At 73.5% G+C, this 57,671-nt stretch carries 48 protein-coding genes and 1 tRNA gene (1 of these 49 cut by a window edge); 25 read left to right on the top strand and 24 right to left on the bottom strand.

Annotated elements, in window-relative coordinates:
* On the top strand, positions 1-562 hold the 3' portion of the coding sequence (locus HUN58_RS12310) for an ABC transporter ATP-binding protein (RefSeq protein WP_254631478.1). Its footprint begins 365 nt before the window's first position; only the last 562 of its 927 coding nucleotides appear in the window; its start codon lies off the left edge, out of view; the stop codon is at positions 560-562.
* 73 nt (positions 563-635) lie between these two features.
* The gene (locus tag HUN58_RS12305; RefSeq protein ID WP_180224819.1) at positions 636-1,673 is read left to right on the top strand and encodes an ABC transporter substrate-binding protein; all 1,038 of its coding nucleotides are present in this window, start codon (positions 636-638) and stop codon (positions 1,671-1,673) included.
* A gap of 209 nt (positions 1,674-1,882) precedes the next feature.
* Here HUN58_RS12305 and HUN58_RS12300 read toward each other — a convergent pair whose 3' ends face one another.
* From HUN58_RS12300 to HUN58_RS12285, 4 genes are all read right to left on the bottom strand, one after another.
* A complete protein-coding gene (locus HUN58_RS12300; protein WP_254631477.1) occupies positions 1,883-3,940 on the bottom strand; it encodes a transglycosylase domain-containing protein in 2,058 nt (685 codons plus the stop codon).
* Between the two features lie 171 nt (positions 3,941-4,111).
* The gene (gene bla / locus HUN58_RS12295) at positions 4,112-5,134 is read right to left on the bottom strand and encodes a class A beta-lactamase (RefSeq protein ID WP_254631476.1); all 1,023 of its coding nucleotides are present in this window, start codon (positions 5,132-5,134) and stop codon (positions 4,112-4,114) included.
* Between the two features lie 56 nt (positions 5,135-5,190).
* Positions 5,191-5,568, bottom strand: coding sequence for a VOC family protein (locus tag HUN58_RS12290; protein ID WP_058740547.1), 378 nt, complete (start codon positions 5,566-5,568; stop codon positions 5,191-5,193).
* Positions 5,569-5,659: 91 nt separating this feature from the next.
* A complete protein-coding gene (locus tag HUN58_RS12285) occupies positions 5,660-6,355 on the bottom strand; it encodes a YafY family protein (RefSeq protein WP_180225655.1) in 696 nt (231 codons plus the stop codon).
* A gap of 194 nt (positions 6,356-6,549) precedes the next feature.
* Here HUN58_RS12285 and HUN58_RS12280 point away from each other — a divergent pair, with 194 nt between their 5' ends.
* The 5 genes from HUN58_RS12280 to HUN58_RS12260 all read left to right on the top strand — a co-directional run bounded on the left by HUN58_RS12280 (position 6,550) and on the right by HUN58_RS12260 (position 11,899).
* Entirely contained in the window at positions 6,550-7,188 is a 639-nt protein-coding gene (locus HUN58_RS12280) for a TetR/AcrR family transcriptional regulator (RefSeq protein WP_180225654.1), read from the top strand.
* A gap of 75 nt (positions 7,189-7,263) precedes the next feature.
* On the top strand, positions 7,264-9,864 hold the full coding sequence (locus HUN58_RS12275; RefSeq protein WP_180225653.1) for an MMPL family transporter: 2,601 nt from the start codon (positions 7,264-7,266) through the stop codon (positions 9,862-9,864).
* A gap of 178 nt (positions 9,865-10,042) precedes the next feature.
* On the top strand, positions 10,043-10,489 hold the full coding sequence (locus HUN58_RS12270; RefSeq protein WP_180225652.1) for a MarR family winged helix-turn-helix transcriptional regulator: 447 nt from the start codon (positions 10,043-10,045) through the stop codon (positions 10,487-10,489).
* Between the two features lie 49 nt (positions 10,490-10,538).
* On the top strand, positions 10,539-10,751 hold the full coding sequence (locus HUN58_RS12265) for a hypothetical protein (protein WP_180225651.1): 213 nt from the start codon (positions 10,539-10,541) through the stop codon (positions 10,749-10,751).
* A gap of 53 nt (positions 10,752-10,804) precedes the next feature.
* Positions 10,805-11,899, top strand: a complete 1,095-nt coding sequence (locus tag HUN58_RS12260; RefSeq protein WP_114850450.1) for an alkene reductase — start codon at positions 10,805-10,807, stop codon at positions 11,897-11,899.
* Positions 11,900-12,144: 245 nt separating this feature from the next.
* On the opposite strand, the gene HUN58_RS12255 is transcribed toward HUN58_RS12260, so the two are convergent.
* Positions 12,145-12,759 (bottom strand): NTP transferase domain-containing protein, encoded by a 615-nt coding sequence (locus tag HUN58_RS12255; protein WP_180225650.1) that lies wholly within the window; start codon positions 12,757-12,759, stop codon positions 12,145-12,147.
* Between the two features lie 11 nt (positions 12,760-12,770).
* Positions 12,771-13,712: a factor-independent urate hydroxylase gene (pucL, locus tag HUN58_RS12250; protein ID WP_114850451.1), complete on the bottom strand. Its 942-nt coding sequence runs from the start codon at positions 13,710-13,712 to the stop codon at positions 12,771-12,773.
* A 288-nt stretch (positions 13,713-14,000) separates the two neighbouring features.
* Between pucL and HUN58_RS12245 the strand changes: the two genes are divergently transcribed.
* The 3 genes from HUN58_RS12245 to HUN58_RS12235 are packed head-to-tail and all read left to right on the top strand — an operon-like array spanning position 14,001 to position 18,663.
* Positions 14,001-14,888, top strand: a complete 888-nt coding sequence (locus HUN58_RS12245) for a xanthine dehydrogenase family protein subunit M (protein WP_180225649.1) — start codon at positions 14,001-14,003, stop codon at positions 14,886-14,888.
* Positions 14,885-17,674 (top strand): molybdopterin cofactor-binding domain-containing protein, encoded by a 2,790-nt coding sequence (locus tag HUN58_RS12240; protein ID WP_180225648.1) that lies wholly within the window; start codon positions 14,885-14,887, stop codon positions 17,672-17,674. The genes HUN58_RS12245 and HUN58_RS12240 overlap by 4 nt, the downstream gene beginning before the upstream one ends.
* Entirely contained in the window at positions 17,674-18,663 is a 990-nt protein-coding gene (locus tag HUN58_RS12235) for an XdhC family protein (protein ID WP_208745536.1), read from the top strand. The genes HUN58_RS12240 and HUN58_RS12235 overlap by 1 nt, the downstream gene beginning before the upstream one ends.
* A 123-nt stretch (positions 18,664-18,786) precedes the next feature.
* Here HUN58_RS12235 and HUN58_RS20585 read toward each other — a convergent pair whose 3' ends face one another.
* Positions 18,787-19,482 (bottom strand): hypothetical protein, encoded by a 696-nt coding sequence (locus tag HUN58_RS20585; protein WP_229666974.1) that lies wholly within the window; start codon positions 19,480-19,482, stop codon positions 18,787-18,789.
* Between the two features lie 181 nt (positions 19,483-19,663).
* A complete protein-coding gene (locus HUN58_RS12225) occupies positions 19,664-20,956 on the bottom strand; it encodes an amidohydrolase family protein (protein WP_208745535.1) in 1,293 nt (430 codons plus the stop codon).
* A gap of 82 nt (positions 20,957-21,038) precedes the next feature.
* Here HUN58_RS12225 and HUN58_RS12220 point away from each other — a divergent pair, with 82 nt between their 5' ends.
* Positions 21,039-21,641, top strand: coding sequence for a hypothetical protein (locus HUN58_RS12220; protein WP_208745534.1), 603 nt, complete (start codon positions 21,039-21,041; stop codon positions 21,639-21,641).
* On the opposite strand, the gene HUN58_RS12215 is transcribed toward HUN58_RS12220, so the two are convergent.
* Both HUN58_RS12215 and HUN58_RS12210 read right to left on the bottom strand, forming a co-directional pair.
* Positions 21,560-22,645 (bottom strand): BLUF domain-containing protein, encoded by a 1,086-nt coding sequence (locus tag HUN58_RS12215; protein WP_114850458.1) that lies wholly within the window; start codon positions 22,643-22,645, stop codon positions 21,560-21,562. The genes HUN58_RS12220 and HUN58_RS12215 overlap by 82 nt on opposite strands.
* A complete protein-coding gene (locus HUN58_RS12210; RefSeq protein ID WP_114850459.1) occupies positions 22,642-23,427 on the bottom strand; it encodes a PP2C family protein-serine/threonine phosphatase in 786 nt (261 codons plus the stop codon). Before HUN58_RS12210 ends, HUN58_RS12215 begins: the two co-directional genes overlap by 4 nt.
* 99 nt (positions 23,428-23,526) lie before the next feature.
* Between HUN58_RS12210 and HUN58_RS12205 the strand changes: the two genes are divergently transcribed.
* Positions 23,527-24,924, top strand: a complete 1,398-nt coding sequence (locus HUN58_RS12205) for an amidohydrolase family protein (protein WP_114850460.1) — start codon at positions 23,527-23,529, stop codon at positions 24,922-24,924.
* A 99-nt stretch (positions 24,925-25,023) separates the two neighbouring features.
* Here the strand turns inward: HUN58_RS12205 and HUN58_RS12200 are convergent, their stop codons facing one another.
* Together HUN58_RS12200 and HUN58_RS12195 are read right to left on the bottom strand one after the other, a co-directional pair.
* A complete protein-coding gene (locus tag HUN58_RS12200) occupies positions 25,024-25,977 on the bottom strand; it encodes a PDR/VanB family oxidoreductase (RefSeq protein ID WP_114850461.1) in 954 nt (317 codons plus the stop codon).
* Complete coding sequence (locus tag HUN58_RS12195) at positions 25,974-26,591, bottom strand: helix-turn-helix domain-containing protein (RefSeq protein WP_141862490.1); 618 nt, start codon at positions 26,589-26,591, stop codon at positions 25,974-25,976. The genes HUN58_RS12200 and HUN58_RS12195 overlap by 4 nt, the downstream gene beginning before the upstream one ends.
* Positions 26,592-26,730: 139 nt before the next feature.
* On the opposite strand from HUN58_RS12195, the gene HUN58_RS12190 reads away from it, so the two are divergent.
* From HUN58_RS12190 to HUN58_RS12160, 7 genes are all read left to right on the top strand, one after another.
* The gene (locus HUN58_RS12190) at positions 26,731-28,017 is read left to right on the top strand and encodes an amidohydrolase family protein (protein ID WP_180225647.1); all 1,287 of its coding nucleotides are present in this window, start codon (positions 26,731-26,733) and stop codon (positions 28,015-28,017) included.
* A 51-nt stretch (positions 28,018-28,068) separates the two neighbouring features.
* Positions 28,069-28,836 carry an ABC transporter ATP-binding protein gene (locus tag HUN58_RS12185; RefSeq protein ID WP_254631475.1) on the top strand — a complete coding sequence of 256 codons (768 nt, stop codon included), beginning with the start codon at positions 28,069-28,071 and terminating at the stop codon, positions 28,834-28,836.
* Positions 28,836-29,705 (top strand): ABC transporter permease, encoded by an 870-nt coding sequence (locus HUN58_RS12180; protein ID WP_141862492.1) that lies wholly within the window; start codon positions 28,836-28,838, stop codon positions 29,703-29,705. The genes HUN58_RS12185 and HUN58_RS12180 overlap by 1 nt, the downstream gene beginning before the upstream one ends.
* Before the next feature lie 111 nt (positions 29,706-29,816).
* Positions 29,817-31,004, top strand: a complete 1,188-nt coding sequence (locus tag HUN58_RS12175) for a hypothetical protein (protein WP_058743376.1) — start codon at positions 29,817-29,819, stop codon at positions 31,002-31,004.
* A 105-nt stretch (positions 31,005-31,109) separates the two neighbouring features.
* Entirely contained in the window at positions 31,110-32,495 is a 1,386-nt protein-coding gene (locus tag HUN58_RS12170) for an FAD-binding oxidoreductase (protein WP_208745533.1), read from the top strand.
* A complete protein-coding gene (locus HUN58_RS12165; protein ID WP_180224817.1) occupies positions 32,492-33,394 on the top strand; it encodes a creatininase family protein in 903 nt (300 codons plus the stop codon). The genes HUN58_RS12170 and HUN58_RS12165 overlap by 4 nt, the downstream gene beginning before the upstream one ends.
* Entirely contained in the window at positions 33,391-34,029 is a 639-nt protein-coding gene (locus HUN58_RS12160; protein ID WP_217488525.1) for a pyridoxamine 5'-phosphate oxidase family protein, read from the top strand. Before HUN58_RS12165 ends, HUN58_RS12160 begins: the two co-directional genes overlap by 4 nt.
* 123 nt (positions 34,030-34,152) lie before the next feature.
* On the opposite strand, the gene HUN58_RS12155 is transcribed toward HUN58_RS12160, so the two are convergent.
* The 9 genes from HUN58_RS12155 to HUN58_RS12115 all read right to left on the bottom strand — a co-directional run bounded on the left by HUN58_RS12155 (position 34,153) and on the right by HUN58_RS12115 (position 45,013).
* A complete protein-coding gene (locus HUN58_RS12155) occupies positions 34,153-35,760 on the bottom strand; it encodes a CdaR family transcriptional regulator (protein ID WP_180224816.1) in 1,608 nt (535 codons plus the stop codon).
* On the bottom strand, positions 35,757-36,833 hold the full coding sequence (locus tag HUN58_RS12150; RefSeq protein WP_180224815.1) for a DUF917 domain-containing protein: 1,077 nt from the start codon (positions 36,831-36,833) through the stop codon (positions 35,757-35,759). The genes HUN58_RS12155 and HUN58_RS12150 overlap by 4 nt, the downstream gene beginning before the upstream one ends.
* Positions 36,834-36,861: 28 nt before the next feature.
* Positions 36,862-37,977 carry a DUF917 domain-containing protein gene (locus HUN58_RS12145; protein WP_180224814.1) on the bottom strand — a complete coding sequence of 372 codons (1,116 nt, stop codon included), beginning with the start codon at positions 37,975-37,977 and terminating at the stop codon, positions 36,862-36,864.
* Positions 37,974-39,113: a DUF917 domain-containing protein gene (locus HUN58_RS12140; RefSeq protein ID WP_180224813.1), complete on the bottom strand. Its 1,140-nt coding sequence runs from the start codon at positions 39,111-39,113 to the stop codon at positions 37,974-37,976. Before HUN58_RS12140 ends, HUN58_RS12145 begins: the two co-directional genes overlap by 4 nt.
* Positions 39,110-40,666, bottom strand: a complete 1,557-nt coding sequence (locus tag HUN58_RS12135) for a hydantoinase/oxoprolinase N-terminal domain-containing protein (protein WP_180224812.1) — start codon at positions 40,664-40,666, stop codon at positions 39,110-39,112. Before HUN58_RS12135 ends, HUN58_RS12140 begins: the two co-directional genes overlap by 4 nt.
* 127 nt (positions 40,667-40,793) lie before the next feature.
* Positions 40,794-42,167, bottom strand: a complete 1,374-nt coding sequence (locus tag HUN58_RS12130) for a cytosine permease (protein ID WP_058743069.1) — start codon at positions 42,165-42,167, stop codon at positions 40,794-40,796.
* A gap of 347 nt (positions 42,168-42,514) precedes the next feature.
* Positions 42,515-42,590: transfer RNA gene (locus tag HUN58_RS12125), tRNA-Arg, on the bottom strand.
* A gap of 111 nt (positions 42,591-42,701) precedes the next feature.
* Positions 42,702-43,487: a dienelactone hydrolase family protein gene (locus HUN58_RS12120; protein WP_114850596.1), complete on the bottom strand. Its 786-nt coding sequence runs from the start codon at positions 43,485-43,487 to the stop codon at positions 42,702-42,704.
* 101 nt (positions 43,488-43,588) lie between these two features.
* Entirely contained in the window at positions 43,589-45,013 is a 1,425-nt protein-coding gene (locus HUN58_RS12115; protein WP_180224811.1) for a glucose-6-phosphate dehydrogenase, read from the bottom strand.
* A gap of 81 nt (positions 45,014-45,094) precedes the next feature.
* On the opposite strand from HUN58_RS12115, the gene HUN58_RS12110 reads away from it, so the two are divergent.
* The 4 genes from HUN58_RS12110 to HUN58_RS12095 all read left to right on the top strand — a co-directional run bounded on the left by HUN58_RS12110 (position 45,095) and on the right by HUN58_RS12095 (position 51,466).
* Positions 45,095-46,264: a Gfo/Idh/MocA family protein gene (locus HUN58_RS12110; protein ID WP_180224810.1), complete on the top strand. Its 1,170-nt coding sequence runs from the start codon at positions 45,095-45,097 to the stop codon at positions 46,262-46,264.
* Positions 46,265-46,272: 8 nt separating this feature from the next.
* Positions 46,273-47,187, top strand: coding sequence for a sugar phosphate isomerase/epimerase (locus HUN58_RS12105; protein ID WP_217488524.1), 915 nt, complete (start codon positions 46,273-46,275; stop codon positions 47,185-47,187).
* 34 nt (positions 47,188-47,221) lie between these two features.
* Entirely contained in the window at positions 47,222-49,036 is a 1,815-nt protein-coding gene (locus HUN58_RS12100) for a thiamine pyrophosphate-requiring protein (protein ID WP_114850474.1), read from the top strand.
* 105 nt (positions 49,037-49,141) lie between these two features.
* Positions 49,142-51,466: a bifunctional UDP-sugar hydrolase/5'-nucleotidase gene (locus tag HUN58_RS12095; RefSeq protein WP_180224808.1), complete on the top strand. Its 2,325-nt coding sequence runs from the start codon at positions 49,142-49,144 to the stop codon at positions 51,464-51,466.
* Between the two features lie 276 nt (positions 51,467-51,742).
* On the opposite strand, the gene HUN58_RS12090 is transcribed toward HUN58_RS12095, so the two are convergent.
* From HUN58_RS12090 to efeU, 3 genes are read right to left on the bottom strand one after another with little or no spacing between them, the layout of a single operon-like run.
* Complete coding sequence (locus HUN58_RS12090; RefSeq protein WP_114850476.1) at positions 51,743-53,023, bottom strand: Dyp-type peroxidase; 1,281 nt, start codon at positions 53,021-53,023, stop codon at positions 51,743-51,745.
* Positions 53,020-54,255 (bottom strand): iron uptake system protein EfeO, encoded by a 1,236-nt coding sequence (gene efeO / locus HUN58_RS12085; protein ID WP_180224807.1) that lies wholly within the window; start codon positions 54,253-54,255, stop codon positions 53,020-53,022. Before efeO ends, HUN58_RS12090 begins: the two co-directional genes overlap by 4 nt.
* Positions 54,242-55,834, bottom strand: coding sequence for an iron uptake transporter permease EfeU (gene efeU / locus HUN58_RS12080; protein ID WP_114850478.1), 1,593 nt, complete (start codon positions 55,832-55,834; stop codon positions 54,242-54,244). The genes efeO and efeU overlap by 14 nt, the downstream gene beginning before the upstream one ends.
* A 69-nt stretch (positions 55,835-55,903) precedes the next feature.
* Here efeU and HUN58_RS12075 point away from each other — a divergent pair, with 69 nt between their 5' ends.
* Together HUN58_RS12075 and HUN58_RS12070 are read left to right on the top strand one after the other, a co-directional pair.
* Complete coding sequence (locus HUN58_RS12075; RefSeq protein WP_058743270.1) at positions 55,904-56,698, top strand: trimeric intracellular cation channel family protein; 795 nt, start codon at positions 55,904-55,906, stop codon at positions 56,696-56,698.
* Between the two features lie 273 nt (positions 56,699-56,971).
* Positions 56,972-57,574 carry a TetR/AcrR family transcriptional regulator gene (locus HUN58_RS12070; protein WP_141862526.1) on the top strand — a complete coding sequence of 201 codons (603 nt, stop codon included), beginning with the start codon at positions 56,972-56,974 and terminating at the stop codon, positions 57,572-57,574.
* Positions 57,575-57,671 lie beyond the last annotated feature (97 nt).

Genomic DNA, 57,671 nt, shown 5'->3' with positions numbered 1-57,671 from the left:
GCGGAAGCTCGCGATCCTGCCCCAGACGCCCGTGGCCCCGGCCGGGACGAGCGTCCTCGACCTGGTGATGCGGGGCCGGAACCCGCACCAGTCCTGGGCCCGCCCCTGGACCGCCGAGGACGCCGACGTCGCCGAGCAGGCCATCGCCGCGACCGGACTGACCGAGGTGGCGCACCGCGACGTGGCGAGCCTGTCCGGCGGGCAGCGCCAGCGGGCGTGGATCGCGCTCGTGGTCGCGCAGCAGGCCGAGACGCTCCTGCTCGACGAACCGACGACGTACCTCGACCTCGCGCACCAGCTCGACGTCCTGCGGCTCGTGCGACGGCTCAACCGGGAGCAGGGCTCCACCGTCGTGATGGTCCTGCACGACCTGTCGCTCGCCGCGAGGTACTCCGACCGGCTCGTGGTCCTGCACGACGGCGGGGTCGTCGCGGACGGCGCCCCGCACGAGGTCCTGACGCCCGAGGTGCTCGAGCGGGCCTTCGGCCTGCACGCCCGCGTCGTCCCGGACCCGGTGACCGGCGCCCCGATGATCGTGCCCGAGGCGGACGAGCAGGACTGAACCGGACGAGCAGGACCGGCCTGAACCAGCAGGGGCTGGCAGGCCGTACAGACTTAGGTTAGGCTCTCCTAACGTGAAGATCCCCCGCCGCGGCTCCCTGCGCGCCGCCCTCGTGACCTCCGTGGCCCTCTCGGCCCTCCTGCTCGCCGGCTGCACCGGCTCGAACGGCTCCGGCCGCTCCGGCGACGGCAGCGCCGCCGGCTCCGGCTCGAGCGCCGCCGCGAAGGGACCCTGGTCGTACGAGGACGCCACCGGGAAGACCGTCAAGCTCGACAGCACCCCGAAGCGCGTCGTGGTCCTCAACGACATCGCCATCTCGTTCATCGAGTACGGCCTCCGCCCGGTCGGCACCTTCGGGCAGCTCACCATGGCGAAGGACCAGCGCTTCGAGGGCCTGGACACCAAGGGCATCGCGCAGCTCGGCACCGGCTACGGCGACATCGACCTCGAGCAGCTCGCGGCACTCAAGCCGGACCTCGTCGTCACGTCGGTCTACCCCACCGACGACAAGGGCACGCTCGACACCACGCAGCCGGGCTACGGCTTCAAGGACAAGGAACAGCAGCAGCAGGTCGAGGCCATCGCGCCCGTCGTCCAGGTCGAGTGGGGCGGGAAGGGCGAGGACGTCATCGAGAAGATCGCCGACCTCGCCGAGTCGCTCGGTGCCCCGGAGTCGACGGTCGAGGCCGCCGAGGACCGCTTCGACAAGGCCGAGGACGAGCTCGAGAAGGCCGCGAAGGCGAGCGACGTCTCGGTCGTCTCGATGTACGCGGACGGCGACGGCGCGTACGTCACGCGACCCTCCGACGAGCCCACGCTGCAGATGTACTCGTCGTTCGGCGTCGACTTCGTGACCCCGAAGCCGAAGGGCTTCTACTGGGGCATCTACTCGTGGGAGAACGCCGGCCAGATCTCCGGTGACGTGATCCTGCTGTCGCAGCAGGGCTACCAGGTGTCCGACCTCGAGAAGCAGCCGACGTTCGCCGACAACGCGGCCCTGCAGGCCGGCCAGGTGCACAGCTGGACCTTCCCGGCCCTCGACTACGCGTCGCAGGCCGACTACATGACGAAGCTCGCGGGCTGGCTGGGCGAGAGCAAGAAGGTCTCGTAGACCCCACCACCCCACGGACGGGAGGCGCGGTGCCGGCTGGCACCGCGCCTCCCGTCCGTTCCCGGTCGCGTCCGGACGCGACCCGTCCCTGCCCCCCCGTCGTCTCGTCCCCGTCCCCGTCCCGTCCCGTCCCGTCGATGGAGCAGAAGCCGTCGGGTGTCCCGTGCCGACCCGACGTCTGCTGCTCCATCGATGTCGGACGGCGGAGGTCAGCCGACGGGCAGGGCGGCGTTGACGGCGGTCTGCGCCTGCCGCCACACGGCTGCGCGGGACCCGGCGTACGTGCCGCCCTGCCCGTTCGCGGAGTGCCGCAGGTTCGCCTGGCCACCATCGGTGTTGCCCTGCCAGTACGCCGTGACCGCCCGCTCGCTGCCCCCGACGAGCCAGATCTGGTCCGCCGAGTCGGTCGTGCCCGTCTTGCCGAACAGGGTCGTGCCGTCCGGCGTCTGCCCGCCGCTCGCGGTGCCGCCGCGGAACGCGCCCTGCATCACCTGGAAGGCCGTCCGGGCGACCGAGGCGGAGACCGCCCGGGTGCACGCGGCGGGCTGTCCACCGAGCTGCGTGCCGTCGCGGCCGGTCACCTGGTCGATGACGACCGGCGCGCAGTACACGCCGCCGTTCGCGATCCCGGCGTACGCGGCCGCCATCGTCAGCGGCGCGATGCTCGTCGTCCCGAGCACCGCGGCGGGGTTCGCGGGGAGCTCGCCGCCCGTCGCCGGGTGCACGCCGAGGCGGGCGGCGGTGTCGCGGATGTCGCACAGGTCGAGCCTCGACGCCATGTCCGCGTAGGCGGCGTTCACCGACTGCGCCGTCGCTGCCCGCACCGAGTACGGCCCGGTCTGGCCCGCCGAGTCGTTCTTCGGGTTCCACGCCTTCGTCGTGACGCGCTCCCCGCACTGCGTCCAGACGCTGCGGGCCGTGCGGGTGCCGTCGACCACGGCGTCGGGGCTGCGGCCGGACTCGAGCCACTGCAGGAGCGTGAACATCTTGTACGTCGACCCGACCTGGAACCCCTTCGAGCCGCCGTTCGACTCGTCGGTCGCGTAGTTCAGCGAGGTCGCGGTCGGCGGTGCCGCGGACGACCGGTCGTAGTCGGTGTTCTGCGCCATGGTGAGCACGCGCCCGGTGCCGGCCTCGACGGTGTCGAGCGTCGCGCCGAGGGCGAACCGGGTCTCCCCCTCGCGGTCGTACCGATCGAGCAGGTCCTTCTGCTGCGTGTTCAGGTCGAGATCGAGCGTCGTCTGGACCCGGTAGCCGCCGGTGCGCCAGGCCTGCTCCCGCGCGGCGGTGTCGGCGCCGAGCTGCGGGAGGGACTGCGCCACCTGCACGGCGTACGCGCAGAAGAACTCCGCGCCGCGGACGGCCGACTCGCACCCCTGCCTCGGTGCCGTCAGGCGGACGTAGTCAGCGGGGGTGGATGCCAACGCGGCCTGCAGGTCGGCGTCGCTGAGGTGCCCCTGCTGGTGCATCGAGCGGAGGATGACGTCTCGGCGCGCCTGGTTGTCGGGGTGGTGCTCCGGCGAGGAGAGGTCGCGTGCGTCCGGCCACTGCACGATCGCGATGAGCGACGCCGCCTCGGCCGGGGACAGGTCGCCGGCGTCCTTGCCGTAGTACCGCTGCGAGGCCGCCTGCACGCCGTAGGTCTGGTCGCCGAAGTACGCGATGTTCAGGTAGGCGGCGAGGATCTCGTCCTTCGAGTACTCCTTCGCGAGCCCGATCGCGAGCTTCACCTCGGCGAGCTTCCGGTCGAGCGAACGCTTCGTCGCCTCGGCGGTCGCGGCCTCGCGCTCCTGCTCGGTCGGCAGCTCGCTCGCCCGCTGGATCTTGATGTTCCGGACGAGCTGCATCGTCAGGGTCGACCCGCCCGTCCCGCCGTCCCCGCCCGACGCGACGACGCTGACGAGCGAGCGCACGAGACTCGTCGGGTCGACGCCGCCGGTCTCCCGGAAGCGCTTGTCCTCGCCGTCGATCGCGGCGTGCTCGAGCGTGTCGCTGATCTGGTCCAGCGCGAGCTCCTGGCGGTTCTGGTCCCACACGTCCGCGAGGTGCACCGGCTGCCCGCCCTGGTACGCCCAGACCTCGTTCCGGGTCGGCAGGTCGCCGATCTCGATGTACTCCGGCATCGAGTCGAACAGGTCGATCGCCGAGGTCGTCCCCACCCCCGCGACCGCCAGCACGGGCGTGACCCCGATCCCCACCAGCAGCCCGACGAGCACGCTGCCGCCCACGAAGCCGGCAGCGGCCCCCGTCACCCGTCGTCCGGTCATGATTCCCCCTCGTCGATCGATGGCGTCCGGGGGTGACCCTCCCAGCGCTGTTCGGACGTCCGCCCGGGTTTCCCGGGGTGACACCGGCACGCGCGCTGGGAAAGGACCGAGTCGGTACGGATCGTTACCCCGAGGGGCTCGTCGTGACCCCGTCGTGACCGACGGCGGGTGTCAGCCGAGGTGCGCGATCGCGATCCGCGCGGCCTCGGCGACGAGCGCGTCCGAGGGCTCGGCGTCCGCCGCGCCGTGCGCCGTCATCACGACGAGCACGATCGGGTCCCGTCCCGGCGGGGTCACGACCGCGACGTCGTTCCGCACGCCGTAGGACGCGGTCCCGGTCTTGTCCGCCACGGTCCAGGACGGGTCCACGCCGGCGCGGATCGTCGACGCCCCGGTCGTCGTGCCGAGCATCGAGTCGCGGAGCAGCGATCGGTCGTCGGCGTCGAGCGCGTCCCCGAGCAGCACGGCGCGGAGGTCCGCGGCGGACTGCGCCGGGGTCGTGGTGTCACGACGGTCCCCCGGAACGGCGGTGTTGAGGTCCGGTTCGGTGCGCGAGACGTCCGTCGTCGTGTCACCGAGGCCGCGCAGCCACCGCGTCTCCCCGGCGACGCCGCCGACCCGCTCGACGAGCAGGTTCGCCGCGGTGTTGTCGCTCTGCCGGATGGCCGCGTCGACGAGCTGCCGCACGGTCAGGCCGGTGTCGACGGCCGGGGTCGTCACCGGGGCGTGGGACAGCAGGTCGCCGCGGTCGTAGTGCACGACCTCGTCGAGGTCCGCCGGGGACGAGGCGGCGAGCACCGCGGCGGCGATCTGCACCTTGTTCGTCGAGGCGAAGGCGAACCGCTCGTCCGCGCGGTACCCGAGCGACCGGCCGGTGCCGGTGTCCACGGCGACGACCCCGACCCGGGCACCGTCCCGACGCTCGAGGTCCGCGAACGCCTGCCGGGTCGTGCCATCGATGATCGGCACCGTCGCCGTCGGCACGGTGGCGGTCGGCACGGCGGACGGTGTCGGGGTGGGTGCCGCAGCGGGCGTGGCGGACCCGGCCGGCGACCCCGACCCGCCCGGGCCCCCGCCCGCGGTGCACCCTGTCAGCAGCACCGCCGTCAGCGCCACCACCCCGACCGCCGCCGCCCGCACGCCGGCCTTCCGCACGCCCGTCGTCCGCGCGTCCGTCGTCCTCGTCGCTCCCACGCGTCGGAGCCTGCCGCATCCGACCCACGCAGTGCTGAGAACGACCGGGCTGCGGCTCAGGCCGGCCGGCTGAACAGGTTGACGAGGTTCCCCTCCGGGTCCCGGAACAGGGTCGAGCGGTTGCCCCACGGCATCGTCGTCGGCGGCAGCACGACCTCGCCGAGCACGCCGGACCCCTGCAGCCGGTCGAACGCCGCGTCGACGTCCGGGACCGAGAACTCCACGACGAGCCCCGGGTTCGGCCCGGGCACCGGCGCCCCCGCACCGAGCCCCGCGACGGTCTCCGGCGCCGCGAGCGCGAGCACGAGCCCGCCGGCACGGACCTCGGCGAAGACCGGCGCCGGTCGGTGTGCGGTGGTGCCGGTGACCGCCTCGTAGAAGGCGGTCGTGCCCGCCAGGTCGGCGGTGATGATCCTGATCGACGTGAACTCCACGCTGTCCTCTCCGGGCGGCCTGCGGTGACCGCCCGGCACCAGGTTCACGCAGCCCCGCGACAGCGTCCTGTCGGTGTTCCGCCGGATGCGCTCAGTCCGCGAGCACGGACCGGAGCACCCCGTGCGGGATGTCGAGCTCCTCGAACCGCACGGCCCGCCGTGGCACACGCTCGTCCGTCGGCTCGACCCCGAGCACCCGGTCGCCGCGGAAGGCGCGGACCCCGTCGCGCAGCCGGCACCACGCAACGAGGTACCAGTCCTCGCCCTTGCCGACGTACCCGAGTGGCTCGACCGCCCGGTCGGTCTCGTTCCCCTGCGCGTCCCGGTACCGCAGCCGGACGACCCGGCCGCCGGCCAGGGCGGGCAGGAGCGCGGTCGGTCCCGGCACCCGGTCACCGGTCTCGAGCAGGTGCACCCGTCGGGCGAGCGAGGCGCTGCGCCGTGCGTCGTCCTCCGCCAGCACCGCCCGCACCTTCTGCGCGGCACTGCGCGCGGCGTCGCGGAACGGGCTCGTCGCGAGGGCCCCGAGGCCGACGGCGACGGCGAGCGCCTCTTCTGCGGTCAGCCCGAGCGGCGGCAGCGTCGCGCGGGCGTCGAGCGTGTAGCCGCCGGTCCGGCCGGGTTCCGCCCAGATCGGCACGCCCGCCTCCTGCAGGGAGCGCAGGTCGCGCTCGACGGTCCGTGCGCTCACGCCGTACCGCGCAGCGAGCGTCCGCGCGCTCCGCAGCGCGGGCGCGGCCGCGCGCAGCTCCTCGACGAGCGCGTAGAGACGATCGGTGCGGTTCACGACGCGACCACAGTACGGCCTGGAGGCGCGTGGCGGGCCCGCCCCGTGCCTCCCGTCCGACCGCCGGTCCGACGTGCACCGCGCGCGACCCGCGCGCCGCCGTCCCGCTCGTCGTCTCAGGGTCGGGGGACGAAACTGGGCAAGCCCTCGGAGTCGTTGCACCGAGTGCATCGATGCACCTAGTGTTCACACCCGTGACCATCTCGACCGACCGCCGTGCCGCCCTCAAGGCGAAGCACCGTGCGGCGATCCTGCAGGCCGCACGCGACCTGGTCGACGAGCAGGGTGGACGCGGGTTCAGCGTCGACGACCTCGCCGCCCGGGCGGACATCGCCCGGCGCACCGTGTTCAACCACTTCGCCTCGTTGGACGAGGTCCTGCTCGCGGTGTGCGAGCAGGAACTGTCGGTGATCATCGACCGGTTCCTGGCGGACATGGCGCGCACGCCGATCGGCGACGGCAGCCGGGCCTCGATGTTCGACGAGCTCGAGTCCGCCGCGCGCGGTGCCGACCTCGCCCCCGCGATCGCCGGGATGTACAACATCCTGGGCGACCCCGGGAAAGAGGACTCGAAGGCCGCGGTGCTCACGCAGACCGCGTTCGGCCGGGTCACCGAGCGCCTGCGCGACGAGGTCGCAAGGCGGCACCCCGGCGCGGACGTCCTCGACACCGCCCTGCTCGTCGACTCCCTGATGAGCGGCATCGTCGTGATCGCCGAGCACTGGCTCGTCCACCACGGCCCCGAGCTCACCCCGGCGACCCTGCGCGCCTGGGACGAGCTGCTGAGCCGCCTCGTGCACAGCGTCCGCTCCGGCTACATGCCGGCGCACTGACACCTCCCTCCCCCGGGGTCCACCGGCGCACCCCGAACCGCAACAGCACCTGACACGAAAGGACGGAGCAGCCGCATGGCCGGTCTCCTCTACCGTCTCGGACGGTTCTCCGCACGACGGCACTGGCTGGTGATCATCGCCTGGATCGTCATCATGGGCATCGCCGGGCTCACCTTCAGCCTGTTCCAGGGGTCGATCTCGTCGTCGATCACGATCCCGAACACCAAGACGAGCCAGGTGCAGGACGAGCTCGCCGACAAGTTCCCGTCGGCGAACGGCGGCAACGGGACGATCGTGTTCCAGACCACCGACGGCAAGGCCTTCACGGACACCCAGAAGGCCGACGTGAAGTCGTTCCTGGACGGGTTGAAGGACCTCGACGGGGTCAAGGGCGTCCGCGACGGGTTCACGACGCAGGACCAGCTCGACGAGCAGCGCCAGAAGATCACCGACGGTCGGAAGCAGATCGAGGACGGCCGCGCGCAGATCGAGCAGCAGCAGGCGCAGCTGGCATCCGGCAAGCAGCAGATCGCCGCCGCGCAGCAGGAGCTCGACGCGAAGAAGAGCCAGGCCGAGGCCGCCGGCGGTGCCGCAGCAGCAGCCGCTCAGGCGCAGCTCGCCCAGGCGCAGGCGCAGATCGACGCCCAGCAGCAGCAAATCACCTCGGGCGAGCAGCAGATCCAGGCGGCGGAGCAGAAGCTGAACACGAGCGAGCAGGAGCTCGAGCAGGGCTCCGACCTGCTCGACCTGTCGAAGGACATCCGCTTCGTGTCGTCGAACGGCCAGTCGTCGATCGGCACCGTGCAGTTCACGAAGTCGACCTACGAGGTGCCGCAGGAGACCAAGCAGGCGATCTCGGACAAGGCCGGGTCGGCGAAGATCGACGGCGTCGCCGTGTACGTCTCGAACGACATCGCGCAGGGTGTGCCGTCCATCCTCGGCCCGGGTGAGATCGTCGGCGTCATCATCGCGGCGCTCGTGCTGTTCCTCATGCTCCGCACGGTCATCGGTGCCGCGATCCCGCTGCTCTCCGCCGTGCTCGGCGTCGGGGTCGCGACGCTCGCCTCGCTGTCCTTCTCGAGCCTGGTCGAGTTCATCTCGGTCACGCCCGTGCTGGGGGTGATGCTGGGCCTGGCGGTCGGCATCGACTACTCGTTGTTCATCCTGAACCGGCACCGGACACAGCTGAAGGCCGGCATGGACGTCCACGAGTCCATCGGGCTCGCGAACGGCACCTCCGGCAACGCCGTGGTGTTCGCCGGCACGACGGTCATCGTCGCCCTGCTCGCGCTGAACATCACCGGGATCCCGTTCCTCGGCCTGATGGGCACCGTCGGCGCGGTCGCGGTCCTGTTCGCCATCCTCATCGCGACCTCGTTCACCCCGGCGCTGCTCTCGCTGCTCGGCATGCGGATCCTGCGGAGGAAGGAGCGGCAGCGGATCGGCAACACGGGCTCGATCCGGGTGCCGAACAAGCCGATGTCGACCTGGCGCGCGGTCGTCACGCTCGTCGCCGGCGTCCTCGTGCTCGGCGTGGTCGCGATCCCGGCGACGCAGATGCGCCTCGGCCTGCCCTCGGGTGCGTCCGAGTCCGTCGACTCGAGCCAGTACAAGGCGTACAAGGCGCTCGACCGCGACTTCGGCGCCGGACAGAACGGCCCGCTGCTCGTCGTCGCCGACCTGCCGAAGTCGGTGTCGGAGGACGACGTCACCGCACGTGAGGTCACCATCGGCCAGGCGATCGCGAAGAACTCCGACGTGCAGGCCGTGCTGCCGATCGGCGCCTCGAAGGACCGCGACATCATCGCGTTCCAGGTGAAGCCCGCCGGCGGCCCGGACAGCATCTCGACCGAACGGCTCGTCACCGACCTGCGCGAGCAGACGGTGTCGACCGACGACGGCAAGGTCACCCTCGGCGTCGCGGGCAACGCCAGCGCGAACATCGACGTGTCCGAGAAGCTCTCGAACGTGCTGCCGCTGTACCTGGCGGTCGTCGTCGGCCTGTCGCTGATCATCCTGATCGTGGTGTTCCGGTCGTTCCTCGTGCCGATCACCGCGACGGCCGGGTTCATCCTGTCCGTGCTCGCCTCGTTCGGCGGCCTGACCGCGATCTACCAGTTCGGCTGGCTCGGCTCCGTGTTCGGCGTGCACGACCCGGCGCCGATCCTGAGCTTCCTGCCCATCATCGAGATCGGCATCCTGTTCGGCCTGGCGATGGACTACCAGCTCTTCCTGGTGTCCGGCATGCGGGAGGCCTACGCCCACGGAGCCTCGGCGAAGGTCGCGGTCCAGCGCGGGCTGCACGCCGGCCGCGCGGTGGTCACGGCCGCCGCGATCATCATGATCTCGGTGTTCGCGGGCTTCATCTTCTCGGACTCCTCCACGATCAAGCCGATCGGCTTCGGGCTCGCGTTCGGCGTGCTGATCGATGCCTTCGTGGTCCGGATGCTCCTCATCCCGGCGGTGATGCACCTGCTCGGGAAGAGCGCCTGGTGGATCCCGAAGTGGCTCGACCGGATCCTGCCGGACGTCGACGTCGAGGGCGCGAGCCTGGAGCGCTCGCACCCGACGGACGGCCGCGGACACGGCGACGCCGAGCACCGCGGGTCGCACGCGGCGGACGTCGCCCCGGACGCGAACCCGCACGAGGGACACACGCCGACGCACCGCGCGTAGGGCGCAGAGCCGCGCGTGGGTGACCGATCCGCGCGTGGGTGACCGATCCGCGCATGGGTGACCGATCCGCGCGAGGGAGGCAGGAAGTTCCGGCCCCCTTCGCGCGGTTCGTCATCCCACGTCGGCTGCGATGGGCTCGAACCTCGCCGACCGTTCGCGCACGAAGTACCGTGGACGCATGACCTCGACCGACGTCGACCCGCTCGCGCTCGACCGCCAACTCTGCTTCGCCCTCGCCGCGACGAGCCGGAGCGTGATCGGGCTCTACCGCGACCTGCTCGACCCGATGGGCCTGACGCACCCGCAGTACCTCGTGATGCTCGCCCTGTGGGAGCACGACCCCCGCTCGGTGCGCGAGATCGCCGGGGAGCTCCGCCTCGACTCGGCCACCCTCAGCCCGCTGCTCAAGCGGCTCGAGGCCTCCGGGTACGTCCGCCGGGCCCGGAGCACCGCCGACGAACGACAGCTCGAGGTGTCGCTCACCACCGCCGGCCGTGCCCTCCGGGAACAGGCGCGCGCGGTCCCCCTCGCCGTGGCGGACCGGCTGGGCTGGCCACTCGAACGGCTGGAACGCCTCAAGGACGACCTGACCGAGCTGCTCGGTCGGGTCGACACCCTCGACTGACGAACTCCTTCGTGCCACAATGGTTGGTGTACGAACGAAAGGACGGGCCGTGGGTCGCTTCGGCAGCTGGTACGACCGCTGGAACCGCACGCTCATCGAGAAGATGGGCCCGTCGCAGATCGGCGCCGGGCACGCCGAGGGCGTCGACGACCGCTCGGTGGACCGTCCGTGCCCGATCTGCCACCAGCCGCTGTCGCAGCACACGGTGATCCGCCCCGAGGGACAGGTCCGCTCGAGCAGGCTCGTGTGCCCCGGTCGCTGAGCATCTGCCGTGCCCGGGGAATTGCACCCGGCAACACGTGGTTCAACGGAGCCGTGAAGCTCTTCGAACCCGCCGACCTCGGCGCACTCCACCTCCGCAACCGCATCGTCATGGCACCCCTGACCCGGACGCGCGCCGGGGCCCATGGTGTCCCGAACGACCTCCTCGTCGAGCACTACGCCCAGCGCGCCTCGCTCGGCATGATCATCACCGAGGGCACCTGGCCCGTGCAGGAGGGCCGCTCCTACCCCGGCCAGCCCGGCATCGAGACCGACGAGCAGGTCGCCGGCTGGCGCCGCGTCGCCGACGCCGTCCACGAGCGCGGCGGCACCATCGTCATGCAGCTCATGCACGGCGGCCGTGTGTCGCACACCGACATCTCCGGCACCCCGCGCATCGTCGGCCCGTCCGCGATCGCCGCCCCGGGTCAGACGCACCTGGCCGACGGCTCGAAGGCCGACATGCCGGTCCCGCACGAGCTCACCACCGACGAGGTCCGCGAGGCCGTGCAGGGCTTCGTCCGCGCCGCCCGCAACGCGATCGCGGCGGGGCTCGACGGGGTCGAGGTGCACGGCGCCAACGGGTACCTGGTGCACGAGTTCCTCTCCCCCGTGTCGAACACCCGCACCGACGAGTACGGCGGCTCCCCGGAGAACCGCGCGCGCTTCGCCGTCGAGGTCACCGCGGCGGTCGCCGAGGCGATCGGCGCGGACCGCGTCGGCATCCGCCTGTCGCCGCAGCACAACATCCAGGGCGTGCTCGAGGAGGACGACGCCGACGCGCTGGCCACCTACACGGCGGTCGCCGAGGGCCTGGCGCCCCTCGGGCTCGCCTTCGTGGACGTCCTGAACGCGGAGCCGGGCAGCGAGCTCGTGCAGCACGTCCGCCGCACCGCGGGCGCGCCGTTCATCGCCAACTCGGGCTTCTCCTCCATGACCACCCGCGACGAGGCGATCACCCTGCTCGACGGTGGCCTCGCGGACGCCGTCGCCGTGGGCCGTGCCGCGATCGCGAACCCGGACCTCGCCGAGCGCTGGGAGCAGGACGCGGCGCTCAACGAGCCACGCCCGGAGCTCTTCTACGGCGCGACCGCCGAGGGGTACACGGACTACCCGACGCTGGCCGAGTCCCAGGAGCAGGCCGCGTAGTCGACGCGACCACAGCACAGGACGGGCGCGCCCCGCTCAGCGGCAACGCGAAGCGTTGCGCGGGGCGCGCCGACCGAGCCTGCGAGGGAGGACGGTGCCAGCCGGCACCGCGCCTCCCGTCCGTCTCCCGGTCGCTTCCGCCACCCGCCCTGCCGAACCGCGCGGAGGAGGACGATCCGCGCATCGGATGCTGATCCGCGCGTTGCAGGCCGGGAGGAACGACCGACCATGCGCGGTTCGGCTTCCTACGGCAGCTGCGATGGGACGGGACACTCGGAACCATCACGGTCCCGGTCCCGGTCCTCGCCGTCCCACAGGTCGGCGCACTCGACCCCGGTGACGCCGGCCCGCCGCAACCACGCACCCGCCCTCCGGTCCCCCGGGTCGGCCGTGACCGCGGCGAGCAGCGCTGCGCGGTGCGCCGGACCGACGAGCACCGGGTGACCCGGCCGCTCCCCGAACACCGCCCGCCGCAGGACGTGGCGGTCTGACCCCGGCCCGAGCACGCGCCGGACGACCGCGGCGGGCAGCGTCGGCAGGTCGACGAGGGTGACGCAGGAGGTGTCCTCGTCGCCGAGGGCACGCAGCCCCGCGGCGAGCGACGCCCCCGGCCCGGCCGCCCAGTCCTCGGTGACGACGACCCGAACGTCGGGAGCGGTCGGGACGTGCGGCCGTGCACGGTCGGCGGCGGCACCGAGCACCACGACGACCTCGGCGCAGCCGCCCGCGCGCAGGGCGTCCACCGCGAGCGTCGGCCACGGCACGCCGTCCGGGCTCCGCACGAGCGCCTTCGGCGTGCCCATCCGGGTGCCGGCACCCGCGGCGAGGACGACCCCGACCACGCGGCGCCGTTCCGGCACGGGGTCGCCGGTCACACGAAGGCGGGCACCGACGCCCACGCGGCCGGGGCCTCGGCGACCCCGTCCCGCGCGACCGTGCCGGAGATCAGGCCGTAGGGGCGGTCGGCGGCGAAGAACACCTCGCCCGGGTTCTCGAGGCCGAACGGCGCGAGGTCGACGAGGAAGTGGTGCTTGTTCGGCATCGAGAAGCGCACCTCGGCGATCTCCGGGAACGCCTCGATCGCGGAGCGGCCCATCGCGAACAGGGTCTGCTGGAGCGCGAGCGAGTGCAGGTCCGCGAAGGTCGCGAGCATCCGGTCGAGGACCCCGGCGTACAGGGCGTCGTAGTCGATGCCGGCGGCGACCGCCTCGGGCGTGTACCGCCAGCGGGCGGTCACCGAGGTCGCGAGGATCCGGTCGTCGGTCTCCGCCAGGGTCGTGTAGCCGTCGCGGGGGAAGCCGTGGAACTCGCTGCCGGTCGACTTCAGGACGGTCAGGTCGGTGACACCGGCGAGCACGTGCACGTCGTCGCCGTCGACCTGCACCACGGCGGTGCGGGTGCCCCGACCCGAGCGGACGAACGAGTGGTCGTGCTCCCGGCCGTCGACCGCGATGCGCTCCCAGGCGTGCTGCTCGGCGGACAGCGTCGAGCCGTCGTACCAGTCGAACGCCGTCGCGAAGTGCCGACCGAGGCGGAGCAGGAAGTCCTCGGGGGTGCCGACGCCGTGCTCCTTCGCGAAGGCGTAGACGGTGTTCTTCTGCGTGTCCGTGGCGACGACCTTCGCGTTGTCGCCCTCCGTGTAGGACTCGGCGAGCGCCGCGCCCCGCAGCTGCGTCGTGACGGTGAGGTCCTCGATCTCGTGCCGGTCGGTGTCGCGGGTCACCCGGACGAGTCGGACCTCGGCCTTGCCGTACTGGTTCGCGCCGAGGCGGACGGAGGTCGTGACGGGGGCTGCGGTGGCGGTGGTGTCCATGCGGCGACGATGACACCCGGTTGTTTCGGGGGTGCGTCGATCAGGTCACGGGTTCCGGCACCGGACGTGACCCGGGCGTCGCTGGCCCGTAACGACGCTGAAACACCGGTTCCCTAGCGTTGCCGCCACGAACCGATCCGACCCGAGGAGGCCCCGTGGCGCGCACGTCCGCACCCCGAGCGGCGTCCAGGTCTGCCCATGGGGCGTGGAACCGCGGCATGATCGCGCACGGTCGACGGCCGGCGGCGACACCCGACCCGTCGACCGTCACCCTGATCGGACCCCCTCATGGACCTCGTCTCCGTCCGCACCGTGCGGACACCGTCGCACCGCGACGACCTCGCGCTCGCCCCCGGTGAGCAGCCCCTCGCGGGCGGCACCTGGCTGTACTCCGAGGAGCAGCCGGGCACGACCGGCCTCGTCGACCTGACGGGCCTCGGCTGGCCGGACGCCGAGCGCACCCCGGACGGGCTGCGGCTCGGCGCGACGTGCACGCTCGCGGCGCTGCTGCGGCTGACCCCGGAGCCCAACTGGCGCGCCTGGCCGCTCGTCGACCGGTGTGTGAACGCCCTGCTCGCGTCCTTCAAGGTGTGGAACGCGGCGACCGTCGGCGGCAACGTCGCGACGGCGCTGCCGGCGGGCGCGGTGACGGCGCTGCTCGTCACGCTCGACGCGACGGCCGTGGTGTGGACGACGGACGGCGGGGAGCGCCGGGTGCCGGTCGCCGAGCTCGTGACGGGACCGCGCTCGACCACGCTCGCCCCGGGCGAGGTCGTCCGTGCGTTCGACGTGCCGGCCGCGGCGCTGCGCCAGGAGACCGGGTTCCGCCGGGTGTCGCTCAGCCCGCACGGCCGGACCGGGACGCTCGTCACCGCACGGTGGAGCAGCACCGACCGCGACGCCGACACCGGCACCGGTGCCGGCACAGCCACCGGTGCCGGCTTCGTCCTGGTCGTCACCGGCGGCGTCCCGCGCCCGCTCGTGCTGCGCTGGGACACCGTCCCGACTGCGGCCGCGGTGGACGCGGTCCTCGCCGGCCACGACGACTGGTACGACGACCCGCACGGCTCCCCCACCTGGCGACGCGGGGTCTCGCGCCGCTTCGCCGCGGAGCTCGTCGCCGAGGCCGGCGCGACCGGGCACAGCGGCAACCGTCGAGCCGGGGGCGCCCGATGAGGCTCACCGTCGACGGCACCGCCCTCGAGACCACCCCGCAGCCCGGCCAGGTCCTCCGCACCCTGCTCCGCGAGCACGGCGTGACCGCGGTGAAGAAGGGCTGCGACGCCGGTGACTGCGGTGCCTGCTCGGTCCTGCTCGACGGCGTCCCCGTGCACTCCTGCATCACGCCCGCCCACCGGCTCGAGGGCCGCACGGTCACCACCGCCGCTGGCCTCGGCACCGCCGCCGACCCGCACCCCGTGCAGCGCGCGTTCGCCGAGGCGCCCGGCTTCCAGTGCGGGTTCTGCACCGCCGGGTACGTCGTCACGGCGTCGACGCTCGACGACGACCAGCTGACCGACCGGCACCGGGCGCTCAAGGGGAACCTGTGCCGGTGCACGGGGTACCGCGCGATCGAGGACGCCCTCGACGGGGTCCGCAACACCGCCTGCGCCACGGCCGGGGACGCCGTGGGGACCTCGGTCGCGGCACCCGCGGCGATGCGCATCGTCACCGGCGACGAGGAGTACACGCTCGACGTCCGCCGGACCGAGGCGCTCCTGCACCTCGCGGTCCTCGGCAGCCCGCACCCGCACGCCCGCGTCACCGCGATCGACACGAGCGCCGCCGAGGCGCTCCCGGGCGTGCACGCCGTGCTCACCCACCGGGACGACCCCGGTGTGCTGTTCTCCACCGGGCGGCACGACTCCCGGCTCGACGACCCCGACGACACCCGCGTGTTCGACCCCGTCCTGCGGTTCCGCGGACAGCGCGTCGCGGCCGTCGTCGCGGAGAGCGTCCGGATCGCGGAACAGGCCTGCGCCCTGCTCCGGGTCACGTACGAGGTGCTGCCGAGCGTGCACGACGTCGACGCCGCGCGGCTCCCCGGTGCACCGCTGCTGCACGGCGACAAGACCACCGCCGAGCACCGCATCGCCGAGCCGGACCGGAACGTCGTCGCCGCCCTGCACGGTGGAACCGGGGACCTGGAGGGTGCCCTCGCCGCGTCCGCGGCGACGGTCGAGGGCACGTGGTCGACGGGTCGCGTCTCGCACGCGGCGCTCGAGACGCACGCGACCCGCGGATCGCTTGACCGGGACGGGAGGCTCGTGCTGCGGACCGCCACGCAGGTCCCGTTCCTGGTGCGGGACGAGATCGCGCACGTCTTCGGTCTCGACCCGGCCCGGGTGCGCGTGGTCGCCAAGCGCGTGGGCGGCGGGTTCGGCGGCAAGCAGGAGATGCTCACCGAGGACCTCGTGACGCTCGCGGTGCTCCGCACCGGACGGACCGTGCAGTACGAGTTCAGCCGACGCGACGAGTTCACGATCGCGCCGACGCGGCACCCGATGCGCGTGCGGGTGCGGTTGGGCGCCGACGTGGACGGCCGGCTCACCGCGATGCACGTCGACCAGACGATGGACACGGGTGCGTACGGCAACCACGGCGTCGGCGTGATGTTCCACTCGGTCAGCGAGTCGGTCGCCGTGTACCGCTGCCCGGTCAAGCGGGTCGACGCCGAGTCCGTCTACACGAACAACCTGCCGTCCGGGGCGTTCCGCGGGTACGGCCTCGGGCAGGTCGTCTTCGCGATCGAGTCGGCGATGGACGAGCTCGCGCGTCGCCTCGACCTGGACCCGTTCGAGCTGCGCCGCCGGAACGTCGTGGTGCCGGGGGACCCTCTCGTCGTCACCGACCCCGACGAACAGGACGACCTGCGCTGGGAGGGCAGCTACGGCCTCGACCAGTGCCTGGACCTGGTCGAGGACGCCCTCCGCGCACCCCTGCCCGAGGTCCCCGCGATGGACGGGCCCGTGCTCGACGACTCCGGCGACTGGGCACACGGCACCGGGATCGCCCTCGCGGCGATCGCCACGATGCCGCCCCGCGGGCACCACGCGCACGCGTCCGTCGAGGCCACGGCCGACGGCCGCTACCGGATCGGGGTCGGCACGGCGGAGTTCGGCAACGGGACCACGACCGTGCACACCCAGCTCGTCGCGACGGCGCTCGGCACCACGCCCGACCGGGTCGACGTGCACCAGTCCGACACCGACGCCGCCCGGTACGACACGGGTGCGTTCGGGTCGGCGGGGATGGTCGTCGCGGGCAAGGCGCTGTACGCCGCCGCGCTCGACCTGCACGAGCAGATGACCGGCAGGGCGCTCACGCTCGTCGCGGCCCGGACGCCACGCGCCGCCGTCGGACCGCTCGGCCCCGCGGTCGCCGTGCTGCCCGACGGGGTGCGGGTCGGCGACGAGCTCGTCGGGCACGCCGAACTGCTCGCCGAGGGACCGCTCGTCGCCCACGGCAGCCACGACGGCACCCCGCGCTCGCTGGCCTTCACGGTGCACGGCGCCCGGGTGGCGGTGCACCGGCCGACCGGTGAGGTCCGCGTGCTCCACAGCGTGCAGGCCGTCGACGCCGGCACGGTCCTGAACCCCGAGCAGCTGCGCGGACAGGTCGAGGGTGGTGCCGCGCAGGCCATCGGCTCGACGCTGTACGAGGAGGTCGTGCTCGACGACGACGGTCGGGTGACGACCGACGCGTTCCGCTCCTACCGGGTGCCGAAGATCTCCGACGTGCCGCGCACCGATGTCCGGTTCGCCGTCACCTCGGACCCGCTCGGACCGCTCGGCGCGAAGTCCATGAGCGAGGCGCCGTACAACCCCGTCGCGCCGGCGGTCGCGAACGCCGTGCGGGACGCCCTCGGCGTCCGGCCGTACCGCCTGCCGATGACGCGTGACCGGGTCTGGGCGCTCCTCCAGGACGCGGCCGTGGACCGGACCGACGCCGGGGGTGCGTAGTGTTCGAACTGGCACCGCGCCTCCTGGCCGTGCTCGACGGCGGCGACCCCGTCGTCGTCGCGACGGCCGTCGCGATGTCGGGCAGCGCGCCCAGCGGGGTGGGGACGTCGATGGCCGTCCTGCCGGGCGGCCAGGTCGTCGGGACGATCTCGGGGGGCTGCGTCGAGGGGGCGCTGTTCGTGACGGCCGAGCAGGTGCTCGCGGACGGCGTGCCCGTACTGGAGCGCTTCGGCTTCGACGACGACCCGGACGATCCCGACGCGGTGTGGGCGCCGGCGCTCCGCTGCGGGGGCCGGGTCGAGGTCCTGGTGCGCCGGATCGTCCCCAGCGACCCCGTCGTGGACGTCCTGCGACGGGCGGCGTCGGGCGTGCCGACGTCGCTCACGGTCTCGCTCGAGCCCGACACGCTCGGTGCGGTCGTCACCGCGCCGGACGGGTGCCGCGGCCGGGTGTTCGTCGAGCGCGCCGACGCCCGGCCGCGGTGCATCGTCGTCGGGGCCGTGGAGTCCGCCGTCGCCGTGACGAACGCGGCGGCGGTGCTCGGGCACGCCGTGACCGTGGTCGACCCGCGGCCGGTGTTCCTGACCGACGAGCGCTTCCCCGCCGCGGACGAGCGCATCGTGGGGTGGCCGACGCGAGTGCTCGAGGGGCTGCCGATCGACGCGTCGACGGTGGTCGTGGTGCTCTCGCACGACGACCGGTTCGACGCCGCGGTGATCGACCTCGCGCTCCGCCGCGGTGCCGGGTACGTGGGGGCGATGGGCTCCCGTGCGACGCACGAACGGCGGACGGCGGAGCTGCGCGCGCTCGGGACGCCGGACCTCGGGCGGCTGCGGTCCCCGATCGGGCTCGACATCGGCGCGGAGACCCCGGCCGAGATGGCGGTCGCGATCATGGCCGAGGTGATCGCCGTGCGTCGGGGTGCTCCGGGTGGGGCGCTCGCCGGCGGGGCGGGGCCGATCCACCGGCGGGCGGTGGCGGCGGGCTGAGCGGTGGGACGGGGCCGGTCTCGGGCGTGCCTGGTCGTTCCGGGCGTACCTGGTCGGACGTCCCGCCCAGGTACGCCCGGTCCCGCTCTCCGTCCCGCCCGCTCTGGCGAGCGCCCGCGGGCGTCAGTCGTCGCGCACGTACCCGGTGTCGGGGTCGATCTCCGCGAGGAAGGAACGGAGGTCGCTGCGCATCCGCTCGTCGTCCGCGCACAGCCGGAGGTTCGTGGCAGCGAGCTCGTCGGGCGCTGGTCCCGGGGCGGAGGACGAGAGCGTCCCGCCGAAGCCGTAGCCGGGGTTCGGCCCGGTCAGCCACGTGACCTGCGTGCTGCTGCCCCGCACGCTGACGAGGAAGCGCTCGCCGTCGACCTCGAGCTCCCACTCCGCCGGCACCGAGCGCGAGCCGTCGGGCCAGGTCGTCCGCCCACCGTCGTGCCAGCCGAAGGGTCCGGCGAGCACGGTGAGCCGGGCGTGCTCCCGCGGGTCGGACAGCTGCCATCCGTAGTTCGTGGGGACGACGTGGCTCACACCGTCGACGTCGAGACGCTCCCGGCTGTCGCCGAGGCCGTCCGTGTGGACCTCCTCGTCCGTCCAGACCAGGAACTGGCTCACCCAGTCGTCGGCGTCCTCCGGTGGTGCGAACAGCCACCACTGGGGCGCACCGGTCGAGGGCAGGCGGACCTCGAGCCGAGCCGAGGGAGCTCCCGAGTGCGAGAAGGTCACGCCGAGGACACCGCCCTCGGCCCGGACGTCGGAGCACCGGTAGCCGTCCCGTGGCGGAGCGGCCCGGAGCGCGGCGACGATCGCCTGGTCGGTCAGCACGCTCCGATCCTGCCAGGGCGGTCGCGGCGGCGGCGGGCTGCGGGGGCGCGGGGCGTCGCCGTCCCGCCGAGACGCCTCCGAGCGCGCGAGGCGCCGCCGAATCCGGGGGCGTCTCGCACACCTGGAGGCGTCTCGTGCATCCCGGGTGTCCCGCATCCGGGCGCGTGACGGCCCGCCGCCGTCACACCGGCGTGCGCGCCAGGCGCTCCGCGAGCCGCGCCGCGATCTCGCGCTCGTCCCCCGTCACGAGCCGGTGGTCCCGGACGACCACGCGCCCGCCGACGACCACGTGCTTCGGCCGCCGCCCCGGGGACGCCCAGAGCAGCCCGCCGACCGGGTCGGCAACGCCTGCGTCCGCGACGCCCGAGACGTCCCACACGCACAGGTCGCCCGCGGAGCCCGCACCGAGGTGCCCGAGCTCCGGGCGTCCGAGTCCCGCCGCCGACCCCTCGGTCATCATCCCGAGCACCTGCCGTGCCGGGAGCTGCTGCCCGACGAGCGCCGACACCTGCATTGCCAGCCGGCCGTCGGCGAGCAGGTGCCCCGCGTCGTTGCTCCCGCCTCCGCTCGTCCCGAGGCCCACCGGGATCCCCGCGTCGGCGAGCGCCGCGACCGGGGCGATCCCCCACCCCATCGGCACGTCGCACCCCGGCGCGTGCGTCGCGCTCACCCCGGCGTCCGCGAGCCGGGCGACCTCGTCGGCGGTGACGTCGCACAGGTGCGCGATCGTCACGTCCGGTGCGAGCCACCCCCACTCCTCGAGCAGGTCGAGCGGCCGCCGCCCGTACCGCTCGAGGGCGATGGCGGTGTCAACCTGCTCGTTCGCCTGGGTCCGCCGGCGCAACCCGTGCTGCGCCGCGACCTCGCCGAGCGCCCGGAAGGTCGCCTCACCGTCCGAGTGCACCCCGGCCGGCCCCACCGCGACCTGGAGCCGTCCGTCCGGATCCACCCCGCCGACGGCGCGCTCGTGCAGCAGCCGCCCGGCGATCGCGTCCGCCGACGCGGCGGCATGCTCCGGGTCGTCGCGTGCCGACCCCCGGACGAACACGAGCCGTCCGCCGAGCCCGCGGACGGCGTCGACCGTCGCGCCCGCAAGCACCACGGTGTCGTCGGTGGTCGCGTCCGCGGGCCAGTTCAGGTGGTGGTCGGCGATCGTCGTGACGCCGAACAGGAGGCCCTCCGCGGCTCCGGCGGACGCGGCCAGTCCGTACAGCTCGGGATCGTGCCCCGCCCGGGCGTACGCCGCGGCCATCGTCGGGAGCCAGTCCGCCATCGGGACACCGCGCGTGCCCGGCAGCGTCCGGAACGCGGTCTGCAGCAGGTGGTGGTGGGCGTTGACGAGGCCGGACGTCACGACGCATCCGGACGCGTCGAGCGTGGTCTCGAGGTCGCTGCCGTCGTCGACGACGACGTCACCGTCCCGTTCGGTGCGGGGGTCGACGAGGACACGGCGGGCACCGGTGACGGTCAGCATGCGACGGTTCTAGCAGCCGCCTGTTTCCGGGGCGTGACGGCGGATGCCTCGGGGGTGCCTGTGTACGCTCGCACCAGGTCGGATGGGGGTGGACGACGTGGGTGGTCTCGGGTCGGACGGTGTCGTGGCGCGGTCGATGCTCGGCATCCTCTCGAAGCGCATCGGCGCGGCGGTGGTCGTGGCCCTGACGATGTCGCTGTCGACTGCTTGTGCAGGAGGAGAACCCGTGGAGTCCGGCGCATCCCTGCACCGCGGCGTCTCGTCGGACGCCGCGAGACGGTCGGTCACCGACGTGGTGGACCGCACCGCGGCGATCGTCGACGGGGACTGGAAGGTCCTCAGCGGGCCGCGACTCGGTCTGTGCCCGGGCTCCGACGGGTCCGGCGATGCCGAGGACCCGGGCGGTGTCACGTGGGTGTACATCGCGCAGCGGCCCGGCTCGGACGACCCGGAGGACGATCTCCGCAGGGTCGAGGCGTTCTGGCAGCGCCTCGGTATCACGACGAAGCGGTACCGCAGCGGTGGCGACGACCCGGACCTCGGGGTGTCCGGACGGGGCGGTCCGGTCACCAGCATCGACTTCCTCTCGTCGGCCGAGGGGGGCTACAGCATCGACGGTGGGTCACCGTGCGCGGACGGCGACTTCGGCGAACTCGCCACGGGCACGCCCTCGCCGGCCCCCTGACCCGTCGCCCATCCCGTCCGCAACTGCTCGGCAGCGGTCGCGAAGGACGTGGCGATGTCCGGGTCGGGGTCGAACAGGTTCTGGATCCGCAACCCGTCGAAGAGCGCCAGGAGCTGGTGCGCCCCGCGGACCGGGTCGGTGGTCGACGGTTCCCGTCCGGTCGCGACGTCGTGCGCCAACGCCTGCTGGATCGAGGATCGGAACGCGCGGTAGCTCACCAGGAACGCCTCACCGGCCGCCTCGCCCGGGTCGGCAGCGGGGGCGAGTGCGGAGACGATGAGGCGGTCGAGTGCCGGGTCAGCCGAGAACGCCACCACGAGCGCACGCAGCCACGGCACCGTCCCCTCGGTCGCGGCGAGCGGGGCGAGCGGCGTCGTCACCTGCTCGAGCCACGTCGCGAGCGTCGCAGCGAGCAGGTGCGGCGTGGTCGGGAAGTGCGCCGTCACCGTCTCCTCGGACACGCCGGACCGCTCGGCGACGAGGCCGGACGTGCAGCGAGACGGCCCCACGTCCCGCAGGACGCCGATCGCCCCCTGCAGCACGCGAGTGCGGACCGGCTCGCTCGACCGACGGGTCGAGAGCTGCTCGGGCGGGGTCCTGCGGAACCACTCCAGCAGGGCGTGTGCCCGCGAGGTCTCGGCTGCGGGGTCCGCCGGTCGTTCCGGGTCGAACAGGTCCACGTAGCCCGGGGTCGCGTGCACCGCGGGGTCGTCGGTCCGGAACGCGATCGTCCAGTCGTCGAACGACCGCTCCTCGACCGGGTCGTCGAGGAGGACCTGCACGTCGACGTTCGCCGGGTCGGCGGCCACCTCGTGCACGCGCTGCCGGACGATGTCGGCGGGGCCCTCGACGATCCCGAGCACGTTCGCGTCGTGCAGTGCGAGCACCCCCGTGATGCCGAGCTCGGCGTTCCTCGCCCGCTCGACGGAGACGAGGTGAGCGAGGTCGTCGTGACTCAGTCGGCCGGTGCGTGCGGTCGTGAAGACGAGGCAGCGGAGGGTCATCGGTCGGCTCCGTCAGGATCGGTCGTGGCTGCTGCGGTGGCGGGGTCCACGTCACGTCGGACCGCGAGCACCGTGAGGTCGTCGCCCACGACTGCGGGCACGTCGTCGAGGAACGCCCGGAGCGTGTCGTCGAGCGCGGGCGCGTCGACGAGCCGCCGGGCGAGCGCGGTCAGGGTCTCGAAGTCGGCGTCGGGGAGCTCGAGGATCCCGTCGGACGCGACGAGCAGCACGTCGCCCGGCCCGAGCGCGTCGTGCCGCGGCAACCGCGGGAAGCCCCGGGGCTGCAGCCCGATCGGCAGGTCGGCGGACGGGATGCGCCGGGTCGAGCCGTCCGTGCGGGCGATCGCGGCGAACCCGTGGCCGGCGTCGACGAACTCGAGTGCGCCGTCGGCCAGGCGGAGTCGGGCGTGGAAGAGCGTGGCGAACGCCGAGGCCCGCTCCAACCGGCCCCGCACGGCACCCTCCGCCCCCTCCACCGCGACGCCGGGGGTCTCGCGGACCAGGGCGTCGAGCGCGCCGAGCAGGTGGGCGGCCAGCAAGCCCGCCGGGACGCCCTTGCCCATCACGTCGCCGACCGTGACCACCAGGCTGCGGCCGTCCGGGGCCGTCGCACACTGTGCGAGGTCGCCGGACACCCCCGCAGCGGCCCGGGCGACGTGTGCCGCAGACCACCCCGTGCCCGCGCGACCGTCCGGCAGCAGCGCAGCCTGCACGGTCCGGAGACGCGAGGCCTGGTCGAGCCCGGCGTCCTCGTCGTCGTAGACGTCCTGCAGTGAGACCACACCGCAATGTACCGCTCCGCCGTTCCGACGGGGCACCCGGCACGCTCCGGGAAACCCCGCGGTGACACCCACGAAACACGCGCACCCTAGGTTCGCCCCATGTCACAGACCCTGATCCGCGCCGGCTGGGTGCTGACCGCAGCACCGGACGACGCCGCCACCCCCGCCGCGATCCGCGACGGCGCCGTCCTGCTCGACGGGGACCGCATCGCCGCCGTGGGCACCTTCGCGGAACTGTCCGCCGCCCACCCGGACGCCCCGGTCCGCGGGGGCGCGTACGACGTCGTGACCCCGGGGTTCGTGAACACGCACGGGCACTTCAGCGAGGGGCTCATCACCGGCATCGGCTCGCAGTACACCCTGTGGGAGTGGCTCACGGCGCTGATCGGCCGCGTCAACCCGGTGATGACCCGCGAGAAGGCCTACGCCGGCACCGTGCTGCAGGGCATCCAGCTGCTCCGGAGCGGTGTCACGACCGCGAACGACATGTTCTGCGCGGACCCGATGCCCGACGAGCCGGCGACCCCCGGGGTCGTCGCGGCGCTCGAGGACCTGGGCCTGCGCGGCGTGGTGTCGTTCGGCTCCGGGGACGTCGACCGGGACTTCGGTGCGACGCCGATCCTCGAGGAGTTCGAGGCCCTGCGCGAGGCCGCCGACGCCAGCCGGTACAGCACGTTCCGGGTCGGGGTGTCGTCGATCGGGCGGTACACCGACGACACCTGGCAGGAGCACGTCGACTACGCGGTCGCCGGTGGCCACGGCGTGCACGTGCACTTCCACGAGGTCCGCGAGGAGGTCACCTCAGCCCGGCAGCGCACCGGCCGCACGGCCATCGGGCACGCCGAGGCCACGGGCATGTTCCAGGTGCCGGTGATCGCGGCGCACAGCGTCTGGGTCGACCGGGAGGACCGCGAGCGCTACGCGTCGAACGGCGTCGGCGTCGCCCACAACCCGGTCGCGAACGGCATCCTGGCGAGCGGCATCGCCCCGGTCGCGGAGCTCCGGGCCCTCGGCGTCCCGGTCGGCATCGGCGTGGACGGGCCGGCGTCGAACGACTCGCAGGACTTCCTGCAGGCGATGAAGACGGCGGCGCTCCTGGCGCGCGTCCGGGACCTGCAGGCCACGGCCATGAGTGCGCGCGAGGCGTTCGAGATGGGGACCATCGGCGGCGCCCGCGCGCTGCGGATGGACGCCGAGATCGGCTCGCTCGAGCCGGGCAAGCGCGCCGACCTGGTCGTGTTCGACGGCGACTCCCCCACGCTGGCGAACGTGCACGACCCGTACCAGGCGGTCGTCTTCGTCGCCGGCAGCCGTGAGGTCCGCGACGTCTGGGTCGACGGCGAGCTGAGCGTCGCCGACCACGACGTCACACGGGTGGACGTGCGCGAGGCGGTCGCCCGCGCCCGCCCCCTCGCCCGTCAGCTGGTCGCCGAGGCGGGGCTGGAGCGCCTCTCGGCGCTCACCGGCGGCGCACTCGACGACACCGAGCGTCCGTAGGGGCGGTCCCCGACCCGGGTCGGGGACGCGGACGGACGGGAGGCGGTGCGCACGTCGTGCGCACCGCCTCCCGTCCGTCCGTCCCCGGCCCCGGCCCCGTCAGAGTTCCAGGACCAGGCGCGGACAGCCGCGCCGCGCGCGCGAGACGCAGACCATCATGCTGCGGTCGTCGGCCTGCTCCTCGGGACTGAGGACGGTGTCGCGGTGCTCCACCGCACCCTCGAGCACCGGGGTCTCGCACGTGCCGCACGTGCCCTCGCGGCAGGAGGACAGCACGAACGCGCCGGCCTCCTCGGCGACCTCGAGCAGGGTCCGGTCGGCGGGGACCGTGACGGTGACGCCGGTGACCGCGAGCTCGACCTCGAACGGCTCGCCGGGGGCGTCCACGTCGGCGGCCGGCTCGAAGCGCTCGACCCGGAAGCTGCCGGCCGGCCAGTGCGCGGCCGCGGCCTCGACCGCGTCCATGAGGCCGCGAGGGCCGCAGCAGTACACGACGGCGTCGCGCGGCTCGGCGAGGAGCCCGACCACGTCGAGCCGCGGGTGCTCGTCGGCGACCGCGAGGGCGACCCGGTCGGGGTGCGCCGCGACGAGGTCGTCGACGAAGGCCATCCGGTCGCGGGTGCGCCCGGCGTAGTGGAGCTCCCACGGCGTCCCGGCACGCTCCGCGGCGGCGATCATCGCGGTGATCGGGGTGATCCCGATGCCGCCGGCGACGAAGACCGCGGGGCGGGACGGGTCGAAGCCGAAGTGGTTGCGGGGACCGGCGACCGCGACCTCGGTGCCGACCGCCAGGCCGTCGTGCACGGCCGCCGAGCCGCCGCGCCCGTCCGGTTCCCGGAGCACCGCGATCCGCCAGTGCCCCTCGGGGGTCGTGCCGACCAGGGAGTACTGCCGCTCCGTGCCCGGCGCGACCTCGAGGTCGACGTGCGCGCCCGGCTCCCAGTCCGGCAGCGCGGGGTCGTCGAGGGGCGCGAGGTCGAGCGCGACGACGTCGGTCGCGACCGTCCGGCGGGCGGCGACGCGCAGCCGCCGGCGCTCGGGCGCCCCGGTCACGCGACCACTCCGGCGCGCGGGGTCTCCTTGACCACGATCATGTGGAAGCGGCTGCCGTCCGCGCTGCACCACCGGTGGCCGGTGCCGCCGCGGTAGTAGGCGGAGTCGCCCGGCCCCAGGCGGAGCGGCTCCTGTCCGCGGAGGTCGAGCAGGACGTCGCCGGCGAGCACGGTGAGGAACTCGTCCTCGCGGTGCTCGAAGTACTCGCCGAGGTCGGTGTTGTCCCCGGTCCACTCGAGCGGTTCGAAGGCGTGCGGTCCGGCGTGCACGAGCAGCCGCGCTTCGCCGCTCGAGAACGGCCCGCGGGCGCCCTCCCCCGCCCGGATCACCTCGGGGGCGCGGTCGTCCTGCTCCGGGCGCTCGGGGGCGCCGGCGGCGAGCAGTTCGACCTGGGTGGTGCCGAGCGCGGCGGCGATCTTCTCGAGCGACACCATGCTCGCGCGGGAGTGTCCGCGTTCGACCTGGCTGAGGAACGGGTGGGACAGGCCGGTGGTCTCGGCCACCTGCACGAGCGTCAACCGGGCGGCGCGACGACGTGCGCGGATGTGCTCGCCGATGCGCTGCGTCTGCTCGTCGACGACGCGGTCGTTCTCGGTGGGGGTCGCGGTGCTCACGCGGACTCCTCTCGGTGTCGTTCCGGGTCTGAGCGGGTGTCACACACGGCAACCGCCGTGAAACGAGGGGGAAACACACCCGCCCTAGCATCGGAGATGTTGATGCGATCAACATTCTCACACAACCCGGGAGGCCGCCATGGACTCGTCAGCACCGCGTCCGGTCGACCTGCTGCGCGGGGCGCTGCTGCCCGACGGACGGCTCGTCGACGTCGCGATCTCGGGTGACACCGTGACCGAGGTCGCCCCGGCCGGCACGCTCCGCGGCTCGGTCGACGGCACGCTCGACCTCGCCGGACGACTGCTCCTGACCGCCCCGGCGGAGCCGCACGCGCACCTCGACAAGGCCCTGAGCGCCGACGCGATCCGCCCGCCGCTCGGCGACCTCGGTGCCGCGATCGCGTCCTGGTCCGCCCACGCCACGACCACGACCGTCGACGAGATCGCCGACCGCGCCCGCACCGCAGCGCTGACCATGCTCGCCGCCGGCACCACCGCGGTCCGCAGCCACGTCGACGTCCTGAGCGGTCGCCGCAGTGCCGACGACGCCCCGGCCCCCGTCGAGTCCGCCGTGCGCGGTGCGCAGGCCCTCGTGCGGGTCCGTGACGAGCTCGCCGGGCTGATGGACCTCGAGCTCGTGGCCCTGGCCGGACCGCTCGCCCCCGACCACCACGTCGAGGCCGTGCTGGCGTGCGGCGTCGACCTGGTCGGCGGCGCCCCGCACCTGGCCGAGGACCCGCTCGCCGACGTCGACCGGCTGCTGGCCCTGGCCGACCGGCACGGGGTCGGCGTCGACCTGCACACCGACGAGAACCTCGACGGACCGGTCACGCTCGACCACTTCGCCCGCGCCGTCAGTGCTCGCCGTGATCCGGGCACGGACGGCCGCACCTGGACCGCCGGGCACTGCGTCCGGCTCGGCACCCTCGGGCCCGAGCGCCGCGCGGAGGTCGTCGCCGACGTCGCCGCGGCGGACCTCGGCATCGTCACGCTGCCGATCACGAACCTGTACCTGCAGGGCTGGCAGCACCCGGTGTCCACGCCCCGCGGGCTCACCGCGATCCAGGCGCTCACGGCGGCCGGCGTCCGCGTGGCCGCCGGCGCCGACAACGTCCGCGACCCGTTCAACCCGGTCGGCCGCAGCGACGCACTCGAGACCGCGTCCCTGCTCGTGACGGCCGGCCACGTGACGCCGGACCAGGCGTACGCGATGGTGAGCGACACCGCCAGGAGCGTGATGGGCCTCCCGGCCGCCGGTCCCGTCCCCGGACGGCGAGCCGACCTGCTCGCGATCGCCGCGACCAGCGTCACCGACGCCGTCGCGAACGCCCCGGCCGACCGCATCGTCCTGTCCCGCGGGCGGCTCGTCGCCCGCACCGAGGTGCGCACCACCGTCGCCGCGACCGCGGCGCCCGTGCCCGCCTGACCCCGACACCCCCGACCCGATCCGCACACCCACCGAGGACCCGAGGTGACCGTGACCACCACCGCCCCACCGCCCGTCACCGCGACGGACACCCTGCTCGACTTCCGCGACGTCGAGATGACCTTCCCGAACGGGACCGTCGCCCTGCAGGGCGTCGACCTGACCGTCGACCGCGGACAGTTCGTGTCCGTCGTCGGCCCCTCCGGCTGCGGCAAGTCGACCCTGCTCCGCATCGCCTCCGGGCTCGAGTCCGCGTCGCACGGCACCGCCGGGGTCGCGACCGACCGGATCGGCTACGTGTTCCAGGACGCCACCCTGCTTCCATGGCGCTCGGTGCAGGGCAACGTCGAGCTGCTCGCCGAGCTCGGCCACGTCCCGAAGGCCGAGCGAGCCGCCGGGGCCGCGCGCGCCATCGACCTCGTCGGGCTGACCGGCTTCGAGACGAACCTGCCGAAGCAGCTCTCCGGCGGCATGCGGATGCGCGTCTCGCTCGCCCGGTCGCTGACGCTCGACCCGGAGCTGTTCCTGTTCGACGAGCCGTTCGGCGCCCTCGACGAGATCACCCGCGAGCGCCTCAACGACGAACTCCTGCGCCTGTTCGTCGAGCAGCGCTTCGCCGGCCTGTTCATCACGCACTCGGTGTCCGAGGCCGTGTACCTGTCCACCGAGGTCATCGTGATGTCCGGCCGTCCGGGCAGCATCGTCGGCCGGTTCGAGGTGCCGTTCCCGATGCCCCGCGACCCCGACATCCGCTTCACCCCCGAGTTCGCCGAACTGGTCGGCGAGGTCTCGCACGCACTCCGGGAAGGACACCGCTGATGGTCACCCTGCAGGAGGTCTCCGAGGCCCGGGCCGTCCGGACCGCCGCGCGCCGCACCGCCGGCCGTCCCCGTCGTGCCGTCACGTGGTGGCCGCCGCTCGTCGTCCTCGCCGTGCTCGTCGGCATCTGGTACGCGGCGGCGGCGTACTACGACCACGTCCGCGGGCTCGCCTTCCTGGTGCCGTACCCGCACCTCGTGCTCAAGGCGATCGTCGCGCCGACGATGCCGGACGGGTCGCCCTCCACCTTCGGCACCGACCTGTGGTCCGCCCTCGGCCGCACCACCGTGGTGTCGCTCGTCGGACTCGCCTTCGCGATCGTGATCGGCGTCGCCTGGGCGATGGCGATGGCGCAGGCGAAGTGGCTCGAGCGCTCGCTCTACCCGTACGCCGTCGTGCTGCAGTGCGTGCCGATCCTGGCGCTCGTGCCGCTCATCGGCGCCCTGTTCGGCTACGAGTTCGCCAGCCGGGTCATCGTCACCGTGATGATCGCCCTGTTCCCGATGGTGTCGAACACCCTGTTCGGCCTGCAGTCCGCGGACCGGGCGCAGCGCGAGCTGTTCCGGCTGCAGCGGGCGAGCCGGTTCGCCCGGCTCGTGAAGCTGCAGTTCCCCGCCGCCCTGCCGTCGATCTTCGTCGGCCTGCGCACCTCGGCCGGCCTGAGCGTCATCGGCGCGATCGTCGGCGACCAGTTCTTCCAGCGCGGCAACCCCGGCCTCGGCGTCCTCATCCAGGTCACCGCCTCGCGCCTGATGGGTGCGGAGCTCTACGCGACGATCATCATCGCCTCGCTCTACGGCGTCGCCGTCTTCCTCGTGTTCGGACTCGTCGGCCGCCTGGCCGTCGGGCGCTGGCACGACTTCAGCTGACCGGCCCGCCGGTCCCGCTCCACCCCCACAGCACACCCGTCCCCCACCACCCCTCCCCGCACCACCCCTTCCCGACAGCACCACGAGACCCGCACCACGAACGGAGCCTCCATGCGCACCACCACCCGACTCGGCGTCGCGACCGCCGCCCTCGCCGCGACCGCGCTCGCCCTCACCGGATGTGCCGCCGGCTCGTCCTCCGGATCGAGCACGACCGCCGCGACCGCGCAGTCCGCCTCCGGCCCGAAGGTCGACCTGTCCGGGGTCTGCCCCGCGACCGTCGTCGTCCAGACCGACTGGAACCCCGAGGGCGAGCACGGCCACCTGTACCAGATGCTCGGGCCGGACCCGCAGATCGACGCCTCGGGCAAGACCGTCACCGGCGACCTGTACGCCAACGGCAAGAGCACGGGCGTCAAGCTCGAGATCCGCGCCGGCGGCCCCGCGATCGGCTACTCGAAGGTCTCGTCGCAGATGTACCAGGACAAGTCGATCACCCTCGGTTACGTCTCCACCGACGAGGCCGTGCAGTTCTCCGGCAACCTGCCGACCACGTCCGTCTTCGCCGAGAACGACACGTCCCCGATGGCGATCATGTGGGACCCGAAGACCTACCCGAAGGTCGACAGCATCGCGAGCCTCGGCAAGGCCCTGGCGAAGGACGGCGGTGTCGTCCGCTACTTCAACGGCGCCGCGTACATGACCTACCTCGAGCAGTCCGGCACCCTGCCGAAGAGCGTCCTCGACGGCAGCTACGACGGCACCCCGTCGAAGTTCGTGTCGGCCGGCGGCAAGGACGCGCAGCAGGGCTTCGCGACCGCCGAGCCGTACATCTACCAGAACCAGGTCGCGGCCTGGGGCAAGAAGGTCGACTACGCGCTCATCTCGAGCACCGGGTGGAACCCCTACCCCGAGGCGATGTCCGTGCGCAGCGGCGACCTGACGAAGCTCACCCCGTGCCTGCAGAAGCTCGTCCCCGTGATGCAGCAGGCCGACGTCGACTACCTGAAGGCACCCCAGGCGACGAACGACCTGATCACGAAGCTCGTGCAGCAGTACAACAACGGCTGGACGTACGACTCGAAGGTCGGTGCGTTCGCCGCCGCGCAGATGGTGAAGCTCGGCATCGCGAAGGACACCGACGGGTACATCGGTTCCGTCGACGACCAGCGCATGCAGGACTTCATCGAGAAGGCGAAGCCCGTCTTCGCCGGCTCCGGCGACGTGAAGAGCGACCTCAAGGCCTCGGACCTGTACACGAACGAGTTCCTCGACAAGCAGATCGGGCTCGGCAAGTGACCCGGGTCGGCTGAGCCGACCCACCACCGGACGGGAGGCGCGGGGCACGCCCGCCCCGCGCCTCCCGTCCGCCGTTCCCGCACCACCCACCCCACAGGAGTGAGCATGACCACCGTCACCCCCGCCGCCACCACCGTCACCCCCGCCGCCCTGGCGGCGCTCCGCGCCGATCTCGTCACGCTCCTCGGCGAGCGCGGGGTGAGCGCCGACGAGCGCACCCGCGCCCGCGCCTCCGTCGACGAGGCGACCATGAGCCCCATCCTCAGCGCGCAGCTGCCCCTCGGCCTCGCCGACCTCGTCGCCTACCCCGCGTCGGCCGACGACGTCGCGGCCACCCTGCGCGCCGCCGTCCGGCACGGCGTCCCCGTCACCACGCGGGGGAAGGGCACCGGCAACTACGGCCAGGGCATCCCGCTGCACGGCGGACTCGTGCTCGACACCTCGCGGGCGCGCGCCGTCGTCGAGGTCGGCGACGGCTGGGTCACGGCCGAGGCCGGCGCCTCGATGGTCGCGCTCGAGCAGGCCGCCGCCGCCACCGGCCAGCAGCTCTGGATGTACCCGTCCACCGCGCAGTCCACGATCGGCGGGTTCCTGTCCGGCGGGTCCGGGGGCACCGGGTCCATCGCGCACGGGTCGAACTGGCAGGGCTTCGTCACGGCGCTCGACGTCGCGCTGCCCGGCGCCGACGGACTGCTGCACGTCGAGGGCGACGAGGCGCAGCCGTTCGTGCACACCTACGGCACCGCGGGGATCATCGCCCGCGCCACCGTCCGGCTCGAACCGCTGCAGGAGTGGCGTGCCGTGTACGCGTCGTTCCCGACGTTCGAGGAGGCCCTCGTCGCCGTGCGGACGCTCCGCGGGCTCGACCCCGTGCCCCGGCTCGTCAGCGCCGACCGCGCCGAGGTCGCCGCGACGCTGCCCTCGGACGCCGCGATCCCGGACGACCGGGCCAGCCTGCGAGCGATCGTCGACGACGCCGTGCTCGACGAGGCACGGGCGCTGATCGAGCAGGCCGGCGGGAGCGTGCTGGACGTCCGCGAGGGCCTGCAGCAGACCACCAAGGTGTCGATGCTGTCCTACAACCACCCGATCTGGTGGCTCAAGCGGAACACCCCGGACACCGAGTGGTTCCACGTCGAGGTCGGCGGCGAGGCCCTGATCGACCGGATCGCCGAGGTCGAGGCCGTGTACCCGGGCGGGATGCTGCACATCGAGGCGGCGCACGTCGGCCCGATCGGGATGCTCACCGCGCCGTACACCGGGGCCGAGGACGTCTACGCCGGGTACCCGCTGCTCCGCGACCTGGGGGTCCGGGTGCACAGTCCGCACCAGTACTACGTCGACCACGGCGTCGAGGAGCTCGTGGCGCTCAAGCAGCGCACCGACCCCGAGGGGCTGCTCAACCCGGGGCACGTGATCGACCCGTCGCTCGTGGTCAGCGGTGGCTCGACGGCGTCGGCGCAGCCGGTCGTCCCGGGGTTCGGCAAGTGACCGCCGGCTCACGGCTGCTCGCCGAGCTGTCCGGCCCGGCGGTGGCCGCGGGGCTCGGTCCCGACTCGATCGTCGTGCAGCCGACCGGTGCCGTCGAGCACCACGGCCCGCACCTGCCGCTCGTCACCGACTTCCTGCTCGCCGACCGGATCGGGGGCGCCGCCGTCGAACGGGCCGCCGCCGAGGGCCTGGACGTCTGGCAGCTCCCCACCATCGCGTTCACGAAGTCCGACGAGCACAGCTGGGCGCCGGGGACCGTGTGGCTCGACGAGTCGACGATGTTCGACACCGCGGTCCAGGTCGGACGGGCGGTCGCGCTGATGGGCGCCGGCTCGCTCGTGTTCGCGAACGGACACGGCGGGAACGTCGCGCTCCTGCAGGTCGCGCTGCGGGAGATCCGGAAGCGCTACGGGCTGAAGACGTTCCTCATGCCGACGCTCGCGCGGGTCCCCGGCCCCTCGGGCGAGGACGCCGACGAGCGCGGCCTCGGGATCCACGGCGGTGCGGCCGAGACGTCGATGATCCTGCACCTGCGGCCGGACCTGGTCGACATGTCGCTCGCCGAGCGGTGGGTGCCCGACCACCTGGCCGAGTTCGAGCGGATCCGGTTCAACGGCGGGCCGGTGTCGTTCGGCTGGCTGTCGAACGACTTCGGGACGCCCGGGGTCGTCGGCGACGCGAGCCGGGCCACGGCGGCGTACGGGCAGGCGCTGTGGGACGTGTCGCTCGACGAGGCGGTGGCGTCGCTGCACGAGATCGCGCGCTTCGACCCGGCGGTGGCACGGCCGGCGGCCGGTGCCGGCGCCGTCGCGGGTGGTGCCGGCGCGGGTGGTCCCGGCGCGGGTGGCGCCGCCGGGGTCGGTGGTGCCGCCGTTCCCGCTGTGGTGGCGGTGTCGTGACCGTGCTGGCGGGGCAGGCGGCGGCCGCGACCGGCGACGCCGCTGCCCCGGCCGACCCGGCCGCCCTGGTCGACCCGCTCGTCCTGGCGGCGGCCTGGCTGCCGTCGGCCGAGGACGGCCCGGGTCCGACGATGACGCTGTCGACGGTCGGGCTCGACGGCTACCCCGACGCCCGGACCGTGCTGCTGTCGCGGTTCGACGGGGAGCGCCTGCACTTCCACACCGACGCGAGGAGCCGGAAGGCGGCCGAGCTCGCCGCGCTCGCCCGTGCGGCGGTGACCCTCGTCTGGCCGGAGGTGGCCCGGCAGCTCGTCGTCGTCGGCGACGTCGCACCCGTGACGGACGCCGAGGCCCGAGCCGCCTACGCCGCCCGCACGCGGTACCTGCAGGTGCTCGCGTGGGTGAACGACCGCGAGGCCGCGGAGCGTGACCCCGAGCACCGGCGACGGGTCTGGGCGGACTTCACGGCATCGCGCGGTGGTGCTGCGCTCGACCCGCCGTCGACGTGGGCCGGGTACGCGCTGGCCCCGCGGCGGATGGTGTTCTGGCGCGGTGCTGTCGACGCCGCGAGCCACCGGACGGCCTACGAGCGGGGCCCGGACGGCTCGTGGTCGCAGGAGTCCTGGCCGGGCTGACCGGCGTGCTGTGCCCGCACTCGGCGGCTTCGAACCACGTCCCCGACGTCGAACCAGCGGGGCCGCTCGGTTCGGCGTCGGGAACGTGGTTCGACCCGCGCACGCGACGCCGGGCGCCGCGCGCTACGCCCCGCCGAGCGCCCGCGTCGCCAGGTGCAGCGCGAGCCGCGTCTCCGGGTCGCCGAGGTCGACGCCGAGCAACCGCTGCACCCGGTCGATCCGGTCCGCGACGGTGTTCCGGTGCACCCCGAGCACGGCCGCGGTCTCGGCGACGGACGACTCCGCGTCGAGGTACGCCGCCAGGGTCGACCGGAGCGCTCCCCCGCCGCGCTCGAGCGGGGCGAGGAGCTGCTCGGCTGCCGGCAGGAACGTGTCGGTCTGCGTCCACGCGAGCAGCAGCTGCGCCAGTCCCAGACGGTCGACGTGCACGAACCACCCCGACTCCGGCCGGGCCGCGGCCAGGCGCACGGCGTCGCCGGCCTCGCCGAGGGTCCGGACGAGTCCGGCGGGACCGGCGTGCACGCTCCCGACGCCGGCGTTCGTGTCGACGGCCGAGCGCAGCGCGTTCTGGGCGGACCGGACGGAGGCGGCGAGGGCGGCCACGGCGGCCCGGTCCGGCTCGTGCGGCACGGAGCACCAGAGGGCCCAGCCGTCGGTCTGCTCGACCACGACGATGTCCAGGCCCTCGCCGTCGAAGGCCATCTCGACCTCGCGGCGCAGGGCGACGGCGTCGACGGGTCCGCGGGCGACCAGCCGGATGCCGACGTGCCACGCGTCGAGCTGCCACCCCGCGGCGATGGTGCGCTGCACGAGCGGCGGCGCGGGTGCCCCGTCGGCCGTGCGGAGGTCGTCGAGCATCGCCATCCGGTAGCGGGCGTCGCGTTCGTCGTCGAGCCGGGTGAGCACGAGGCGGTGCCCGGCCGCGACCGCCGCGACCCGCAGCGCCGTGGCGAGCGTGGCCCGCTCGGCGCGGAGCGGCGCGGTCAGCCCGACGGCCAGCCAGGCGCGCGGCCCGATGCCGGTCGGCACCGGCACGGCGACGACCGTCTCGGCAGCGCCGCCCGACGACGCAGCACCGCTTGACGAGCCAGCACCGCCCGACGAGCCAGCACCGCCGGACGAGGCGCCGTCGCCGGGGTCCGTCGCCCACACCGGCTCGCTCGTGCCGACGGTCCGGGCGAGCAACGCGGCCGTCGACGGCGCGACCCCGGCCCCGCGGAGCGGCCGACCGGAGGCGTCGAGGAACCGCATCGGGTGCCCGAGGTCCGCCTCGAGCCGGGTGAACAGGTCCTCGAGCTCGGGGCCGGCGTCGAGCCCGGCGCGCGCGGCGACGACCGCGGCCCGTGCGGCCGGGGCGTCGCCGGTGCCGATCAGCTCGTGCACCCGCACCGACGTCGTCCACGGGTCGGGCGTCGCGAGCACCCCGACCCCGAGCCGGTCGGCGAGCGCCGCGGTCCCCGGCCCGGGCAGCGGGGTGTCCTCGGCCACGGCGACGACGAGGACGGCGACACGGGCGGACGCGGCACGGCGCAGCAGCACGTCGAACCGGGCGTCGAAGCGGGCCACGGGGGTGAGCAGCACGACCGCGTCGTCCTGCGGGGTGAGCGTCCGGCCGACCTGCTCCGGCGTGCCGACGACCCCGCGGACCGCCGCGACGGTGCCGGTCACCGGTCCCACGAGCACCTCGGTGCCGGTCGGCAGCAGCGGCAGGAACTCCGCGACGGGGATCACGCGGCGACCTCCGGCACGGGGTCGGCGTCGATGCCGAACGCCCGCGGCGAGACCCGTTCCGTCCGGCGCGGGTCCGCCCACCACCACGGGGCCCCCGGGAGCACGAGCACGGCGAGCTCGTCGCCGACGCGGGCGCGGTCGGTCGCCACGGGCCGCAGGGACCGTGCGTCGACGACGACGATGCAGCTCGGGGTGGCCGCGACCGGCTCACCGTCGACCAGGCAGTGCACCCACTCGCTCCCGGCCTCGACCCGGACGACGGCCCCCGACCCGAGGTCCTGCAGTGCCATCGACCCGTGCACGAAGGCCACGGCGTCGCCCCCGCGCTGCACGTCGAGCACCCGACCGTGGGCGACCAGCCGACCACCGACCGCGGCCGCGAGCGCGCCGACGTCGCGCGCCCCGGCAGCGGCCCGTCCGGCACGGAGCGCGCGGCTGACACTGCCCAGGACGGCGCGGTCCGCGAGCGTCCCGGCGTCGACGGGGCCGATCGCGAACGCCGCCCACCCGCCGCTGTGCGACACCGCCTCGCGCCACACCGTCTCGAGGTCGCTCGGGTCGGGGGCGTCGACGACGATGCGGAGCCCGCTCGACGTGACGGCGGCCGCGGTGACCGGGACCGGGTCGACGAACAGGGACAGCTGGTCGATCCGTGGCGTCGCCCGACCGACCAGGTCGGCGTCGACGAGCGGCAGCCCGGCCGCCACGGCCGTCAGCGCGGCCGCGGGTCCGGTGACCCCGCCGATCTGCGCCGCGACGACGGCGTCCGCCCGCCGACCGGTCCAGCGCTCGACGGCCGCGAGCGCGTCCGGCAGTTCACGACCGCTCGGGGTCTTCTCCTCGAGCACGGTCGTGGACCCGATCAGCCCGACCGCCACCACCGACCCGAGGGCGCCGTCCAGCGGCACGACGGGCACCGCGGCCGCGCCGAGCGCGGTCCGCAGCGCGTGCAGCATGTGGTCGACCTGACCGCCGCCACCGCACCCCAGGAGCGCGGTGCCGCGACCGAGGTCGTCGACGTCGACGGCCTGGAGGCTCGTCACGGCTCCGTCACGCTGCTCGCCCTGGTGCACACCGTCGATCCTCGCGCATCGGCGCGGCTCAGCGCGCCCCCACCGGCACCCGTTCGTGCAGGTCCTCGACGGGCACGAAGGCGTCGTCGAGCCCGAAGCACGAAGGTCCGAAGACGGCGAGTGCCTCCGGGGTGCGCATGAGGTCGGGCGTCGAGACCCCGACCACCCGGACGCGCTGCCCGTACCGGAGCCGCTCGGTCGTGATCGGCTCGGCGGTCTCCGCGTCGAGGACGCAGATCAGGTCCGGCACGACGGCGACGAGCCGGCCGTCGCGTCGCGCCACGAGGTTCTCGTTCTGGAAGGCGATCTCGAGCTCGGACCCGTCGGCGCCCTGCACGGTCGCGCGGCCCTTCGCGAACCCGTCCACCGTGCGGCGCTCGACGTCGACGACCTTGCCGTCGAACAGCTCGCGCAGGTGCGTGTAGATCGTCTGCGAGAACGCCTCGGCGAGGCCCTCGACGGGGTCGCGGTGCTCCTCGCGGGCGACCCGCACGGCACGACCGACGGCGAGCGCGAGGGACAACGTGCGCGGCACCGCGGTCTCGCGGACCTGGCGTCCGGTCATGGCGTACTCGGCGATGTACGCGACGCCGCCGAGCCGGATCGTGACGCCGCGGGCGAGCCACTCCATCTGGCGGTTGTCGTGCCCGGTGTAAATGACGACGCCGTGGCCGTTCTCGTCGCTGATCGCGAGCGGCGACCCGGGGACGCCGTACACCGAGAACGTCTCCATCTGCAGCTCCGGGAACGCGCGGCCCATGCCGTCCGCGTCGACCACCGGCAGTCCCCCGGTGGCCCCCACGAGGAGCGGGATCATCGAGTTGATGCCGCCGCACTCGATGGGCATGGTCGCGGTCGCGGTGCGGCCGAGGTGCTGCTCGAGCCGTCGCAGGGCACCGAGCGGCTCCGGGCCCGCCGGGAGTCGTTCGAGCACGACGGTCGGGGCGCCCATCTGCGCCGTCGGGATGACGAGGGCATCGTCGGGGACCTCGTCGGGGTCGAGGATCGTGACGGGGCCGTGCTCCGTGATCGCCGCGCGGACGAGCAGCATCCCCACCGTCGGGTCGCCGCCGCCGCCGGTGCCCAGGATCGCCGCGCCCCGGGCCAGGTCGGGCAGGTCGTCGACGTCGATCGTCCAGCTCATGCGTGCTCTCCCTCGCTGACGGTGCCGTCGTGGCGGACCGCCGGGGTGTCGTAGCCGAAGTACCTCGGGCCGGCGAGCGCGAGGCCCGCCGGGGTGTGCCAGCGCGGGTCGGCCGGCGCGGTGACGATCCGGACGCGCGCGCCGAACCGCAGGCCCTCGGTGGTGATCGGTTCGCCGGTGTCGGCGTCCAGCGTGACGATGAGGTCCGGTGCCGTGGTGCGTACCGACCCGGCCACCTCGACCAGCAGGTGCTCGTTCTGGAACCGGAGCAGGGCCTCCCGGCCGGTGTCGCTGCCCGACCCGGTCAGGTGGGCGGTCCCGCGGGCGAACCCCGTGACGGTCTTCCGCTCGACGTCCGTGACCTTGCCGGTGAAGGTGACCCGACCCCCCAGGACCGACGCGACCGCGTCGACGGGGTCCTCGTTCGCGGCGCGCGCGTCGACCAGGGCCTCCCCGAGCCGGACGCACAGCGACAGGCTGCCGCGGACGTACGAGTCGCGGACCTGTGCACCGCTCATGGCGTAGTTCGCGGTGATCGCGGAGCAGCCCATCTCGACGGTCGCGGTGCGGGCGAGCCGCTCCGCCCACCGGTTGTCGACGGTGTCGAACACGACCGAGTTGCCCTTCTCGTCCGCGAGCGCCATCGGCGTCGCGCGGACCCCGGCGAGCGTCGGCAGGACCATCTGGACCTCCGGGAAGGCGCGGCCCATCGCGTCGCCGTCGACGAGCGGCAGGCCGAGCTCGGCCGCGGCGACGATCGGACTCGTCGAGTTGACCCCGCCGACCTCGATGCACGCGATGTGTGTCGGCGTGACCCCGAGGTGCGCGGCCAGGCTGCGGACCGCCTCGGCGAACTGCCCGGCGGACGGGGTCTTCTCGACCATCACGCTCGGCGCGCCGATCATCGCGACGTTGAGCACGACGGCGTCGTCGGGCAGGTCCTCGACCTGCACCACCGGCACCGGGCCGTGCGCACGGACGGCGGCCTCGGCGAGCAGCCGGCCGATGTACGGGTCGCCGCCGCCGCCGGTGCCGAGGATCGCGGCGCCCCGGGCGAGCGCGGAGCAGTCACCGTCGATGGTGGTGAGCGGCCGGGTGCCTGCGAGTGTCCCGACCGGGCTCTCGACGGTGCTCATCGGACGAGGGCCCCGAGTGCGAGGTCCCCGACGGCCTTCGCCCGGATACGGGTGGCGTTACCGGGCAGGTACGGGATCGGGACCTCGTCGAAGTCGACGATCGCGACGCTCGACGGGTCGGCGCCGGCCGCGACTGCACGGTCGACGGCCTCCTGCCGGGCCTCGTCGACGACCGCGGACCGCTTGCCGTCGCTGATCGCGTAGACCTTGTCGACCTCGCCGGACACCTGCGCGATGGCGGCGCCGATCGCGTTCGCGACCGAGTAGTGCTCCGGCCGGTGCACCGTCCCGAGCCCGGGCAGGGTGTCCGGCAGCAGCACCGATCCCCCGCCGACCGCGACCACGGGCAGCGGCGCGGACGAGGTGCGCATGCGCTCGACGACGTCGGCGACGCGCTCGGCGATCACCGCGAGGGCCCGCTCGGCGACCTCGGCGGGCACCCCGGCGACCCGTGCGGCGTCGCCCACCGTGCCCCGGCCGCCGCGGACCGCGACGTCGGTGGCGGTGAGGGTGTCCCCACCGAACACGAGTGCCTCGTCGACCAGGCGGTACCCGACCGAGTCCGGTCCGACGACCGCGCCGTCCTCGCGGATGCGGGACCCGCCGCCGATGCCGATCGACAGCACGTCGGGCATCCGGAAGTTCGTGCGGATCCCGGCGACCGCGACCTCGCCGGTGGCCTCGCGCGGGAACCCGCCGGTCAGGACGCCGACGTCGCTCGTGGTCCCGCCGACGTCGACGACCGCGCACGTGTCGAAGCCGGAGAGCACCGCGGCGCCGCGCATGGAGTTCGTCGGGCCGGACGCGAACGTCGCGACCGGGTAGCGCCGGGCGTACTCGACGTCCATCAGGGTGCCGTCGTTCTGGCTGAGGAAGAGCGGCGCCTCGATGCCGCTCGACGCCACCGAGCCGGACAGCCCGTCGACGATGGTGTCTGCGAGCTCCCGGAGCGCGGCGTTGATGATCGTGGCGTTCTCCCGCTCGAGCAGGCCGATGCGGCCGATCTCGCTCGACAGCGAGAACGCGACGTCCGGCCCGAGCTCGGCGGCCAGGATCTCCTGCGCGCGCTGCTCGAACTCGTCGTTGATCGGCGAGAACACCGACGAGATCGCGACCGAGCGGATGCCGGCGGCGGCGATCACGGCGGCGTGCCGCTTGAGCTCCTCGAGGTCCAGCGGCGAGATCACCCGGCCGTCGAACTCGTGCCCGCCGTGCGCGAGGAACGCCCGGCCCTGCACGGCGCCGACGAGCCGCTCCGGCCAGTCGGTGTACGGCGGCAGCGAGGCGGTGGCCGGGAGCCCGAGCCGGACGGCTGCGGTCGGGGCGAGCCCGCGGGCCTCGATGAGGGCGTTGATGAAGTGCGTCGTGCCGATCATCACGCCGTCGACGTCGGCGGACCCGAAGTCGCGCTGCTCGCGGAGCCCGGCGAGCGCCGCGACGATGCCGGAGGTCACGTCCTGGCTCGTCGATCGCTTCACGGCCGCGGCGACCGTGCTGCCGTCCATCAGGACGGCGTCCGTGTTCGTGCCGCCGACGTCGATGCCGATGCGCATGGGGGTCCTCTCGGGGTGGTGCGGATGGTGGAGCGGGTGGCGTCGGCCGTGCCGCGGCCGGATCAGGAGGCTGCGGCACGGCCGACGTCGGCGACGGTCGACGTGGGGGGAACGCCGGCCGTCGGTCTCAGGGCGCCGGAGCGGGTGCGGGCGCAGCCGGCGCCGCCGCCGCGACGGTGGGCGCCTGCTCGGTGCGGCTGACACCGACGCCGCGGACCCAGCCCGCCTTGCCGGCGACCACGTACAGGACGAAGGCGATCACGACCGAGTTGATCGACGGGATGCCCACGGTGACGAAGTAGCCGACGACCGAGGCGATCACCCAGATGACGAGCGTGGCGGGGACCCACGTCGGGCTCGTCGCCGGCAGCGACTCGCTGTCGCTGAGCTCACGACGCCAGCGCTTCACGACGAAGTACTCGGCGACCATGATGCCGGCGATCGGCGGGAAGACGACGCCCAGGACGATGAGGAACGGGGTGAACGCACCGAGGAAGCCGACCGCGGCGAGCACGGATCCGACGACACCGAGCACGAGGGTGACGACACCGCGGTTCACCTGCTTGCCGAAGACGACGTCGATGAAGTTCGTGACGCCGAGACTCGAGCTGTAGATGTTCCAGTCGTTGATCTTGAACGTCCCGAGCAGGATCACGAGGATGCCGACCCAGCCGACGCTCGACGTGATCACGCGGGTGATGTCCGACGAACCGACGGCGTGGGCGAGCAGGACGCCCGCGAGCCCGATGACGTACTCGCCGAGGGTCACACCGAGCGCGGTCTGCTTGACGACGTCGCCGACCGACCGGTTGAAGCGGGTCATGTCCGGGGTGATCACGGCGCCGACGATGAAGCCGCCAGCGACCAGCGTGGTGCCGGCGACGAAGCTCAGTTCGGGGCCAGCGGGGGCCTTGGCGGCGAGCTCGGCGATCGAGTGCTTGCTCAGCTCGACGACCACCGCCCACCCGACCAGGATGAGGAACAGCGGCACGGTCACGTTCGCGAGCCACTGCATCGAGTGGAACCCGCGGAGCACGATCGCCGTGACGAGCAGCCCGAACACGAGCGACCACGCCCACGCCGGCAGCACGGGCAGGATCGCGACGAGCCCGGCGGCGGAGACACCGGACTGGATGCCGAACCAGCCGATCAGGCTCAGGCCGATCGCCAGGCCGACGAGGGCGGACCCGGCCTTGCCGAACCCGGTCCAGCGCGCGATGACCGAGGTGTTCAGTCCCTCGCGCATGCCGATGACGCCGACGAAGACCGACACGATCTCGAGGATCACGGCGCCGAGGGTGATCGCCCAGAACGCCTGCCAGAACCCCATCCCGAAGCCGAGCGTGGCGCCGAGGAGGAACTGGGACAGGGCGGAGATCTGACCGAACCGTTGGACGGCCACCTGGAACCAGCCGTAGCGGGCGGTGGTGGGGACACGGGACAGGGAGTAGTCGTCGACGACGACGGACGGGGCTGGTGGTGCTGACGCTGCACTGGCCATCGGGATGCTCCTGGGGAAGGGGTGCCGGTCGGGCGACCGGGTTGGGGCAACCGTAGTGACGGGCCAGGAGCGGCAGAACGTGCAGGTCGTCGTTACGGGCACGTGAATCCGTGCACCCTGCACACCCCGCTGCGGAGCCGTCTCGGTGCGCGTGCGGCGTCGGTGGAGCAGAGGACGTCGGGTGCGCTCCCGGCGGGCGACGTCGTGTGCTCCATCGCTAGCGTGCGCGACCCCGGCCCGACTCCGACCCGACCCGACCCGACCCGGCCCGGCACGCCCGACCCGACCGCCCCGGCCCGCCCGGGAACGACGAAGGCCCCGCCGCAGTGCGACGGGGCCTTCTCGTGTGGTGCGCTCGAAGGGACTCGAACCCCCAACCTTCTGATCCGTAGTCAGATGCTCTATCCATTGAGCTACGAGCGCATCCGGCTTTCCAGCCGAACCGGCCTTGCGGCCGTGGAAGACTCTACAACAGGTGCGGCGCGGAACGCGAATCGAGCCGCGCCGACCCGGCCCCTCGGCGTGTCGCATGACTCACACGATGGTCGGCTCCTCGTCGAACACCTCGGCGAGGAACACCTGCAGCGCCTGCCACGACCGACGGTCCGCCCGCTCCTGGTACTGCGCGCCGTGGTCGGGGGCGTCGGTCCCCGGCACCGCGAACGCGTGCATCGCACCCGCGTACGTCACGACCTGCCAGTCGACCTCCGGGGCGCCCCGCATCTCGTCCTGCCACGCGGTGACCGCGCTGTCCGGGACGACCGGGTCCGAGCCGCCGGTGAGCACGAGCAGCTTCGCCCGGATCGCGGCGGCGTCCGACGGGTCGTGCGCGATGAGTCCGCCGTGGAAGGAGACGGCCCCGACCAGGTCCGCCCCGGTGCGGGCGAGCTCGAGCGCGCCGGAACCGCCGAAGCAGTAGCCCATCACGACGATGCGCGAGTGGTCGACGTCGGGGTCCTCGCGGAGCTGTTCGAGCCCCGCGGTCAGCCGGGCGCGGAAGAGCGGCAGGTCCTGGTAGAACGAGCCGGCGACCTCGGAGGCGGTGTCGTCGCCCGGGCGGACGCCCTCGCCGTAGACGTCGGCACCGAACGCGACGTACCCCAGGCGGGCGAGCATCGCGACGCGGGCCTCGACGTGCTCGTTGACCCCGTGCCAGTCGTGCACGACGAGGACGGCGGGGCGCGGGCCGGACTCCGCGTGGTCCTTCGCCAGGACGCCGAGGAGCGCGGTCCCCTCGTGGTCGTAGCGGACGGGCTCGACGCGGACGTCGGAGCCGGCGGGAGCGGGGACGGTGGACAGGACGTCGTCGGTGGTCTTCACGATGCGCGACGCTACGCCGCGCGACCAGGAGACGGACGGGAGGATCGTGGCGGGGCCCGCCACGATCCTCCCGTCCGTCCGCGCGCACCGCGCGCACCGCGTCAGCAGTCGATGTTGTCCCAGGAGTCGGGGCCGACGGATCCCGCCGCGTACTCGTCGAGCGGGGTGTCCCCCGCGCGCCAGGCCTGCAGGAACGGCTCGACGACCCTCCACCCCTGCACCGCGCTGTCCCCGCGCACCGACAGCGTGGCGTCGCCCTCGAGCACCCCGGCGAGGACCTCGCCGTAGGCACTCAGCCGACCCGGGTTGAAGGTGGTCGTCAACGAGGTGTGGTCGATCGTGTACGGGTCGCCGGGGCCGTTCACGTTGAGCTCGAGCTGCATCTCGTCCGGCGCGATCCAGATCCGCAGCTTGTCGGGTCGTTCGGCGCCGGTGAGCCCGTTCGGCACGTGCGGCGAGTCCTTGAACGTGATGACGATCTCGCGGCGTTGCTGTTCGAGCGCCTTGCCCGAGCGGAGCGTGAAGGGCACCCCGGCCCACCGCCAGTTCGCGACCTCGAGGGTGAGCTGCGCGAGCGTCTCGGTGCCGAGCGACGGGTCCACGCCGTCCTCGTCGACGTAGGACGGCAGCGACCGGTCCCCGATCGTCCCCGCCGCGTAGCGGGCCCGCTTGCCCGCGGCCACCACGTCCCCGCCCCACGGCCGGACGGCGCGCAGGACGAGCTCCTTCTGGGTGCGCAGGTCGTCCGCGTCGATCGACGCCGGGGCCTCCATCGCGACGACCGCCATCACCTGCAGCAGGTGGCTCTGGATCATGTCCACCAGGGCGCCCGCCTTGTCGTAGTAGCGCGCGCGACCTTCGAGCCCGAGGGTCTCGTCGTAGACGATGTCGACGCGGGCGACGTGCTGCGACGACAGCAGCGGCTCGACGATGCGGTTCGCGAAGCGCAGGCCGAGCAGGTTGAGCACGGTCGAGCGGCCGAGGAAGTGGTCGACGCGGTGGATCCGCTCCTCGGGCAGGAAGGAGTGCAGCACGTCGTTGAGGTGCTCGGCGCTCGCGGCGTCGGTGCCGAAGGGCTTCTCGAGCGCCAGGCGCGTGCCCGACGGCAGGTCGAGGTCCTTCAGGACCGCGCAGCTCTTCTCGGTGACCGCCGGCGGCAGCGCGAAGTAGACCGCCGGGTCGTGGTCGCACGCGGCGAGGAGTGCCCGGAGGTCGTCGGCGTCGGTGACGTCGGCCTTGCGGTACGTCGAGGCGGCGACGACGTCGAGCAGCCGCTTGCCGAGCCGTTCCCCGCCGTCGTGGGCGCCCTCGTCCTCCTCGTTCTTCGACGCCTGGGCGTTCTCGAACGAGGTCTTCACCTGCGCCTTCCAGTCGGCGTCGGAGAGGTCCTCGACGCCGGCGCCGACGAGCTGCACGTCCCAGTCCTCCTTCACCTCCAGCAGGGTCGCGAGGCCGGGCAGCAGCAGCCGCTTGGACAGGTCGCCGCTGGCTCCGAGGATGAGCAGGCTGGTCTGGAGGCTCGACATGCCCCAGACGGTACTCACGCGTTCCGGCGCGTGGCCGGGCTGCGTCGGTACGGTGGTCCCAGTCCGGCGCGAGGGAGCACCATGAGCAGTGGGTACGGAGGGCGACGCATCCGCGTCGCCGTGGTCGGGACCGGCATGATCGCCGGCGTCCACGCGCGGGCGGCGCGTGCCGCCGGGGCCGAGGTGGTCGGGGTACTCGGCCGGACGCCGTCCCGCTCCGAGCAGGTCGCCGCGCAGCTCGACGTCCCCCGCGGGTACGCCTCGCTCGACGACGTGATCGCGGACGCGCCCGACGTCGTGCACGTCTGCACGCCGAACGACCAGCACCACCCGCAGGCCCTCGCGGTCATCCGCGCCGGGATCAACGTCGTGTGCGAGAAACCACTCGCGATCAGTGCCGCGCAGGCCGCCGAGCTGGTCGACGCCGCGGACCGTGCGGGCGTCGTCGCCACCGTGCCGTTCGTGTACCGGTACCACCCGGTGGTCCGGGAGATCCGCGGTCGGATCGCGGCCGGCGAGCTCGGGCGGATGCTGGCCGTGCACGGGCACTACCTGCAGGACTGGATGCTCGACGAGGACGCCTCGTCGTGGCGGGTCGACGCGGGGGCCGGCGGGGTGTCGCGGGCCTTCGCGGACATCGGTTCGCACTGGTGCGACCTGGTCGAGTTCGTCACGGGTGAGCCGTTCGCGTCCGTCTCCGCCGCGACCGACATCGTCTACCCGACCCGACCGTCGGCCTCGGGTCCGTCGTTCTCCGGCTCCCCCGACCCCGACCCGGTCGCGGACGCCGGGCAGCGCGCCGAGGTGACCACCGAGGACACCGCGGTCGCGACCTTCCGCACCGCCTCCGGCCGCATCGGGAACGTCGTCATCTCGCAGGTCGCCGCCGGACGCAAGAACCGGCTGTGGTTCGAGGTCGACGGCACCCTCGGCTCGGCGGCGTTCGACCAGGAGCAGCCCGAGTCGGCGTGGTTCGGCAACGAGCGGGGCGCCCAGGTCGTCGTCCGCGACCCGTCGCTCGGCTTCCCGGACCAACGGAGGCTGGCGGTCGTGCCGGCCGGCCACCCGCAGGGGTACCTCGACGCGTTCGGGGCCTTCGTCGCCGACACCTACGCGGCGGTCCGCAGCGAGGGCGACCGGTCGGCGTGGCCCGACGGGCTGCCGACGTTCGCGGACGGCGCCCGTGCGGCGTCGATCATCGAGGCGGTCATCGGCAGCGCGGCCGACGGGTCGTGGCGGGGGATCCGGTGAAGCTCGGGATGCTCACGGCATGCCTGCCCGGGTGGTCGCTCGAGCGGATCGCGGCGTTCGCGGCCGAGCAGGGCTACGAGCGGCTCGAGGTCGCGGTGTGGCCGGACACCGGGTCGCGCGACTTCGAGGCGGCGCACCTGCCCGTCGCCACGTTCACCGAGTCCGACGCCGCCGCGACGCGGGAGGTGCTCGACCGGTACGGCCTCGAGATCTCGGCGCTGGCGTACTACGAGAACAACCTGCACCACGACACCGACCACCGGGCCGCGGTCAAGGAGCACCTGTTCCACGCGGTCGACGCCGCTGCGATGCTCGGCGTGCCGTCCGTCGGCACGTTCGTCGGTCGGGACAACACGCTGTCCGTCCGGGACAACATGGCGCTCGGCGACCGCGTGCTCCCCGAGCTCGTCGACTACGCCGGCGAGCGGGGCGTCCGGCTGATCGTCGAGAACTGCGTGATGGAGGGCTGGCACCCCGACGGGTACCCGGGCAACCTCGCGTACTCCCCCGAGCTCTGGCACTGGGTCACCGGACTCGGCTTCGGCCTGAACTGGGACCCGTCGCACCTGACCTGGATCGGCATCGACCCGGTCGAGACGATCCTGCCGTTCGCCGAGCACATCGTGCACGCGCAGGCCAAGGACGTCGAGCTGTTCCCCCGCAAGCGGGACGAGTACGGGTTCTTCGGGAAGGTCGACAAGGGCGACGACCCGTGGGACATGGGCTGGTGGCGCTTCCGCGTCCCGGGCCGCGGGGTCGTGGACTGGCCGCACGTGGTCGACCGACTGTACGAGGCGGGGTTCACCGGCACGCTGAGCGTCGAGCACGAGGACCCGCTGTGGGGCGGCACCGACGAGAAGGTGCTCGAGGGCCTCCGGATCGCGCACCGCACCCTGCGCCCCCTGATCGCACGGGAGTCCTGAGCGCGTACAGGAAGCGGCGAGCACGGTGGAGCGCATGGGCCAGACCGTGAGCGACTTCGTCATCGACCGCATCAAGGCGTGGGGGGTCTCCCGCGTGTTCGGGTACCCCGGGGACGGCATCGGCGCGTTCGACGGTGCGCTCGGCAAGGCCGACGGCAGCGAACGGGCGCTCGAGTACGTCCGCCCGACGCACGAGGAGATCGCGGCCCTCATGGCCACCGCGCACGCGAAGTTCACCGGCGAGGTCGGCGTCTGCGTCGCGACGTCGAGCCCCGGGGCGTTCCACCTGCTCAACGGCCTGTACGACGCGCAGATGGACAACCAGCCCGTCGTCGCGATCGTCGGCCAGCAGGGCCTGGCGTCGATCGGGTCGTTCACCCAGCAGGAGTCGAACCTCGAGCGCGTGTTCGCCGACGTCGCCTGCTACGTCGAGACCGTCGCGACGCCGGACGCGGTCGGGGTCGTCGTCGACACCGCCTTCCGCACCGCGATGCTCCGCAAGCAGCCCGCCGTGGTGGTCCTCCCCCACGACGTCCAGGCCATGGCGTACGAGGCCCCCGCCGCCGAGCACTGGGTGTCCCGGTCGAGCGACGTCGCCCCGTCGATCCGGATCACCCCGCCGCAGGACGAGATCGCCCGGTTCGCCGAGGTCCTGAACGCCGGTGAACGCGTCACGTTCCTCGTCGGTGCCGGTGCCCGCGGTGCGACCGATCTGGTGCTCGCCGCCGCCGAGAAGACCGGCGCCGGGATCATCACGGCCCTCCGGGGCAAGGACGTCGTCCCCTCGGACGTGCCGTACCACACGCAGCAGGTCGGCCTGCTGGGGTCACGCCCGAGCCTCACGCAGATCAAGGAGTGCGACACGATCGTGCTCCTCGGCTCGAACTACCCGTACGGCGAGTACCTGCCGGCGAGCGGCCAGGCCCGCGGCGTGCAGGTGGACATCAAGCCGGAGCAGATGGGGCTGCGCTACCCGACCGAGCTCAACCTGTGGGGCGACGTCGGCGCGACGCTCGAGGCGGTGCTCCCGCTCCTGCACGACAAGCAGGACACCGCATGGCAGGACAAGCTCGCCGGTGAGATGCGCGAGTGGGAGGCGGAGATGGACCGCCAGGCCGAGGTGCACTACGACGACGGCGTCAACCCGCGCCGCGTGATCCGCGCCGTCAACGAACGTCTGCCCGAACGCGTCACCGTCACCTGCGACGCCGGGACCACCGCGGACTGGTACGGCCACCACATCCGCCTGCGCCGCGGCATGCACGGCGACATGTCCGGACGCCTCGCGACGATGCTCGCGGCGATGCCGTACGCCGTCACCGCGAAGTTCGCCTTCCCGGACGCCCCGGCGGTCTGCACGATCGGCGACGGTGCGTTCCAGATGCTCGGCATGAACGAGCTCATCACCGTCAAGAAGTACATGGCGCAGTGGCCGGACCAGCAGCTCGTCATCGTCGTCATGCACAACGACGACCTCGGCCAGGTCTCGTGGGAGATGCGCACCGAGGACGGCAACCCGATGTGGTCCGGCTCGCAGGACGTCGAGACCATGGACTACGCCGGGTACGCGCAGCTGCTCGGCTTCACGGGCATCGCGGTGCACCGGGACGACGAGGTCGAGGCGGCAGTGGAACGGGCGTTCGCGAACCCGGGCGTCACGCTCATCGACGCCTACGTCAGCCGCAACGTGCCGCCCCTGCCGCCGCACATCACCGCGGAGTACGCGATCAACACCGCGAAGAGCCTGCTCAAGGGCGACCCGGCCGAGCTCGGGGTGGTCAAGGACTCGGCGAAGGCCATGGCGGCCGAGGCCGTCGAGCGGGTGAAGGGGGCGTTCGGCCGGGACTGACCGCCGGGCGGGGACGTCCGTCACGTGTTGCCGATGTGAACACCTCGTGACACATCGCGGCAACCCCTGGCGCGTCCCCTGTGGGTTCTCCTAGGTTCGTCGCCGATGAACACCACCTCCCACACCCGAACGCGTCGCGCCGCCGCCGGCGCGGCGCTCGCGACCGCCGGCGTCCTCGTGGCGCTGTCCGTCCCGTCCGCCGCCCTCGCCGCCGAGGGCGACGCGACGATCGACCTCTACAACGTGAACGACTTCCACGGGCGCATCGCCCAGTCGCTCTCCTCGCCGCCGCGCGACGGCGACGCCGCCGGTGCCGCCGTGCTCGCCGGTGCGCTCGAACAGCTCCGTGGCAGCGACCCGTCGACCTCCGCCTTCGTCAGCTCCGGTGACAACATCGGCGGATCGACGTTCGAGTCCTTCATCCAGGAGGACCAGCCGACGATCGACGTGCTCAACCAGATGGACCTGACGGTGAGCGCGATCGGCAACCACGAGCTCGACCGTGGACAGACCGACCTGCGAGACCGCGTGATCGGGGCCGACGGTGCCCGCAACGCGAAGTGGGACTACGTCTCCGCGAACATCCTCGACTCGGCGACCGGCAAGCCCGCGTTCGACCCCTACGCGATCCAGGAGATCAGCGGCAAGCGCGTCGGCTTCATCGGCGCGACCGTCGACCTCGTGGAGCAGGGGCTCGTCAGCCCCGACGGCATCGCGGGCCTCGAGATGGGCGACATCACCACCGAGGTGAACAAGGTCGCCACGCAGCTCACCGACGGCGACGAGGGCAACGGCGAGGCCGACGTGCTCGTGCTGCTCGTGCACGACGGTGCGGAGTCCCCCACGCCGGTCACCGCCGACGGCGGGTCCGACTTCGCCCGCGCGGTCTACGGGGTCACCCCGAAGGTGTCCGCGATCCTCTCGGCGCACACGCACCAGACCTACACGTACTCGGTGGTCCCGAAGGGCGGCACGGTCCCCCGTCCGGTGATCCAGACCGGCTCGTACGGGTTCAACCTCGGGCACGTGCAGCTCACGGTCGCCGCGGACGGCACCGTGACCCCGACGAAGAACGAGAACATCCGGCTCGCCGGCAGCACCTTCCCGAAGGACGCCGCGGTCCAGGCCACGGTGGACACCGCGGTCGCCGAGGCGGACCGGCTCGGTGCCGTCGAGCTCGGTGCCGTCGACCGCGACCTCAAGCGCGCCGTGCAGTCGAACGGCTCCGAGAACCGCGGCGGCGAGTCCACACTCGGCAACTTCGTGGCCGAGGTCCAGCGCTCGCAGACGCAGCGCCAGGGCGCCCAGATCGCGTTCATGAACCCGGGCGGGCTCCGTGCGGACATCGCGTCCGGCCCGGTGACCTACAAGGAGGCAGCGGTCGTCCAGCCGTTCGCGAACACGCTCGTCGTGCTCGACCTCACCGGTGACCAGGTCCGCCAGGCGCTCGAGCAGCAGTGGCAGCCCGCGAGCGCGAGCCGTCCGTTCCTCAAGCTCGGCACGTCCTCCGGGTTCTCGTACACCTACGACCCGCTCGCGGACGCCGGGTCCCGCATCACCTCGATGACCCTCGACGGCGCTCCGGTCGACGCGGACCGCACGTACAAGGTGACCGTGAACTCCTTCCTGGCGACCGGCGGCGACAACTTCGCCGCGTTCAAGCAGGCCGCGGCCAAGCAGGACAGCGGCATGGTCGACCTCGAAGCCCAGGTCGAGTACTTCAAGGCGAACCCGTCGGTCGCGGTGCAGGAGGACCAGCGCGCCGTCGGCGTCCGTGTCAGCGACGCTCCCGAGGGCGGCTTCGGCCCCGGCGACGAGGTCCGGATCGACCTGTCGTCGCTGACCTTCAGCAACGCGGCGGACCAGGCAGGTTCGGTGTCGGTGAGCGCCGGCGGCCAGGAGCTGGCCTCGTCGCCGATCGACACGTCGGTCGTGGACACCACCGACGAGCAGGGACGCGCCACGCTGACCTTCACGGTGCCCGGGGTCGGCGGCGACCAGCCGACCGCCCGTGCGGCGGCGACGGGCACGGCGCTCCGCGCGGTCGCCCCCGCCGCGACCACCGACGAGCCCCTCGTCGTGACGCTGCCGAACGGCCAGACGATCACCCTCGCGGTGACCGTGCCGATCGAGGCCGCCGTCGACCCGACCGACCCGACCGATCCCACCGACCCCGGCACGCCGGGCACCGGTGACCCGAGCGCACCCGGCACGGGCGGCGGCTCGATCGGCGGCGGCAACGGAACGGGCACGGGCAACGGCGTCGCGGACGGAGCGCAGCGCCCCGGCACGGGCGCCCTCGCCTGGACCGGCGCCGAGCTCCTGCCTGCGGGCATCGCGGCCGGTGCCCTGCTCCTCGCCGGGCTGGTGACGATGGTGCTCGTGCGTCGGAACCGGGCCCTGCGCGGCGCGACGGTCGAGACCGACTGACACCGCGCCTCCCGGCTGGATCCGAGGACGGGCCGTCTCACCCAGGTGAGACGGCCCGTCCGCCGTCCGGCGAACGAGGGGCGGCGGCCCGTCCGACTTCCGTTACGGCCCGCGCAACAACCGCGAGGAGGGGTACGCTCAGCCTGTCGCACAGCGATGCGCCGCGCCGGGTCGCCCCCCAGGGCCGGACGGTGGTTCCGTCCGCGGACTCCGCGGCGCGGGTGCTCTCCGTCTCCAGGGAAACGGCGGAGGGCACCCACCATCGACCACCGGGGTTCAGCGGAACAGCTGCTCCCCGATGTACGAGCCCTTCCGCGGTGCCGGCGGCACGGCGAACACCCCGGACCCGATGTGCGACACGTACTCGTTCAGCCGGTCGGACGCGCCGAGCTTCCGCTGCAACCGGGTGAAGTGGTCGGGGTCCGTCATGTACGCCGCGAAGAGCAACCCGGCGTCGAGCTGGCCGTACTGGTTCAGCCCGTCCGTGTAGTTGTACCCGCGGCGCAGGATCTTCACGCCGCCGTTGGCCTCGTGCGCGGCGAGGGCGATGTGCGAGCGCGGGTCGATCGCCGTCGCACCGTCCGCGTCGGCGCCGTGCGCGGCCGCGTGGAAGTCCGGCGTGGTGTGCTCGCTGCCGCCGGACAGCGGCGCACCCTCGACCTTGGTGCGGCCGAACACCCGCTGCTGGTCGCTGACGACGTCGGCGTCCCACGTCTCCAGGTTCATCCGGATCTTCCGGACCACCTGGTAGGTGCCGCCGGCCATCCACCCGGCGTCGGAGTCGAGCCACACGAAGCGCTCGTACTCCTGGTCCGAGGTGACGTTCCGCGTGCCGTCCTTGAAGCCCATCAAGTTGCGCGGCGTCGACTGCGAGGGACCCGCGGACGCGCGGCCGAAGCCGATCACCGTCCACCGCACGGTCGCGGTGCCCCGCGCCATCCTGGCCAGGTCGCGGACGGCGTGGTACGCCACCTGCGGGTCGTCGGCGCAGGCCTGCAGCGAAAGGTCGCCGCCGGTCAGCCCGTCCTCGAGCGCGTCGCTCGGCAGGGTCGGGATCGCCGCCAGGTGCGCGGGACGCTTCGCGGCGAGGCCGAAGCGCTCGTCGAAGACCCCGGGGCCGAGGCCCACCGTCACGGTCAGGGACGCGGGGCCGAGGTCGAGCGCCTCGCCGGTGTCCGCGCCGACGCCCTCACCGTGGGCCGGCTCGACGCTGCCGATCGTCCGGCCGGCCTGCAGCTGCGCGATCGCCGCGGACCAGCGGGCGAGGAGCACCTGCAGCTCGGTCGCGGTCGAGGCGGTGAGGTCGAACACCATGAACACGCAGTGCCGCTGCGGGGTCGTGCGGATCCCGCCCTGGGGCTGCCGCGCGGCCGTCGCGTAGAACGGCACCTGCTGCGACAGGTCGATCGACTCGTCGGCGTTCGCGGCCGCCGCGAAGGGGTCGACGCCGGTCGCGGCCGTGGCCCCGGCGACGCCGGCGACCGCACCGACCCCGGCACCGGCTGCGGCGAGCCCGGCGCCGAGCAGTCCGCGACGGGAGAAGCGGGACGCGGTCACGCCGTCGCGACCTTCTCGGCCAGGCGGGACAGCGGGTCCTGGAGCGCCTGGACCTGCTGTGAGATGCGGTTGGCGTCCTTCGCCTTCGCGGCGTCGTCCCACGTGCTGAACCCGCCGAGGGCGTTCGCGTCGCGGAAGCCGTCCATCATCGTGTTCGTCGCGTCGAACTGCGCGGCGATCTGCTTCGTCAGGGCCGGGTCGACCTTGGTCAGGCCGGGCTTGAGGTACGCGAAGGCCTGCCGGGCGCCCTCGACGTTCGCGGCCAGGTCGACGAGGTCGATGTGGCTGTACGCCTCCTCTTCCCCGGTGATCTTGTTCGACTGGACCTCCTCGAGGAGCCCGGCGGCGCCGTTCGCGAGGTCCTCGGGCTTGTACTCGAGCGTCGGCACGAGCTTCGCGAGGAGCTGCACGTTGCTCGTCAGGTCGGCCGCGGTCTGCTTCGTCGTCGCGGTGATCGCACCGGCCTGGAACAGGTCCTTCTCGACCGCGTGGAACCCGCTCCAGCCGACGGCGTCGTCGAGGTTCGACTGGCGCATGTCGACCAGGTAGTCGAGGTTGCCCTTGTTGTCCGTGGCCGAGAAGCCCTGCTTGACGAACCCGTCGACGTCGCTCTCGATGTGCTCGTAGAACGGGCGGGCGGCGGCGTAGTCCCGCTTCGCGGCGTCGAGGTCGCCGGCGTCGACGTCCTTCTGCAGCTGCTGCACGGCGCTCACCATGTCGTCGACCTGGCCGTCGACGTAAGTCGCGTAGCCGGTCGCTCCGTCGGCGAGCAGGGTCGCGGCGCTGCTGTTCGCGGTCGAGGCCGCCTTCCCCGTGACGGTGAAGGCGGTGAGCTCCTTCGTCGCACCGGGGCAGTAGACCTGGTAGCTGCCGCCGGTCAGCGTGGCGGTGAACGTCACCGGGGCGAGCCCGGGCGCGAGGTTCTCCTTCTCGCCGAGGATCCGCTGGTCCTGCAGCAGTTCGACCTCGGTGATCGCGGTCGACGACTCGTTCTGCACCCGGAAGGTGACGGGCCCTGCGGGGACCTTCGTGGTCGACACGGCGCAGGCGTCGGAGCCGTCGTTCGTCAGGGTGATGGTGACGCGGGAGACCTTCCCCGACCCGGACGACGCGTCGTCGGCGGGGGTGCCGGCGGAGCAGGCGGTCAGGGTGAGGGCGGCGACGGCGCCGAGGGCACCGAGGGCGATCAGGGGTCGGGCGGCCAGGGGGCGGGCGGCACTACCGAACGGCATGGTCGAGGCTCCTTGCAGGGACGTCGGCGGGCGGTCCGCGCGACGGGTCGGTTCCGGGGGTGGTGGTCGTGGGGACGGAGACGCGGCGCCGGTCGCGGACCGCGAGCGCGGCCTGGGCGGCCGCCGCGACGAGCAGCACGAGGGGCAGCCAGGCGTTCCAGAGTCGGAGCTCAGCGGCGCGCGTCTGCGCGGCGGCGACGGCGGTCGCCGCACGGTCCGCGTCGGCGGTCGGGACGGCCCAGACGTCGCGTCCCAGCGTGGTCGTCCGAGCGGCCGGGAGGCCCCCACCGCGGAGCGTGAGCACGTCGCGTTCCGAGCGGGTCGCCTCGAGGACGCCGCCGTCGACGGTCGTCAGGGTCACCGTGTCACGGACGGTCCAGTCCGCCGCGAACGGGCCGGGGTTCGTCGACGGGGAGACGCCGACCGGGACGCGACCGAACAGCCCCACGAGCTGGTCGAGGGTCAGCGAGGTCGGTCGGTCGGCGGACGGGACGTCCTCGGTGACCTGCCACTGGTCGGCGGTGGTGCCCGCCCGGGCGACGCGGCGGTGGGCCGACGCGGGCAGGGTGATCTGTGCCTCCCGGCCGCTGCCGGCCACCCGCAGGACCGCCCTGTCCCCGTCGACGGACGCCGTGACGGAGCGCGCGTCGCCGGACACGGCGACCGTGCGGGGCAGGTCCGCGCCGCTGCCGGACGGGACGGCGACCGCGAGCACGACGGCCGTCGCGGCGAAGGCGGCGGCGAGGACGGCGCGCACCCGCGGGACGCGCTGCGGCGACGGCCGCCAGACGCGCGGCCAGAGCGAGATCGCGAGGACCGGGACGACGTAGAGGACCCAGCCGAGGACCTCGACGACCCGGGGGTCGGCGGGGATGCCGAGCACGCCCGTGACGAGCGCACCGCGGAGCGAGCCGTTCGGGGCGAGCCAGCCGAGGTCGACGGTGCGCTGCTGACCGATGACGAGCCAGCCGGCCTCGTGCGCGTGGCGGAGGGCGGTCAGGACGAGTCCACCGGCGACGAAGACCAGGAAGACGCCGGTGCCCGTGAAGAAGCGGCCGAGGTCGAGCTTCACGCCGCCGGTGTAGATCCCGTACCCGATGAGCACGGCCACGGCGATGCCGATCACGGCGCCGAGGGCGGCGGAGCCGGTGTCCGCGGACGCCTGGAAGGTGGCGAGCAGGAAGACCGAGGTCTCGAAGCCCTCCTTGAGGACCGCGAGGAACGCCATGCCGGCCAGGGCCCAGGCGGTGCCGCGGCCGAGGGCGGCGGTCGCACTGGCGACGAGGTCCTTCGAGAGCGTGCGGGCGTGGGTCCGCATCCACACGATCATGCCCGTGACGAACACCACCGCCACGGCACCGATGACGGTCTCCATGCCCTCCTGCTCGGCCTGCGGCAGGGCCTGCTCGACGAGCTGCAGCCCGAAGCCGACAGCGATGCTCAGGGCGACCGCGGCGCCGACGCCGATCCACATCGGGGTGAGCGGAGCGCGGTTGCGACGCAGGAACGCGGCGATGATGCCGACGATGAGCGTCGCTTCGAGGCCTTCGCGGAGGCCGATGACGAGGGTGGCGATCATGGCGAAGGTGAGGCTAACCTAACTCACCCTCGCACCGCCACTTCCGCGACGTGGGGTTTGATTGTTCTCATGAACCTGCTGTCCCCCGAGGGCCTGGCGTCGGTCACGAACGTGCTCGACCTCGCCGGCGTGCTCGCGTCCGCGCTGCTCGGTGGATCGCTCGCCCGGACGATGGACTTCGACCTGTTCGGGTTCCTGGTCGTCGGGTTCGTCTCCGGCCTGGGCGGCGGCATGCTCCGCGACACCCTGCTGCAGAACGGCCCCCCGGTCGCGCTCGTCGACCCGCTCTACGTGCCGGTCGCGATCGCCGGCGCGCTCATCGCCTTCTTCGTGTCGTTCTCCGAGCTCACCTGGGACCGGCTGTTCACCGTCCTGGACGCCGCCGTGATCGGGTTCTGGTCGGTGGTCGGGGTGCAGCGGACCTTCGACGCCGGGCTCGGCTGGCCCGCCGCGATCATCATGGGGACCATCACCGCGGTCGGGGGCGGGGCCATGCGCGACCTGCTGCTCCGCCGTGTGCCCGCGGTCTTCGGCGGCAACGCGCTCTACGCCACGGTCGCGGTCGCCGCCTCGGCCGTGATGGTCGTCGCGTCGTACCTCGGCTCCCCCACCATCGGGATCATCGCGGCCATCGTGCTGTCGCTCGGCCTGCGCTACGGCGCCGTCAAGCGTGGTTGGGGGCTGCCGAACGGCCGCGACTGGCAGCCGAAGTCGACCCTCGGCGCGCTGCTCCAGCGCGGCCGCCGACTCCGCCCGGACGCCGTCCGCCTGCTCCGCCGACCCGGTCGACGGTCCGGCGTCGGGAGCGTCCGGTCGGACACCGGCAGCGTCCGGACTGACCACGAACCGCACACCGACGACTGAGACTGGGCCACGACGGACCCTGGCGCTAGCATCGGTACCGCCGGGTATCGACCCCGGCGACCACCCGCCGATCGAGGCACCGACACGACCCGAACGTGCCGGTTCGTCCGTCGACGACAGGAGGTCGGGGCCGGCCACGTGCCGCGCGGGGAACCGACGCGCGGCGCGGCAGGCTCCGACGGACCGCACGGCACCACCGTGCGGGGATCGGCACGTCCGCCCGCCGTACGCGGCACGTCGTGCCGGACCGCCACGATCAGGGACCAGGACCAGATGCGCGACGACGACGCCCCCACACCGAGGACCCCGCGAGCCGAGGTCCGGGAGCGCCTGCTCGTCGCGGCCGCGCAGGAGTTCGCCGAGTCCGGACTGCACGGGAGCCGGCTCGACACCGTCGCCGCCCGCGCCGGGTTCAGCAAGGGGGCCGTCTACTCGAACTTCGCGTCGAAGCAGGACCTGGTCGCCGAGGTCATGCAGCGCCAGACGAACCTGGTGCTCGCGTCCCTGCGGGAGCTCGTCGGGCCGGACCTGGCGGCGGAGGACATCGGCGACGTCCTGCGCGCCGCGTTCGGGCGGCACGACCAGACCGCGCAGTTCGCCCTGCTGTCCGAGTTCCGGGGCTACGCGATGCGGCACGAGGCGTTCCTGCCCGAATTCGTGCGTCAGCGACGGGCGCTCCAGGACGGGGTGCTCGAGCTCGTGCAGGAGTGGTTCGGGGCGCACCCGGAGGTCTCGCCCGGGATGCGGCTCGAGGACTTCGCGACGCTGCTCGTCGGGGCGAACGTGGGGATCGTGTTCGACGCGCCGGCGTTGCCCGGGGTTGACCCGGGCGACGTCATCGCGGCTGTGGTGGACGCGGTGGTGCGCCCGCGCTGAACCACCGGCGGGCGGCGCGGGCGGCGCGGCGCGCGCGGCGTCCGGCCGCGCGGCGGGCGGCGCGCGGCGGGCGGCGCGGCGTGCTTCCCGTTGTGCG

The organism is Curtobacterium sp. Csp1 (assembly GCF_013347185.1).
Note: the sequence above shows the minus strand (reverse complement) of the source record. Positions and strands in the feature narration are given on the sequence as shown.

Coding starts and splice junctions, on each gene's coding strand:
- HUN58_RS12300 (WP_254631477.1), bottom strand. CDS start 3,940: ATGACCGGACGACGGGTGACGGGGGCCGCTGCCGGCTTCGTGGGCGGC.
- HUN58_RS12275 (WP_180225653.1), top strand. CDS start 7,264: ATGGCCGGTCTCCTCTACCGTCTCGGACGGTTCTCCGCACGACGGCAC.
- HUN58_RS12270 (WP_180225652.1), top strand. CDS start 10,043: ATGACCTCGACCGACGTCGACCCGCTCGCGCTCGACCGCCAACTCTGC.
- pucL (WP_114850451.1), bottom strand. CDS start 13,712: ATGGACACCACCGCCACCGCAGCCCCCGTCACGACCTCCGTCCGCCTC.
- HUN58_RS12245 (WP_180225649.1), top strand. CDS start 14,001: ATGGACCTCGTCTCCGTCCGCACCGTGCGGACACCGTCGCACCGCGAC.
- HUN58_RS12240 (WP_180225648.1), top strand. CDS start 14,885: ATGAGGCTCACCGTCGACGGCACCGCCCTCGAGACCACCCCGCAGCCC.
- HUN58_RS12225 (WP_208745535.1), bottom strand. CDS start 20,956: ATGCTGACCGTCACCGGTGCCCGCCGTGTCCTCGTCGACCCCCGCACC.
- HUN58_RS12220 (WP_208745534.1), top strand. CDS start 21,039: ATGGGGGTGGACGACGTGGGTGGTCTCGGGTCGGACGGTGTCGTGGCG.
- HUN58_RS12215 (WP_114850458.1), bottom strand. CDS start 22,645: ATGACCCTCCGCTGCCTCGTCTTCACGACCGCACGCACCGGCCGACTG.
- HUN58_RS12205 (WP_114850460.1), top strand. CDS start 23,527: ATGTCACAGACCCTGATCCGCGCCGGCTGGGTGCTGACCGCAGCACCG.
- HUN58_RS12190 (WP_180225647.1), top strand. CDS start 26,731: ATGGACTCGTCAGCACCGCGTCCGGTCGACCTGCTGCGCGGGGCGCTG.
- HUN58_RS12180 (WP_141862492.1), top strand. CDS start 28,836: ATGGTCACCCTGCAGGAGGTCTCCGAGGCCCGGGCCGTCCGGACCGCC.
- HUN58_RS12175 (WP_058743376.1), top strand. CDS start 29,817: ATGCGCACCACCACCCGACTCGGCGTCGCGACCGCCGCCCTCGCCGCG.
- HUN58_RS12170 (WP_208745533.1), top strand. CDS start 31,110: ATGACCACCGTCACCCCCGCCGCCACCACCGTCACCCCCGCCGCCCTG.
- HUN58_RS12145 (WP_180224814.1), bottom strand. CDS start 37,977: ATGAGCTGGACGATCGACGTCGACGACCTGCCCGACCTGGCCCGGGGC.
- HUN58_RS12140 (WP_180224813.1), bottom strand. CDS start 39,113: ATGAGCACCGTCGAGAGCCCGGTCGGGACACTCGCAGGCACCCGGCCG.
- HUN58_RS12135 (WP_180224812.1), bottom strand. CDS start 40,666: ATGCGCATCGGCATCGACGTCGGCGGCACGAACACGGACGCCGTCCTG.
- HUN58_RS12130 (WP_058743069.1), bottom strand. CDS start 42,167: ATGGCCAGTGCAGCGTCAGCACCACCAGCCCCGTCCGTCGTCGTCGAC.
- HUN58_RS12115 (WP_180224811.1), bottom strand. CDS start 45,013: ATGTCGAGCCTCCAGACCAGCCTGCTCATCCTCGGAGCCAGCGGCGAC.
- HUN58_RS12110 (WP_180224810.1), top strand. CDS start 45,095: ATGAGCAGTGGGTACGGAGGGCGACGCATCCGCGTCGCCGTGGTCGGG.
- HUN58_RS12105 (WP_217488524.1), top strand. CDS start 46,273: ATGCTCACGGCATGCCTGCCCGGGTGGTCGCTCGAGCGGATCGCGGCG.
- HUN58_RS12100 (WP_114850474.1), top strand. CDS start 47,222: ATGGGCCAGACCGTGAGCGACTTCGTCATCGACCGCATCAAGGCGTGG.
- HUN58_RS12095 (WP_180224808.1), top strand. CDS start 49,142: ATGAACACCACCTCCCACACCCGAACGCGTCGCGCCGCCGCCGGCGCG.
- efeO (WP_180224807.1), bottom strand. CDS start 54,255: ATGCCGTTCGGTAGTGCCGCCCGCCCCCTGGCCGCCCGACCCCTGATC.
- efeU (WP_114850478.1), bottom strand. CDS start 55,834: ATGATCGCCACCCTCGTCATCGGCCTCCGCGAAGGCCTCGAAGCGACG.
- HUN58_RS12075 (WP_058743270.1), top strand. CDS start 55,904: ATGAACCTGCTGTCCCCCGAGGGCCTGGCGTCGGTCACGAACGTGCTC.
- HUN58_RS12070 (WP_141862526.1), top strand. CDS start 56,972: ATGCGCGACGACGACGCCCCCACACCGAGGACCCCGCGAGCCGAGGTC.